This is a genomic window from Variovorax sp. BGA-UO-ETr-C22 (assembly GCF_059567965.1).
Map to the genome: position 1 here is coordinate 612,383 of NZ_JCAQPA010000009.1, position 57,671 is coordinate 670,053.

The window sequence follows — 57,671 nt, forward strand, 5'->3', positions numbered from 1 at the left end:
GTGACGCGGCACGCGCGCGCCAGGTGCTCGGCGACATGGCCGAGCCGCGCGAGGCGCCGCTGGCCGCGCAGCTCGAACGCACGCGCGCCCGCCTGCTGCTGGCCGAGAACAAGCCGGCCGAGGCACGCGACAAGTACCGTGCGCTCACCACGCGCCAGGTCGGCACCGACACCGCCTACTACCGGCTCTGGGCCTGGGACGGCGTGGCGCGCAGCGAACTCGCGCTGGGCCAGAAGCAGGCCGCCGCCGAGGCCGCGGGCCGCGCGCTCGCCGACGTCGACCAGGTGCGCGCGCGCTTTCGCAGCGAAGAAGTGAAGATGGGCCTGTTCTCCGACCTGCAGTCGGTGTTCGAGCGCGGCGTGGCGGTGTACAGCGAAGCCGGCGATCCGCAGCGCGCCTTCGAGGTGAGCGAGCACAGCCGCTCGCGCGCGCTGCTCGATGCGGTGCGCGGGCGCGCCAAGCTCAGTGAATCGTCGGCCGGCACGGTCGGCGTGGCCGCGCTGCAGCGCACGCTGGCGGCCGACGAGCGGGTGGTGCAGTACCACGCGCTGCCCGACCGCCTGATGGTCTGGGTCGTGGGCCCGGACAGCATTGTCGAAAAGCGCATCGCGGTGAAGCGCGACGAGCTCACCGAACTCGTCGAGACCTTCCGCAACTCGATCGTGCGCGGTCGCCGCGCCGCCATCACCAACGCCGACAAGCTGGGTGCCGCGCTGCTCGGCCCGTTGGGTCTGGCACCGGGCCAGCGTGTGGTGGTGGTGCCGCACGGGCCGCTGCACTACCTGCCGTTCCAGGCGCTGCGCCTGGACGGGCGCTACCTCATCGAGACGCACCCGGTGTCGGTGGCGCCGTCGATCAGCATCGCGGTGCAGCTGGCACAGCGCACGCCGCGCGTGAACGCGTCGCTCACGGCCTTCGGCAATCCGCGCATCGAGGACAAGTACGACCTGCCCGGCGCCGAGACCGAGGTGAAGCAGCTCGCGCAGCTCTTCCCGCGCAACACGGTGTACATGGGCGCGGCCGCCACCAAGACGCAGTTCCGCGACGTGGCCTCGCGCTCGCCGCTGATGCACGTCGCGGCACACGCCGAGGCCGACGAGGTCGATCCGCTGTACTCGCGCATCCTGCTGGCCAACGAAGGCGGCAAGCAGAACTTTCTCGAGGCGCACGAGATCCTGGCGCTGCCGATGGACGGCACGGCGCTGGTCACGCTGTCGGCCTGCGAGTCGGGCCTGGGGCGCATCGCGCAGGGCGACGAGGTGCTGGGCTTCACGCGCTCGTTCCTCTCGGCCGGCAGCTCCAGCCTCATCGCCTCGCTGTGGCCCGTGTCGGACGACGCCACCGCCGTGCTCATGGGCACGCTCTACGGCGAACTCGCCAAAGGGCGCGACATCCAGAAGGCGATGCAGGCCGGACAACTGGCCGTGCTGAAGGACCCCAAGATGTCCCACCCCTTCTTCTGGGCGCCGTTCAACCTCATCGGCAACTGGCGCCTCACGGTGGGGAGCTGACCATGTCTTCGCCACGCTCCCTCCTGCAAAGAAGCACTGCCATGGCCCCTGCGATCCGCCTTCGTCCACGGCCGACGCCGATCGCCATCGCGGCGACTGCACTCGTCGGCGCCACGCTGTGGGTCGCCATGCCCCGCGCCCAGGCGCAGGAAGCCACCACGTTGTTGCCCACCAAGGACCCGTGCGGCAGCTGCGACCGCCCCGTGGCGCAGGCCACCGGCGCCGTCGCCCCGCAAACCCTGCCCGCGCCGCCCCGGCCCGCGGCGGGTGCGGGCAGCTTCAAGCTCACCGACTTGCGCCTGAACGGCGTGAAGGCGCTGAGCAACGAAGAGCTGCAGACGATCACCGCGCCCTACATCGGCCGCGACGTCACGCTCGGCGATCTCGAAGGGCTCGCGCAGGCGATCACCACGCGCTACAAGGAGCGCGGCTACTTCCTCGCGCAGGCGGTGGTGCCGGTGCAGACCGTGCGCGACGGCATCGTCGAGATCAGCATCATCGAAGGCCGGCTCGGCAAGGTCGACGTGCTGGTCGCGCCCGAGGCGCCGATCAGCGAGGCGCGCGTGCGCGGCTTCCTGGCGGCGCTGCAGCCGGGCGAGGCGGTGAACGCGCCGGCCTACGAGCGCGCGATGCTGCTGCTGTCGGACCAGCCCGGCCTCAAGGTGTCGTCCAGCCTGCAGGAAGGCGCGCAGGCCGGCACCACCGACCTGTCGGTCGAGGTCGAGGCCGGCGCGCGCTGGGCCTTCTCGGCCGAGGCCGACAACCACGGTACCAAGGAGGCGGGGCGCTACCGCGTGGGCGGCACGGCGCGATGGCTCAGCCCCTTCGGCATCGGCGACAACCTCGATGCGCGCCTGCTGCTGTCCAACAGCAACGCGCTGCAGTACGGCCGCGTGGCCTACGAGGCGCCGCTGGGCACCAGCGGCCTGCGCGCGGGCATCGGCATCTCGCGCGTGAGCTACGACCTGGGCGGCAAGTTCGTCGACCTCGACGCGCGCGGCCGCGCCGACGTGCTCGACGTGTCGCTCAACTACCCGCTGATCCGCCAGCGCCAGCAGAACCTGTTTCTGCGCCTCACGGCCGACGTGAAGGACCTCACCGACGAGCTGCGCGGCGTCGACTTCACGGCCAAGAAACGCGTGCAGGGCTTCGGCATCGGCTGGGCCTGGGAGCGGCGCGACGAGGTGCTGGGCGGCGGCTACTGGGCCAGCTCGGGCACGCTGTACCACGGCGACCTGTCGATTCGCGACGCGCAGAGCTTCCAGTCCGACCAGCAGTTCGGCGGGCGCCACACCGAAGGCGGCTTCACCAAGCTGAGCTTCCAGGTGTCGCGCCTGCAGGCCATCGTGCCGCGCCACTCGCTGTACTTCTCGGTCGGCGGGCAGTGGGCCAGCAAGAACCTCGACGCCTCGGAAAAACTCGCGCTCGGCGGCGCGCGCGCGGTGCGCGCCTACCCCTCGGGCGAACTGCTGGTGGACCAGGGCCTGATCGGCACCTTCGAATACCGCTGGGCCGCCACCGACGAGATCACGCCCTACCTGTTCTACGACGCGGCACGCGGACGCATCGCGCGCCATCCCTCGCCCTTCGACGGCGAGAACTCCCACAGCCTGCGCGGCTACGGCATCGGCTTGAGCTGGTCGCGCCCCGGCAACTTCTCGATCAACGCCACGCTCGCCTGGCGCGCCGGCACACCGCCCGCGCAGACCGACGGCGGCGGGCGCAACCCGCGGCTGTACGTGCAGCTGCAAAAGGCGTTCTGACCATGAAGCCCCGCACCACCTTCCAACCCCGGCATCCGCTGCGTCCGCTGGCGCTTTCGATTGCCTGCATGGGCCTGGCCCCGGCGCTGGCACAAACCATCCTGCCGAGCTTCGGCCCGAACGGCTACACCACGCAGGGCGGCGTGACCGTGGGCACCACCACGTCGGCCTCCAGCGCGGGCGGACAGGCGCTGGGCATCTCGCAGTCGTCGCTGCGCGCGATCATCAACTGGAACAGCTTCTCGATCGGTGCCAAGGACGCGGTCAACATCAACCAGTCGATGGGCGTGTCCAGCATCCTGCTCAACCGCGTGACGGGCAACGAGCTCTCGACCATCGCCGGCCAGCTCACGGCCAACGGGCGCGTGTTCCTCGTCAACCCGAACGGCGTGGTGTTCAGCCAGGGCGCGACGGTCAACGTGGGCGGTCTCGTGGCCTCCACGCTGGCACTGAACACCACCGACAACGACTTCCTCACTGCTGCCAGCACCAAGCTCGATTTCCTGCGCGACGACAACAAGAGCACGGTCGTGAGCAACGCCGGCGTGCTCACCGCCACCGGCGGCCCCGTGGTGCTGATGGGCGCCGAAGTGACCAACACCGGCAGCATCACCGCCAACCGCGGCACCGTCGCACTGGCCTCGGGCCGCAAGATCAGCTTCGACCTGGGCAACGACGGGCTCACCAACCTCGTGGTCGCGGCCGACGCCATGGCCACCAGCGCCAAGGTGGTCAACGCCGCGGGCGCCACCTTGCAGGCCGACGGCGGGCGCGTGATGCTCATCGGCAGTTCCAACACGGCGGGCGAACTGGTGGTGAACCAGTCGGGCACGGTGCGCGCGCGCACGCTGGAGAACGTCAACGGAGAGATCGTGCTCGGCGCCGGCAGCAACAACCGCATCGAGATGAACGGCGGCACGCTTGACGCCACCGGCATGGGCGCGGGGCAGCACGGCGGCACCATCCGCATCGCGGCGGGGCAGGTGCGTATCGAAGGCACCGGCGGTGGCGATCAGCGCGCGGTGATCGACGCCAGCGGTCAGGCCGGCGGCGGCAGCGTGTCGGTGCACGGCTACGACGTGGCGCTGTCGTCTACCTCGGTGCTGCGCGCCGACGCCACCACGGGCGGCGCGGGCGGCACGATCACCACGGCCAGTGCCCAGGGCCAGGCCCTGGTGGGCGAGGCCGATCCGGCGCCCGAGCGCGATTCGCGGCTGCAGGCCTACGGCGAGATGACCGCGCGCGGCGCGGGTGCCGGCAAGGGCGGTGCGATCTCGAACGAGGCCGATGCGGTGCGCGTGCAGGCCGTGCGCGTCGACGCGGGCGGCGGTTCGCAAGGCGGCGCCAACGGCAGCTGGCGCGTGAGCGCGAAGCAGTCCGACCTGGGCATCGTCGAGGCCGGCAACGTGCCGGCGTATGACAGCAAATTGCCGGCCTTCACCGGCGGCTCCCTGAGCGCCGGCAGTGTCGGCGACACGCTGGGCCGCGGCACCGACGTGACGCTGGCGAGCGGGCGCACCGGCCTCGGCGCGGGCGTGACCTTTGCGCCCGGCGTGCAGGTCGTCAAGAGCGAGGGCGGCACGGCGCGGCTGCGCGTCGATTCGGCCGGCAGCATCGTGATGAACGAGGGCTCGGCCATCACATCGCAGCAAGGTGCGCTGCACGTCGACTTCAACGCCGACGCGACCGGCCGCGTCGCCACCAACGCGAAGAACATCAACAACAGCAGCGGCAACCCTTCTGCGGAGACCGACTATGCCGGCGCCATCGTGCTGACCGGCGCGACCATCGCGGCCAACGGCGGCGACGTGCGCTTCTTCGGCCAGGGCGACGCGCAGAACGGCCGCGCCATCGGTGGCATCGTCCCGCTCGGCGGCGACACCGGCGATTTCGTGTGGCGCGACGGCGTGACGCTGGCTGGCAGCCAGGTCACCACCGGCGGCGAAGGCCGCATCGCGATGCGCGGCCAGGGCCGCACCTGGATCGACGACCAGAACAACAGCGACTTCATCTTCCGCGGCAGCAACGGCGTGTCGATCACGGGCGGCACGGTCGAGGCCGGCGCCGGCGGCCTGCAGCTCGACGGCCTCGCGGGCTACGGGCGCAGCGGTGTCGCCATCGGCAGCGGTGCGGTGCTGAAGTCGGTGGGCGACATCGGCATCAAGGGCCAGGGCCCGACCTGGACGTCCAACATCGGCGGCGCCGCGGTGGGCGCCAGCACGGCGGTCGTCATCGACGACGCCACCGTCGCCGGCGAGCGCGACGTGCGCATCGAAGGCCAGGGCGCCAACCTCGACGGCCTGCGCACCGACACGGGCTTTGCGGCGGGGAACATGTCGGCCGGCGGCGGCAACGGCGTCGCCATCCGGGGCGCGGTCTCGGCCGGCGCGGGCCGGCGCATCGACGTGATCGGCCACGCGGGCAGCGAAGGCTTCAGCGCCACGCTCGGCAGCCCCGACATCATCATCACGCCGTCCACCACGCCCACCTACGGCGTGGCCGTCACGGCCGACGCCGACCATCCGACGGCGCTGCGCACCGACGGCGGCACCATCGCCATCGACGCCCAGGGCACCGACATCTCGATGCGCATGGTCACCTTCATCTCCGGCGTGGGCACCAGCGTCGGCACGCTGGCCTCGGTGGCCAGCGACAGCGGCAAGGGCGGCAGCATCTCGGTGCAAGGGCGCAACGTGCTCATCGACGGCGCCACGAATTCCGACGGCTCGCCCGCGGTGGCGCGCCTGGACGCCAGCGGCGCGACCGGCGGCGGCAGCATCGACATCGCGGCCACCAACGCCAGCGCCATCGGCGGCAACACGCGCCTGGAAGCCAACGCGGGCACGGGCGTGGGCAACGGCGGCAGCATCAAGGTGGTGGCGGCCGAGTCGCTGCGCGCGCACGGCCAGCTCTCGGCGCGCGGCGGCGCGGCCGGCGGCGACGGCGGGCGCGTCGAGACCTCGGCCGGGCGCTTCGACCTGCGCGGCGCGCGCGTCGACGCGTCGGCACCGGTGGGCTCGGCGGGGCAGTGGTTCATCGACCCCTTCGACCTCACCATCGCCCACGGCACGGCCGCGGGCACGCTGCCGACCAACCCCTACGACGCGGTCGCCAACTCGACCATCCAGGACGGCGACATCAACACCGCGCTCAACGGCGGCACCAGCGTGAAGATCACGACGGGCACCGGCACGGGCGGTGGCGGCGTCATCACGCTCGATGCCGACGTCGACATCAACTACACCGGCTCCAAGGGCCCGCTCACGCTGCAGCTGGACGCCGCCAGCGGCATCCAGACGCGCACGCCCGGCACCACCATCCGCGCGACCGGCGGCGACGACCTGAACGTGGTGATGAACGCGGGCGTCAACCCCGACGGCACGCCCTCGGGCAACAGCGGCTTCATCGACTTCGGGGGCAACATCCTCACGCAGGGCGGCAGCGTGACGATGAACGCGCTGGGCACGGGCACGCCCGGCAGCGGCTTCATCCGCCTGAACGGCGGGCAGGTCGTCACCGACGGCGGCAACGTGTCGCTGCTCAGCGGCCAGCCCGGCGCGCCCACCGGCACCGTGATCCTCACGCAGGACGTGCAGGTCGACACGCGCGTCGGCCAGAGCAACGCGGGCGCGGGCGGCAACGTGCGCATCGAAGGCGGCGACGTGCTGCTGCAGGGCGCGCGCATCGCCAGCGCCACCGGCAACGTGGACATCCGCGGCACCTCGACCACCTGGGACAGCGGCGTGGTCATCACCAGCGGCCAGATCGGGCCGAGCACCATCAGCACCACCAGCGGCAACGTCACGGTGCAGGGCGTGGCGCGGCGCCAGGCCTCGTCGACCTTCGCGGCGGCGCACGGCGTGCTGATCAACGGCGGCAGTTCCATCACCACCGGCAGCGGCAACATCGCGGTGCGCGGCTACAACTTCAACAACGACCCCTCGGCGCCGGGCGTGACCGAAGACAGCGGCGTGCGGCTGGAGAACGGCGCGCAGCTCGTCACCACGGGCGGCGGCAACATCGAGGTCACGGGCCGTTCGCAGAACGGCGGGCGCGGTATCGTGCTGCAGGCCGGCGGCGCGCCGACCGCGCCGGGTGCGCTGCCGGGCATCCGCAGCAGCGGCAACGTGCTGCTGCGCGCGAGCAACGACGGCAGCGGTGATTCGATCGTGATCGAGGCGCCGGTGGTCGCGGCCGGCACCATCGACCTGCGCCCGGGCGGGGTCGATGCCAACATGGTCGCATCGGACGACACGGCCACGCCCATCGTGCTGGGCGGCCCGACGGTCAACGGCTTCTCGGTGTCGGGCGCGGAGTTCGCGCAGCTGTCGGCGCCGACCATCGTCGCGGGCAGCACCACGCACGCGGGCGCCATCACGGTGGCCGGCGCGCTCACGACCTCGGGCGCGCTCACGCTGCAGAACGAAGGCGGTGGCGGCGGCATCGCGCTCAACGCGCCGGTTTCGGCCGCGACGCTGGGGCTGCTGTCGGGCGGCAACGTGAGCCAGTCGGGCGCGGGCACGATCACGGCGGGTGCGCTGCTCGCGCGCTCGCGCAACGGCAGCGTCGATCTGCGCAATCCGGGCAACGACGTGGCCACGGTCGGCGGCGGCGCGGCGGGCGGCTTTGCCTACGTGGATGCGAACGCGGTCACCATCGGGCCGGTGTCGGTCACGGGCTTCGATGCGGCGGGCAACCTGCCGCAGGTCACGTCGGCCGATTCGATGGCCGCCAACACCGTGTTCGTGCGCACGCTGAGCGGCGACCTCACGCTCGGCGCACCGGTCAGCAGCACCAGCGGCACCGACCTCGTGGCGGCGGCGCGCTTCCAGAACCCGGGCGGCCACGGCATCTCGGGCGCGCTGTGGCGCGTGTGGGCCGACACCTGGGTGGGCGAAACGCGCGGCGGCCTGGCCGGCTCGGGCCCGCTGCCCAACTTCTACCACTGCGCCTACCTGGGCCTGTGCACCGTGACCGTGACGCCGGGCGACAACCACTTCATCTATGCGCAGCAGCCGACGGCCACGGTAGTGATCGCCGACGCGTCGCGCACCGTGGGCGCGCCCAACCCGTTCTTCATCTACAGCCTCACGGGGCTGATCCTGGGCGACACCGGCGCAGGCTTCAGCGGCTCGATGTTCTCGTCGGCGCTGCCGGGCAGCCCGACGGGCCTGTACCCGATCAACGGCAGCTTCACCTCGGCCGAGGGCTACGCCGTGCGCGTGGTGCCGGGCCAGCTGCGCGTGAGCGGCCTGCCGTTGCTGCCCTCGGTGGACGTGGTGCGCGAGCCGCTGACCTCGTACCTGTACGACCGGAACATCGGCCAGGCGCCGATCTGCCTGGCCACCGGGCCGCTGGACGGCGACCGCGCGCAGCAGGGCGCCGACGTGCTCGCGCGCGAATGGTCGCGCGTGCGCTCGCGGCCCAACCTGCTGAGCTGCGTGAACACCGAGCGGCGCAACGGCTGTTCGGATTTCTGAGACCGCACGCGTGTCAGCGCGGCGCGTGATCGCGGGCCGTGAGCACGAAGAGCTGCGCCATCAGGTCCGCGAGCAGCCGCAGTTGCGGGTCGTCGGTGAGCGGGGCGTGGCGCCACGGCGCGACATGGGCCTCGAGGCCTTCGAGCGGACCGGCGAAGAACAGGCGCCGCAACGCACTGCCGAGCACATCGTGCGCCGCCGATTCCGCGGGGCTGCCGAGGGTGCTGTCGGCATGGCTGCCCCATGCCGGCGTGGCGAGGAAGGGCGAGAGCACCACGCCTTGCAGGCGGCCGTCTCGCAGGAAGCTGCCCAGCGTCAGGTCGTACGGTTGCAATGGCCCGTGCGTGATCGCTTCCTGCAGCAGCGCGGGCAGCACGCGCAGGCCCTTCGGCGTGACGACGTAGGCGACCGCGCCCCAGTTGTAGAGCGTGCGCGCGTCGAGAAAGTCGATGCCGGTCAGTGCATGGCGCGGCGCGCCACTGCCTTGCGGCGGCAGGCGCCGTTGCAGGCTGTGCCAGAGCGCGAGCAGATGCTGCGTCGAAGTCACGGGCTGGCATTCGAGGAAGGCGATGTCGCAGCCTTCCGCTTCCAGTTGCGCGAGCGCGCCGCTGCGCAGCACGGCGGGCAGGGCCTCGCTGAGCTGCGCGTCGTCTTCGAGCAGCAGCAGCGCTTCGTCGGGGTTCGCGCGGGTGAGGGCTTCGGTGTGCGAGAGAAAGCAGGCACGCTCGCCAGGCGTGATTGCCGCGCCGCCGGGCGCGAGTGCCTGTGCGTCGATGGCTGCGTGTCGCCGGACATTCGTCAGCCCGAGCCGCTGCAACTGCGCGTCCATCGCGGCGCGGCGCTCGGTGCTTCGCTCGAGATTGATGTAGCAGCCTTGCATGGGCATCTCCGGTGCGTCATCGCTGAAGGAGCGATGCAGTGAACATCAAGACTTTTGAGGGTCGGGAAGCTGACACGAACCGTCCATGGCTCAGCGTCGTTCTGCCTTTCTACCGCAAGCTTGCCGAGTTCGAGCGTGTGCTGCCGATGAATGCGGGGTATTGGGCGCGGCCCGGCATCGAGGTGGTGATCGCGCTCGACGAGCCCGGCGAGGAAGTCGGCGTGCTGGCGCTGGTCGAACGTTTTCCGCAGATCCGCTGGAAGGTGCTCGTCAACGACGTCGCGCATGCGTGGCGTCCGCCGTGCAAGGCCATCAACGCCGGCGTGCGCGGCAGTGCGGGGCGCTTCGTGCTGGTCCATTCGCCCGAGTCCGCCTACGTGGGCGATGCACCGGCCCTGTTGCTGCACGCCGCGATGGGGCACGCGCGCGGCGTGGCGGTCGGCCGCGTCGGCTTCGCACGTTTCGACGAACTCACCGACACGCTCGACACCGTCTTCGCGCGCCAGGTGCCGCCCGAGCTGCTGCTGCAGACCTTCTACGGCTCGCTGTGCTGCGCGCGCGAAGCCTTCGATGCCGTGCATGGCTACGACGAATCGTTCGAAGAATGGGGCGGCGACGACGACAACCTGCGCGTGCGCCTGGAGATGGCGGGCTGGCAGCTGCTGGCCTGCCCGGGCGCGCACCTGCTGCACCTGTCGGACGAAACGCGCACGGGCGGCGAACAGTTCGACCGCGACGTCGACTGGATCAAGTGCACACCGCACGAGGCGCGCGCGGGCGATGCCGGATGGGGCCGCGACTTCGACCGCATCGCGCGCGACGACGGCGCCCGCGCATGGCCCGCCGAAGCGCCGGCCTGGCTCGCCGCCGCACCGGTGGTGCCGATGGGCTCGCGCCGCCAGTGCGAGGTCTGCGCGCGCCTGCTGCACCACGGGCCCAGCGCCTTTCATTGCCCGCGGTGCGCGCCTCCGCCGAGCGCACCGCGTCTCACGTCGCGGCTGCGCATCGTCTGCGTGCTGCAGCTGCGCAACGAAGCGCGCTGTCTGCCGGGCTGCCTCGACCACCTGCGCGGCCATGTGGACGGCATCGTCGCGCTCGACGACGGTTCGACCGACGGCACCGCCGACATCCTGCGGCGCGAGCCGATGCTGCTGGAGCTGCTGTCGAACCCGCCGAGCGATGACGCCACGCACGTCTGGCGCGAGAACGAGAACAAGCGCCGCCTGCTCGAAGCGGCGCGCCGCCACGGCGCGGGCTGGGTGCTGGTGTGCGATGCCGACGAGCGCTACGAAACGTTGTTCCTTCGCCATCTGCACGCGACCGTCGATTCGCTGCCCGACAACCAGCTCGTCAGCCTGTCGCTCGTGTCCTGCGAACTCTGGAATTCGCCCGACGCCTGGCGCAGCGATGGCCCGTGGGGCCGCAAGTCGCGCGCGCGGCTGTTCCGCTTGCCGCAGAAGATCTCGTTTGAATCGAGTTCGGAATTGCACGGCCCGTGGCTGCCCGACGACGCGCAGCGCCACGGCCTGATGTTCTACAGCCGCTACCGGCTCTACCACCTGAAGAGCATCCGTCACGCCGACCGCGTGGCGCGGCGCGACCTGTACACGCGGCTCGATCCGGCGCGGCAGTTCCAGGCCATCGGCTACGACTACCTCGCGCAAGAAGGGCCGGGGCTGCAGTTGATGCGCATCGAGGCCGACCGCGACTACGACCGCAACACCTTGCCGCCCGACCTGCAAGCGGTTCAGCCGCTCAGCCCCAGCGTCCTCGCGAAGTCGCCGCGGTAGGTGCGCAGGCCCTGGTGCGACAGCCGCGAGCGCGTGTCGACGTGCACGCGCCCGCCGATCGACTGCCAGCGGCGGCAGAAGCCGTAGTCCTCGCTGAGGTAGCGCCCGTTGCCCGGCTCGGCGAACACGTCGAAGAAGCGGTAGTGCGGCCGCGCCGCGACGACCGGGTCGTCCATGCGGTCGGGCGTGTAGCGCAGCTCGGGCAGCGCCTGCGCCATCTGCTCGAGCACGCGGCGCGCGATCAGCATGAAGCCGGTGGGCGCGTCCAGCACTTCGAGAAAACCGTCGGCGTCGACGCGTGCGCCCGCATCGTGCGCGTTGACCGGGAACGCCGCATGCAGCGCCTCGAAGTCGGCGCGCGTGGTGCCGGCCGGCAGCGGCGCGCGCAGGCCGCCTTCGGGCCAGCCGTCGCTCTTGTGCGGGTACACGCCGGCCACCACGTCGCGCCCCGCGCCCAGCAGCCGCAGCGCGGCCTCCGGCTCGAAGCCGATGTCGGCGTCGATCCAGAACAGGTGCGTCCAGCGCGTGTCGGCCAGGAACTCGGCGGCCAGCCGGTTGCGCGCGCGCGTGACGAGGCTGTCGCCGTCGAGAAAGCGCGTCTGCATCGCGAAGCCGTGGGTCCACGCGAGGTTGACGAGGCCGAGCAGGCTGCGCGCGCACTCGGTGCCGACCGCGCCGCCGTGGCAGGGCGTGGCGACGAAGGGGCGGACGTCTTTCAGGTCGATGGCGGTGGGCATGCGGGGTCAGGCGCCGGGCGCGTGGCGCCGCGTGGTGAGCAGTGCGCGCAGCTTGGCCGGTGCCACCGGTTTGGTCAACAGCGTCACGCCGCCGTGGCGCAGCCGCTGCAGCACCTCGGGCCCGGTGGCGCCCGACACCAGCACGGCGAGCGCGCCGGGCTGCAGGCGGCGGGCGGCATCGATCACTTCCACGCCGTCGGCGTCGCCGGCCAGTTGCAGGTCGCACAGCACGGCGTCGTAGACGATGTCGCCGGTGCCCAGCCGCGCCAGCGCCTCGGCGCCGGTGGTGACGCATTCAACCTCGCAGCCCCACTGCGTGAGCAGCGCGTGCGTGCCGTCGAGGATGGCGGGGTCGTCGTCCACCACGAGGCAGCGCAGGCCCGCCAGCGGCGCCGGTGCGACCGGGGCGGGTTCGGGCGGCGCGACATCGGCCTTGCGCGCGGGCGGCAGCGTGAAGGCGAAGGTGCTGCCCGCCTGCAGCGCCGAGCGCACGGTGATGCGGGTGCCCAGCAGGGTGGCGATGCGCGCGCAGATCGCCAGCCCCAGGCCGAAGCCGCGGCGGCGGTCGCGCTCGGTGTTGGCCACTTGGTAGAACTCTTCGAAGATGCGGCCCTGGTGGATGGGTGCGATGCCCACGCCGTTGTCGCGCACCTCGATGCGCACGCCGGCCCGGCTGCGCCGCGCGGCCACCAGCACGGTGCCGCCCTCGGGTGCGTGGCGCAGCGCGTTGGCCACGAGGTTGCCGACGATGCGCTGCACCATCGCCGCGTCGCTGCGCACCGCCAGGCCGCGGTCGCGCCAGTGCAGCCGCACCTGCGCGGCGCTGGCGGCGGGGGCGTGCTGCGCGTCGAGCTGGTCGAACAGTGCGGCCAGCGAGACGCGCGTGATGGCGGGCGTGAGCACCTGCGCGTCCAGGCGCGAGATTTCCAGCAGGTCGTCGAGCAGCACGCCCATGAAGCCGGTGCTCTCCTGCAGCCGCAGCACGGCCGGGCGCTGCGCTTCGGTGGCGCTGGGCAGCAGGCCGTCGATGAACAGGCCCATGGCGTGCAACGGCTGGCGCAGGTCGTGGCTCGCGGCGGCCAGGAAGCGCGCGCGCGACAGGGCGGCCTGCTCGGCCTCGGCCATGCGCTGCAGCGCGACGGCGGTGGCCTCGCGCACGCGCTCCTCGCTCACCTGACGGTTGTATTGCAGGCGCTCGGCGAGGCGGTCGATGTCGTGCGCGAGCACGGCCAGCTCGTGCGTGCCGCGCGTGCCGCCTTCGACCACGTCGCAGCGCACCTCGAAGTGGCCGGCCTCCAGCGCCGCCACGGTACGCGACACGCGCCGCAGCGGCCGCGCCACCGTGCGCGCCATGTGACGCACCGAGGCCCAGGCCGCCAGCAGCGCGACCAGCGCGATGCCGATGCCGGCGATGAGCGAGCGGCTGCGCTCGTGCGTGTAGGCGGTGGTGTCGCGGAAGGTCTGCACCAGCCCGATGGGCGTGTCGCCCGCCGCGGTGGAGCCGGCCGGCGCGAAGGCGCTGGCGCGCGAGGCCTCGCGCAAGGTGACCGGCGCGCTGAACATGCGCAGCTGCGCGAGCGATTCGTTCTTCGGCCCGGCGGTGACGTACACGCCGGCGCTGTTGCTGATCTCCACCCGCGTCACCTGTCCGCCGCGCAATGCCGCCGAGGCCACGTTCTGCAGCGCCGGCAGGTCGCCCGCGTACAGGCTCAGGTCGGACATCGCCGCCACTTGCTTCGCAACCGCCTGCCCTTCGGCATCGAAGGCTGCTTCGAGTGTCTGCAGCCGGTTGTGGGTGAACCAGCCGGTGAGCGCCAGCGCCACCGCCGCGCAGGGCACGACGCCCAGGCGGAACAGGTCGCGCTGCAGGTTGCCGCGCACGACGAGCGAGGCGGCGGCCGGAGGAGGCGGGGGCGGTGGCGATTCGGTCGCCGTGGCCGCTCCCGCCGCCGTCGGGTGGGACAGCGGGCCTGGAGGGACCGGCGTGGTGCTCATCGCGGGGCTGCGAGTCGTTCGGTGAGCTCCCGTTCCTCCGGCGGACGCAGGCCGAGCCCGCGTGCCACGGTCGCGTTGATCCGCACGGTGGCCGGCGTGGCCGCCTCCACCAGCGGGCTGTTGTTGCCGGTGCTGCCTGCGCTGGCCACCTTCTGTCCGAGCTGGCGCGCCTGTTGCGCGAGCTGGCCGGGCGTGGAGACCGCCGCTGCCAGGCCGCCCGAGCGCACCAGGCCCTCGCTGGCGCCGAACACCGGAAGGCCCGCGCCGGCGCCGGCATGCAGCACCGAGAGCGTGGCGGCCTGGCTGTCGCCGATGAGGTCGGGCAGCACCATGAGGGCGTCGCTGCGCGGCACCAGGGCGCGCAGCGCGGCGGCGAGCGAGCGCGCGTCGGGCGCGATCTCGACCTGCAGGTCCCAGGCCGGGTTGGCGTTCTGCGCGGCGCGCTGCAACTCGCGCACCAGCGGTTCGGATTCGGGCGTGGCGATGATGCCCAGGCGGCGCTTCTGCGGCAGCACGGCGTTCACCAGTGCGAGCTGGTCGGCCATGGCCGGGTCGCGCAGCAGCACGCCCACGCGCCGGTCGCCGCGCCGCAGGGCAACGGGGCTGGCGGCCTTGAGGGTCTCGTAGTCGAGGCGGCTCAGCATCGCGAGCACCAGCGGCTCGGCACCGGGCCGTTCGAGGGCGGCGCGCGCAGCGGCGGTGCCGACCGCCACGGTGAGGCCCGCGTCGCTCGCGGTGCGCAGGCTGCGCGTGCGCACGCCGGTGTTGGCGGCGGGCTCGGTGTCGGTGCTGGCCGGCTCCGCGGCCGGGGCGCCCGGTCCGATGCGCACGAGTTCGAACTTGCCGGAGGCCGACTGGCCGGTGCGCAATTGCTGCACGAACTCGGCCGACGCGGCCTGGTCGTCGCCGACGAGCACCGTCAGCGTGGCCGCCGATGCCACGCGCGGCGCGGCGGCCAGGCACAGCACGAGGCCGAAGGCCAGCAGCGCGTGGACAGCACGGTGCACTCTTCCGGAGAAAAGCGGAATGGGATGGTTCACAGCGACGGACATGGACTGCTTTGTGCAGCGAGAGGCAATGGTCCAATGTAAGGACGCGCCCTGTTTCCCGCGATAAGGCGGAGGGCTTATGCCCGCATGCGCGAGGGCCTGCGCGTGTGAGGAAGATCACACCGCGGCGGCTGCTTGGTCTATGTCCGACGGACTACCCGGCGCCTACCGGGAAGGTACCGTGTCAGAGGCCCGCGGCAATCACCAGCGCGGCCGCGCGCTGTGCCTGGATCGCCTGGCGCAGCACGCGCGGCGACACCGGCTTGTAGAGCACGGCGATGCCGGCGGCGGCCACCTCGCGCAGCCGGTCGGGCTTGGTCTCGCCGGTGACCAGCAGGCGCGCGGTGCCGGCGCCGATGCCGTTGGGGTGGCGCTCGAGCGCGGCGATCACATCGAGGCCGTTGTCGCCGCCCTGCAGCAGCAGGTCGCTCACCACCACGTCGGGCGGCGTGTCCCAGTGGTCGGCCAGCGCCAGCGCCTCGGCGCGCGTCTGCGCGGCCAGCACCGTGGCGCCCCAGTTGGACAGCACCACGCTCAGGCCTTCGAGGATCGTGCGTTCGTCGTCGATGACGAGGATGCGCAGGTCCACCAGGCTGTCGCCGTTGCTCTCGTCGTCGGCGCTGGTCGCCGCGGGTGCCGGTGCCACCGGCGCCGGCAGCGCGGCGGGCGCGGCGCGCACCTGCACGCGCACGCAGGTGCCCTTGTTCAGGCGCGAGCTGAGCTCGACGCGCGTGTTCAGCAGCTCGGCCAGCCGCTGCACCGTGGCCAGCCCCAGGCCCATGCCGCGCGCGCCGCCGGGCGCGTTGCTGCGGCTGGCCGGCTCGACCTGGTAGAACTCCTCGAACACCCGCGCCTGGTGGTGCGCGGCAATGCCCACGCCGGTGTCGACCACGTCGATGCGCACGCCCTTGCCGCGGGCGCGCGCGCCGATCAGCACGCCGCCTTCGACCGTGTGGCGCAGCGAGTTCGACACCAGGTTGTTCAGGATGCGCGAGAGCATCACGTAGTCGCAGCGCACCCACAGCTCGGTCTTGCGCACCACCAGCCGCAGGCCCTGCTGCTCGGCGACGGGGCGGAAGTTGCGGCTGATCTCGTCGAACAGCCGGTCGAGCGGAAAGTCGGCCCACTGCGGCTGCAGCACGCCGGCGTCGAGCTGCGACAGGTTCAGCAGCTCCGAGAACAGCCGGTCGAGCGAATCCACGCACTCGCGGATGTGGCCGATGCGCTGCAGCTTCACCGGGTCGGTCTCGCCGTTGGCCAGTCCGTCGGAGAACAGCGTGAGCGCATGCAGCGGCTGGCGCAGGTCGTGGCTGGCGGCGGCCAGCAGCCGCGTCTTGGCCTGGCTGGCCACTTCGAGCAGCTGGTTCTTGCGCGCCAGCTCGGCCGTGGCCTCGTTGATGCGGCTTTGCAGCAGCCGGTGGCTTTCGGCGAGCGCGCGTGCCGCCTGGTTGAAGCCGTGCTGCAGGTGGCGCACCTCCGAGGTGCCTTCGATCGCCACGCTGGCGGCCTCGCCCGCGCCGAGCCGGTCGACCGCCTCGCCCAGCGCGCGGATCGGCTCGCTGATGCGGCGCGCCGCCCACCAGCCGGCCAGCCCCACGCCGAGCAGGCTCATGGCCAGCACCAGCGCCACGTTGAGCCAGACCGAGCGGCGCGCGCTCTGCACCGCGTCCAGCCCGATCTCGACCATCACCTTGCCGTTGTGGCGCCCGTCGTCGCTGACGATCGGCACCACCACCTGCAGGCCCTCGCCGCGGCGGCGGTCGACGGTCTCGGAGTTGGCGACGATCTCGCCGTCCTCGGTCCAGATCTGCACCTGCTGCACGTGCGGCTGGTAGGTGCCGGTCTGCGCGGTGCGCGCCAGCGCGCGGCGGTCCATGCGCGCCAGCGGGGCCTGCGCCACCGTGGCCACCTGCAGCGCCACCGTCTGCGCGTTGGCGCGCATCAGCTCGGTGAGGTTGCCCAGGTGCTGGCGCGTGAGCACCGCGATGGCCACCAGCGTGGCCGCCGTGGCCGGCACCAGCGCCAGCAGGATCAGCTGCTGGGCGAAGGTGAGGCGGGCCAGCCCGCGCAGGAGGCGGAAGTTCCAGTTCATGAGGGCCTTGAACGCATGGGGCGCGAGCTTAGGGCCACGGCCCCGAACAGGGAAGACCGGAAAAACATCACGAGAAAGACTCGCATTTGGGATGTAATGGCGTCCGCGTCGCCCATGTTAGACCCCGCCGGCTCGCCGCGGGCCCCGTGTCTTCCGCTCCTTCCATGCACGCCTTCTTGCGTCGTTTCGGCAGTTTTCCCGGCACCGGCCGCCGTGCGGCCCTGGCGCTGGCCGTGGGGCTCTTGCTGCTGCCGCTGCTGGCTGCGGCGCAGGCGTCGGCGCCCGCCGCGGACGCGCCGGTGCGCTTCGGCATCCTGCCGCTGGGCGGTGCCTTCGAGTCGCGCAGCGACTGGGACCCGCTGCTGGCCGAACTCAGCCGCGCCATCCAGCGGCCGGTGAGCGTGCTCTCGGTCAACTCGTACGAAGCGCTGGAGCAGGCCATCCAGCGCGGCGAAGTCGACATGGCGTTCCTGTCGGGAAAGATGGCACTCGACGCCGTGAGCCAGAAGCGCATGAAGGTCATGGCCCAGGTCGTGCGCCACGACGGCCTGCCCGGCTACCGCGGGCTGCTGCTCACGCGCAAGGCGCCGCCCTTCAACACGCTGAAAAACCTCGTCGACCAGCCCGAGCGCTGGCGGCTGGCGCGCGGCGAGCGGCAGTCGGTGTCGGGCTTCATCGTGCCGCAGCTGCAGTTCTTTCTGCCGAACCACATCGTCATGGAGACGCGCTTCCTGAGCGAGGTGGTCGGCACGCACCAGGCCAACGCGCTGGCCGTGGCCAACAACGAGGCCGACGTGGCCACCAACAACTCGGCCGATTTCGAGCGCTTCAAGCTGCGCTTTCCGGCCGAGGCGCAGCGGCTGCAGGTGCTGTGGGAGTCGGAGCTGATCCCGCACGCGCAGATCGTCGTGCGCCGCGAGTACCCGCCCGAACTGCGCCTGCGCGTGCAGGCCTTCCTGGTTGCCTACGGCCGCGGCAAGGGAGCGCGCGGCGACGCCGAGCGCGTGGTGCTCAAGTCGCTGCACGACCTGGCGGGCTTCGTGGCCGCCGACAACAGCTCGCTGCTGCCCGCCGCCAAGCTGGCCTACCAGCTCGCCATGCAGAACGCGAAGACCGCGCAGTGGGTCAACGACGCGGCGCGCCAGGCGCGGCTGCAGCGGCTGGAGAGCGGCTACGCCGAGCAGCTCGCCGTGTTGAAGGACGTGAGCCCTTGAACCGCCGGACCCTGCTTGCGCTGGCCCTGTCGTCGTCGCTGATGGCGCCATGGCCGGCGGGCGCGCAGCCCGCGCCGACGCCCGCCGCCAAGGGCACGCCGGTGATCAAGGAGGTGCGCTTCGGCGTACTGCCACTGGGCGGCACCGTCGAGTCGCGCGCCTTGTGGACGCCGCTCATGGCCGACATGAGCCGCGCGCTGGGCCTGCCCGTCAGCGCGTACTCGGTGCCGTCCTACGAAGAGCTCGACCGCGCCATCGGCCGCGACGAGATCGACATGGCCTTTCTCTCCGCCAAGATGGCGCTCGACGCCGTCATGCAGCGGCGCATGAAGGTGGTGGCGCAGATCGCGCGGCGCGACGGCATGCCCGAGCACCGCGCCGTGCTGCTCGCGCGCAAGACCGGCCCGCTCAACACGCTCGAAGGCCTGCTGGCCCAGCCCGAGCGCTGGCGGCTCGCGCGCGGCGACAGCCGCTCGGTCACCGGCTTCATCGTGCCGCAGAGCCAGCTCTTTCTGCCCAACCAGATCGAGATGGAAACCCGCTTTCGCAGCGAGTTCGTCGGCACCCACCAGGCCACTGCGCTGGCCGTGGCCAACGGCGATGCCGACGTGGCCACCAACAACACCACCGACTTCGAGCGCTTCCGCCAGCAGTTCCCGGTCGAGGCCGCGCGGCTGCAGGTGATCTGGGAGTCCGAGCCACCGCCCGGCGCACCGATGGTGGTGCGCCGCGACTACCCGCCCGAGTTCCAGGCGAAGCTGCAGGCCTTCCTCGTCGGCTACGGCAAGGGCAAGGGCCCACGCGCCGACGCCGAGCGCGAGGTGCTGAAGAACCTGCGCGCGGCGTACGGCTACGTCGCGGCGGACGACAGCGCGCTGCTGCCGGAGGCCAAGCTGGAATACCAGCTGGGGCGCCAGCGCGCGTTGTCGGCGGCGTGGGTCAACGATGCGGCGCGGGAGCAGCGGCTGCAGCGGATCGAGAAGGCGTATGCGGCGCAGGTGGAGGCGCTGAAAGCGTCGAGCGCTTCGCGCTGAAGCACGGCCCGCGCAGGCCGCGCCCATGACAAATCACGCGCTTTGCGCGGGTATCTGAAGACACGTCGCGGCGGGCGACCATTGTTGTCATTGCAAACGCGTGGTGGCTTCCACACTGCGCGACCTCTTTCCGGGTGAAGGCTGTTGTCGTCGAAGGCGTTCTTGCGAACGGCTTTGTGCGGTGTGCGTTGCGCGTCGGAGAGAGGCCGGGGCGAGAGCCCGCATCCGACAACAACGATCTCTATCGGGAAGGCAGTCACGCAATGAAGACCTACAAGATATTCAAGGACCCCCTCGGCAGTGTGCAGGCCATCAAGGACGGCTGGAGCTGGCCGGGTTTTTTCTTCGGGGCGTTCTGGGCCCTTTTCCATCGCATGTGGTGGGTGGGGCTGGGGCTTATGGGCTTGGCGATGCTCATCATCCTCGGAGAAGACACCATAGGAACGGCAGCCACGGACGGGTTGCTCAACGTGCTTTCTGTCATCGTGTCGGTGGGGTTCGGTATGGGTGGGAACGCCTTGCGCGTGGGACAACAGATTCGCAGGGGCTATGAGGAGATTGCGGTGGTGCAAGCCGCCAATGTGGAGATGGCGCTGATTCAGGGGCATGCGGCAGCGGCAACGAAGCCCGGGGCGCTCTGAGAAAAATCCCACGCACGGTGAGAGAGGTGCGTGGAGTTTGACCATTGTTATCAGTGTGATCGCGAGGCGACTCGCAAACTGCGCGACCTGTTTTCCTCCCAAGGAAGTCGTCGATGCCGGGCGCGCTGTCCACGACCTGGATCATCGGACAGCTCGGTGACGACGAAATTCAAAAATGGATCAAGCGGTCGAGCTTTCGGTTGCCGCCAAAACCTGGACACCAGTCTGAGCCGCTCTATGAAAAGGTCGGTGAAGAGCTGGCGGCCCTATACATCGCTTTCAAGGTGACAGAGGAATGATGTACTGGTTCGAAAAAATCGACTATGAAGCAGCGAAAGAACTGGCCTCGGAAGAGCTTCGATTGGGGCGCAGACATACCCCTGATGAAACGATCAAAAAGGCAAAAAAGGGAGGACGCCTGCTCACTCGACAGCAACTTGAGAGCACTCAAGCCTACGATCGGCACGAACGAATCGTGGAGCGGGCAGACGACCAAGGCTTGCTGCATGCCCGAAACGACAAATGGCTTGAGGTAAGGACTTGGAGCAACGACATCCGGGGTATCACCACGTTGTTTGGGTGGGGGTGCTACTGGATGGCGTGGAGCTTTGTCGCCAGTGGATGGTTGGACGTCATTTTTCTTTACTCGACCGGGCATCGTGCGGATGGAACGGTTCTGGTTAGAACCACGACACTGGTCGCGTTGCTCAATGCCATTGGATTCACGGTGTTCGCGGCTGGCTTTACTTGGGCAATGCAGCGCTATTTTTTCCGCTACGAGTTGCTCACCCAACGCTGGATCCGCCTTCGATTCAATTGGGAAACCCAGAAGGTGTACTTGCTTCGCCCCAAGTACGCGGGTGGCTTGATGGTGTTCGACTGGTCTGATACTGACCCAAGCTTGAGCAAGAGCGCTGACGCCAATGCCGTCCTCATGCATTGGCCTCTGCTGATCTGGGGAAGTGAGACGGAGCGGGGCAAGGTCGGTGCGATGCAGTTCATCGGGCGACGGACCAGTTTCAAGACGGTGGGCGATTGGATGGCATTCTGGGAGTACATCCGTCGATACATGGAGGAGGGGCCCGATTCGGTGCCCAAACCCAAGACAGTCATTGGTTATCGGCCCAGCATCAAGGAAGCGTGGCTCAGCGTGACTCAGTGGTATCCAGCATTTCAGCAAGAAGGGTTCATCGGGAAGATCAGTGATGGCATCTCACTGCTGATCCTTCCGCTGATCGTTTTGATGTTCATCGGCAACTTCCTCGGGCAGTGCCTGACATGGCAGGCACGGTTTCCAGAGGAAATTGAAAGTGCCGCAGATGCCTCCTAGCTGCGCTCTGTCGCAGTTGCGGCTGAGTAGGGCTGCCACATCTCTTCACAGGAAGTTCAGCCGCATGCTCGCGATCCTCTGTTTTCGTTCCGCGCTTCAGGGCTTCGAAATCCGTAGGGCCTAGATTCCATGAAGATCCAGTTGGCCAACGTTGTTGCCGGCTTGGCTCAGGAGCTCATGTCGTGTTTATTCTTGAGGCTGCGTTTCAGCATGAAAAACGAAGCCGAGGTATTCATTCGGCATTGAAATACCACGCGGATGTTGCCGGGGAAACGCGACTCTATGGTCCGAAAGAGGGGGCAGCTCGGCGAGAAGAAGGCTCTCGCAAACAAACGGAAAAGAGCGGAATGAGCAGGATGCCTTCGCGCGACCGAGCTTCTCATCAATGCGCGCAGTATTCGATTTCAATGAGCATTTCATCGAACTGAGCAATCCAGGAGGGATGGCACGTTCCTTGGCGTTGATGTTGTTCGTGGTGGCAACCGTTCCTGGCATCTATCTCATCTACTTGCTTGTAGGTGACGCCTTCGGAATCCTTCTGGGCGCCTTGCAGTTGACGCGTGATCGACTGATGTCGCTGCGAAGACACAAGGCGAATGATCTTTCGCAGGGGTTCATGATGAACGAGCTCAACCTGCGTTCCGATACCGATCGGAACGTGCGGGCGGGCCCGTCGCCCCAGTTCTGAACCGGTGAGCCGACAGCGCGCTTCCTGGCCGCATCCCGCCAGTGCGCCCAGCCCATGGCCGGCCTCGCATCTACTCCCTTCGCCGTACCCCCTCCCGCCCCACCTAGGCCATTAGCTAGGCCTTAAGGCGGATTTGCCTCCCGCTCCCCGCGCCGGAAACTTCGTGTTTCTTCTTTCTTCCCGGCACCCTTGCCGTTGACGGAGTGCGGATGAGTTGGCGAACCAAAGTGGTCTGGAGCGAGGGGATGCTGTTGCAGCCTCAGCACCTGCAGCAGAGCGAGCGCCATGCCGATCATGCGCGGCATGTGCTGTTGCGCACCACCACGCCCTACGCCTGGGGATTCGCCGAAGTCGAGATCGACGCGGCGGCGCTCACGCTGGGCAAGCTGGCGCTGGTGCGGGCGGTGGGCATCTTCGGCGATGGCACGGTGTTCGACATGCCGGCGGTCGATCCGCTGCCCGAGCCTATCGACATCCCTGCGTCCATGCGCGACGAAGCCGTGGTGCTGGCGCTGCCGCTGCGCCGTGCCGGGGCGCGCGAAGCCGACGCTGAAGAGTACGAAGAGCTGGTGCGCCACCGGGTGCTGGAGTCGGACGTGCCCGACTCCAACACGGCCGGCGAGCGCACCGCGATGCTGCAGCTGGGCCAGCTCCACACGCGCCTGATACGCGCCAGCGAAGCCACCGATGCGTGGGCGACCTTGGGCGTGGCCCGCGTGGTCGAGCGCCGGGTCGACAACCAGGTGCAGCTCGACCGCGCGATGCTGCCGCCGCTGCTCGACGTGGCCGGCCATGCGGTGATCCGCGCCTGGCTCGACGAGCTGCTGGGCCTGCTGCGCCAGCGTGGCGAGGCGCTGGCGGGGCGCATGACCCAGGGCGGAACGGGCGGCGTGGCCGAGATCGCCGACTTCATGTTGCTGCAGGCGGTGAACCGCAACGAAGCCATCTTTGCGCACCTGGCCAAGAGCGCGATGCTGCACCCGCAGCATTTCTTCGAGCATGCGCTCGGGCTGGCTGGCGATCTCGCGAGCTTCCGCGACACGCGCCGCGTGACGCGCTTCGGGCCCTACATCCATGACGACCTGGCGCTGAGCTTCCGCCCGGTGATGGACGACCTGCGCCGCAGCCTGTCGATGGTGTTCGAGCAGTCGGCGATCCGCATCGACCTGCACGACCGCAAGCACGGCGTGCGCGTGGCGGTCGTGACCGACGTGGAGCTGCAGCGCAAGGCGACCTTCGTGCTCGCGGTGAGCGCGAACATGCCGAGCGAGGCATTGCGCGCGCGCTTCCCCACGCAGGTGAAGATCGGCCCGGTCGAGCGCATCCGCGACCTTGTGAACCTCGCGCTGCCGGGCGTCACGCTGACGCCGATGCCGGTGGCGCCGCGCCAGATTCCCTTCCACACGGGCGCCAATTACTTCGAACTCGAAACGCGCAACAGCGACCTGTGGCGCCAGCTCGAGCAATCGGGCGGCATCGCGATGCACATCGCGGGCGATTTCCCCGGCCTCGACCTCGCGTTCTGGGCCATCAGATCATGACCACCCCCAGGCTTCGCGCACTTCGTGTCGCTTCGCCAACCCCCTCGCCGGGGGCGACACCTGCGGCCCGGCAAAGCCGGTTCCGCGGCGTCTCCCGAAGGGACGTCACCTGCGTGGAGTTCTCATGAGTACCCCTCCCGACCCCTTTGCCGCCTTCGAGTCCGAGCGCACGGTCATCAAGCCCAAGCCGCGCACGCCGGGCGGCACGCCGCCGGCTGCTGCACCCGCGCCGTTCTTCGGCGGCGCCGATCCGACGCCCGTGGCCGAGGTGGGTGAGATCGGCCTGCTCAATCCGCTGGTGTCGGCGGCCGGCAAGCTGCTGGTGCTGATCGGCAAGCTGCGCAACCTCGCGCAGCCGCCCAACGTGCCGGCGCTGCGCGCGTCCACCGCCGACGCGGTGAACCAGTTCGATGCCGCGGCGCGCCGCGCGGGAGTGGGCAATGAGTCGGTGCTGGCCGCGCGCTATGTGCTGTGCACCGCGCTCGACGAGGCCGTGGCCAACACACCCTGGGGCGTGCAGGCCGGCTGGAACAAGCAGAGCCTGCTGGTGCAGTTCCACAACGAGACTTGGGGCGGCGAGAAGGTGTTCCAGCTGCTGGCCAAGCTCGCGCAGGACGTGCCCACGCACCGCCAGCTGCTGGAGCTGATCTACAGCGTGCTCGCGCTCGGCTTCGAAGGCCGCTACCGCGTGGTCGACAACGGCCGTGCGCAGCTCGACTCGGTGCGCCAGCGCCTGGCCGACCTGATCGCGAAAGACCGCCCGCCGGTCGAGCCCGAGCTGTCGCCGCACTGGCGCGGGCAGGGCGCGGGCACGGTGCGGCTGCGCGAGTCGCTGCCGTTGTGGGTGTTCGCGGCCGGCTTCGCGCTGCTGCTGGCGCTGGCGTGGTTCGGCCTGCGGCTCACGCTCAACCACCGCTCCGACACCACCTACGCGGCCGTGTCGAGCCTGCGCGTGCCCAACATCCAGATCGCGCCGCCCGCCGCGCCGGCCAAGTCGCCGCGGCTCGCGCGTTTTCTCGAGCCTGAGATCAAGCAGGGCCTGGTCACCGTGACCGACGAGGCCGACCGCAGCGTGGTGCGGCTGCGCGGCGATTCGTTCTTCGGTTCGGGCAGCGCCGAGCCCATGGCTGCCTCGCTGCCGGTGCTGCGCCGCATCGGCCAGGCACTGGCCGAGGTGAAGGGCGAGGTGCTCATCACCGGCCACTCCGACAACCAGCCGATCCGCTCGCTGCGCTACCCGTCGAACTGGCACCTGTCGGCCGCGCGCGCCGATGCGGTGAAGGGCGCGCTCTCCACGCTGGTCGAGCCCGCGCGCATGCGCTCCGACGGCAAGGCCGACGCCGAGCCCGTGGTGGCCAACGACACGCCGGCCAACCGCGCGCGCAACCGCCGCGTCGACATCGTGCTGCTGACCGAACCCGAGCGCCTCGCTGCTGCACCGGCTGCTCCCGTTCCAGGAGCGACGAAATGATCAAGAAAATCTTCGGCTTCCTGTTCAGCCCGCTGCTGCTGACGCTGCTCGCGCTGATCGTCGTCGCGCTGCTGATCTGGTGGATCGGCCCGCTGGTGAAGATCGGTTCGCTCGCGCCGCTCGAAGGCGAGATGACACGCGCCATCGTCATCGGCGTGATCGTGCTCATCGTCGTGCTGCGCGCGCTGTACCGCCGCTGGCGCGCGCGCCGTGCGAGCCAGCACCTGACCGACGGCCTCATGAAGGCGCCGGCCGCCGCCAAGGCCGGCGCGCCGGTCGACGGCGAACAGAAGATCCTCGACACGCGCTTCAGCGAAGCCGTCGCCACGCTCAAGCAGATGCGCCTGCATGCCGCCGGCAAGAAGCCGGGCTGGCGCGACTGGCTGTCGATCTCGGGCGGCAGCTACCTGTACGACCTGCCGTGGTACGTCTTCATCGGCGCTCCGGGCGCGGGCAAGACCACGGCGCTCGTCAATTCGGGCCTCTCGTTCCCGCTGGCCGAGAAGTTCGGCCCCGGCGCGATCCGCGGCGTGGGCGGCACGCGCAACTGCGACTGGTGGTTCACCGACGAGGCCGTGCTCATCGACACGGCCGGTCGCTACACCACGCAGGACAGCCACCAGTCGGAAGACAAGAGCGCATGGGAAGGCTTCCTGGGCCTGCTGAAGAAGGCGCGCCCGCGTCGCCCGCTCAACGGCGTGTTCCTCACCGTGAGCGTGGGCGACCTGCTGAGCCAGGGCCCCGAGGCGCGCACGCAGCTCGCGGCCTCGATCCGTGCGCGGCTGCTCGAACTCGACAGCAAGCTCACCACGCGCCTGCCGGTGTACGTGCTCGTCACCAAGAGCGACCTGCTCTACGGCTTCACCGACTACTTCGACGACCTCGGCAAGGAGCAGCGCGCGCAGGTCTTCGGCTTCACGTTGCCGGCGGACGAGAACGTGCAGGGCGAAGAGAAGGCCCTGTCGACCGCCTTCAACCGCGAGTTCGGCCTGCTGCACAACCGCATCAACGACGGCCTCATCGCGCGCATGCAGCGCGAGACCGACGGCACGCGCCGCGCGGCGATCTTCGGTTTTCCGGCGCAGTTCGGTTCGGTCGGCCCGCTGCTCTCCGATCTGCTCGAACAGGTGTTCACCGGCTCGCGCTTTGCGCAACCGCCGTGGGTGCGCGGTGTGTACTTCACCAGCGGCACGCAGGAGGGCAGCCCGATCGACCGCGTGATGGGCAGCCTGGCGCGCAGCTTCGGCATCGAGCGCGCCATGCTCGCGCCGCAGAAGTCGAGCGGACGCAGCTACTTCCTCACCGCGCTGCTGCGCGAGGTGGTGTTCCCCGAGCAGCGCCTGGCGGGCGCCGACGTGAAGCTGGAGCGCCGCCGCAACACGCTGCGCCTGGCGGGTGTGGCCGCGATGACGCTGCTCACCGTCGGCCTGCTCGCGGCCTGGGGCTACAGCACCTGGCAGAACAACAACTACCTGAAGTCGGTCGAGGCCCGCGTCGAGCCCGCGCAGAAAACCTTGGCCGCACTGCCGACGCGCGTGCAGAACCTGGTCGAGGTCGCGCCCGTGCTGCAGGGCCTGCGCGACATCTGGAAGACGCCCGACAACCGCCAGGGCGACGAGCCGCTGTCGATGACGCTGGGCCTGTACCAGGGCGACAAGCTCGACGCCGCCGCCATGCTCACGCACCAGCGCGCGCTCAACGACGCCTTCCTGCCGCAGATCGCCAAGCGCATCGAGGACCAGCTGCGCACCGCGCAGAAGGACAACCTCGAGTTCACCTACGAGGCCCTCAAGAGCTACCTCATGCTCTACCAGCCCGAGCGCTTCGACCCCGAGGCGCTGAAGGCCTGGATCACGCTCGACTGGGCGCGCAACCTCGATCGCGGCATTCCCGAAGACCAGCGCAAGGCGCTCGAAGACCAGCTCGACGTGCTCATCGCCCAGGGCCCGCCGCGCTCGCCGCTGAAGATGGACGAGAACCTGGTGCGCAGCGTGCGCGCCGTGCTCGCGAGCTACCCGCTGGAGCAGCGCGTGTTCAGCCGCCTGAAGCGCCAGCGCGCCACCAAGGACATCCCGGGCTTCAGCGTGGCGCAGGCCACCGGCCCGTCGGGCCCGCTGGTGTTCGAGCGCATCAGCGGCAAGCCGCTGAGCGAGGGCGTGCCGGGCATGTTCACCTACGACGGGTACCACAAGCGCTTCCAGAACGAGGTCGTGGTGCTCACCGGTTTGCTCGCCGCCGAAGACCCGTGGGTGCTCGGGCAGGACCGCAACGCCAGCGAGCGCCTGCGCGACGCAGCGGCGCTCGGCGCGCTCACCGACCGCGTGCGACGCCTGTACCTCGAGGAGTACGTCAAGCAGTGGGAGGCGCTGCTGGCCGACGTGCGGCTGATCCGCGTCAGCGGTCTGGAGAAGAACATCGAGACCGCGCGGATTCTCTCGGGTGTCGATTCGCCGCTCGCGAACTTCCTGCGTGCGGTGGTCAAGCAGACCACGCTGATTCCCGCGGCCGATGCCAACAAGGACGTGGTCAGCAAGGCCACCGAGACCGTGCGCAACACGCGCAAGGGCCTGGAAGACCTGTTCGGCAGCGACCCCGGCAAGCAGGTGGCGCCGGGCAAGCGCATCGAGAGCATCGTGGACGACCGCTTCGAGTCGCTGCGCCGCCTCGTCACCGCGGGTGGCCCGAACCAGCCGGCGCCGATCGACGATGCGCTCAAGCTCTTCAACGAGGTGTACGTGTACCTCAACGCCGTCGACACGGCCGTGAAGGGCCGCACCTCGCCGCCGCCGGGCGACGTGGCCGGCAAGCTCAAGTCGGACGCGGGCCGCCTGCCCGAGCCGGTGCGCAGCATGATCGAGAACCTGAGCCAGACCGGCGCTGCGCAGGCGCAGGTGGCCGAGCGCGGCAACCTGAGCCAGGACCTGCGCCCCGTGACCGAGTTCTGCAACCGCGCCATCGCGGGCCGCTACCCGTTCGTGCAAAGCAGCAAGCGCGACGTGCTGCCCGAAGACTTCGGCCAGATGTTCGGCGCCGGCGGCCTGATGGACGACTTCTTCCAGAAGCGCCTGGCCGCGCTCGTCGACACCAGCACCCGGCCGTGGCGCTACAAGCCCGTGGCCGAGCGCGGCGCGATCACCACGCAAGCGCTGGCGCAGTTCGAACGTGCGGCGCGCATCAAGGACATCTTCTTCCGCGGCGGCGGTCGCGGGCCGTCGATGCGGTTGGACTTCAAGCCGGTGGAGATGGACGCGGGCATCACGCAGTTCATCCTGGACGTGGACGGGCAGCTGGTGAAGTACGCGCATGGGCCGGTGGTGCCGATGGCGGTGCAGTGGCCGGGGCCGAAGGGGAGCAACCAGGTGCGCGTTCAAGTCAGTCCGCCGTCGACGACGGGGAGTTCGGGGTCGGCGATGGATGGGCCTTGGGCTTTGTTCCGTACTCTGGATGACGGGCAGCTGGAAGCGGGGGATGCGCCGGAGAAGTTCTTCATTACCTTCCAGGTGGGGGCGCGGAAGACGCGATTCGAGGTGACGACGAACAGCGTGCAGCATCCGATTCGGTTGAAGGAGTTGCGGGAGTTTTCTTGTCCGGAGGGGTTGTGAGTCTGGCCTCTTCTTCTCTCTTTGTTTCCGACGAACTTCCCGGCTGGTTTGGGAAGTTGCCGGGGATGGGGGACTTTGCGCATCGGCGGTTGCCGGAGGCGTTTCGCTCTGTCTGGGACCCGTGGTTGCAGCGCGGGTTGGCACGGTTGCGGGATCGGCATGCGGATTGGACTGCTCATTACCTGGAGGCGCCTGTGTGGTGCTTTGCGCTGGGGGCGCAGGTGGTGGGGGAGCGGGGGTGGATGGGGGTGTTGATGCCTTCGGTGGATGGGGTGGGGCGGTACTTTCCGTTCACTCTCGCCGTTGAATTGGATGAAGGCGTACCTGGTGCGCTGCATGGAGAGGCGCTTGTTGCTGCGCTTCGGTGGTGGGCGTTGGGGACGCAGGCTGTGCTGGAAGGGCTTGAAGGGGATTTGGATGCGCTGCGGTTTGATGCGGTGCTGAGTCAGTTGTTTGTGACTTCTGCTGCCGATGAGGCCGCTGTTGAGGGCCGATCGCTCGAGCTGCCTTTGGCTGGAACCTCGCTTTGGATGGAGACGCCTGGTTTGGAAGGCGGGGTTCGGATGTTGGCTACTGGGCTTCCTCGGGATTTGCAGTTCGAGGCTTTGTTTCTTGGGGGTGGGGAATGAGTGCCCTGCTTTCTTTTGCTTCCCGAGGCCGGGAGTTCCGCCCGGCGGCGGACTTACTTTCTTTTGCTTCGCCAAAAGAAAGTAAGCAAAGAAAAGGCGACCCCACTGTCTGCGACCCCTTCGCTTCGCTACGGGGCAACCTGCGGTGCTCGCGTTTCGCGGGGTCTCGCAGAACTCGCTTCGCTCAAACAGCTGCGAGCCCTGATCCGCGAAACGCTGCGCTCCTCGGCGCAGCCAGAGGGGATTTGGACACCGGACGGGCCTTCGCTTCGCTCGGCCCCGGAACTTCCAGCGGCCGGATGCCACGGGGTTGCTCGCACTCGCACTCGCACTCGCACTCGCACTCGCACTCGCACTCGCACTCGCACTCGCACTCGCACTCGCACTCGTACTCGTACTCGTACTCGTACGTGTACATGTGCCTGCACCTGCGCCAGCGCCCTGTCCAGTTCAACGTCACGCCCCATGCGAGCAGCAGCAGGCGCGAAGCGCCTGCTGCTGCTCACTGGCCGAGCGAAGCAAAGGCCCGTTGGTATCCAAACCCCTTCTGTATGCGCCGAGGAGCGGAGCGTTTCGCGGATAAGGGCTCGCAGCTGTTTGAGCGAAGCGAGTTCTGCGAGACCCCGCGAAACGTGAGCACCGCAGGTTGCCCGCAGCGAAGCGGAGGGACGCAGACAGCAGGGTCGCCTTTCTTTTGCCTACGTTTCTTTGGCGAAGCAAAGAAAAGTAGGTCGGCCGCCGGGCCGAGACCCGGCCCCGGAAAGCAATCCCCAAACGGCGTTCGCCCAGCAGGAGCAGGTCAATGACCGACAACGCCCCTCCCCCGGAAGACGACCGCACCCGAGTCGTCTCCCGCCCCGTGCCATCCACCAGCGAAGCTGACACAGGCGCCACAGTCATCACCGGCGGTGGTTTCACCACGGCTTCGGGCGTCCCCGTCACCAGCCCAGCAACCGCAACCCACGACGCAGGCCTACTCCCCGTAGGCAGCCGCCTCGCCGAATTCGAAGTCACCCGAGTCGTAGGCCAGGGCGGATTCGGCGTCGTCTACGAGGCCTGGGACCACACCCTCGAACGCGTAGTAGCCATCAAGGAATACCTGCCGACATCGCTATCCACAAGACAGCAAGACGGCACCGTAGTCCCCCTCTCAGAACGCCACAGAGAAACCTTCGACCTAGGCATGCGCAGCTTCATCAACGAAGCCCGCCTCCTCGCCCAGTTCGACCACCCCTCGCTCCTCAAGGTCTACCGCTTCTGGCAAGAAAAGGGCACCACCTACATGGTCATGCCCTTCTACAAGGGCGACACCTTGCGCGAGGCCCTGGTAGCGATCCCCGCAGGCGTCGACGAAGCCTGGCTCACCCGCATCATGGACGGCGTCACGCAAGCCCTCGCCGTGATGCACAACGCCCACTGCTACCACCGCGACATCGCCCCCGACAACATCATCCTGCTCGAAGGCTCCGGTCGCCCCGTGGTGCTCGACTTCGGCGCCGCGCGCCGCGTGATCACCGACAAGACGCAGGCGATCACCGTCATCCTCAAGCCCGGCTACGCGCCCATCGAGCAGTACGCCGAGATGCCCGACATGTCGCAGGGCGCGTGGACCGACGTCTACGCGCTCGCCGCCGTGATGCACGTCGCCGTGTGCGGGCGCGCGCCGCCGCCCTCGGTGGCACGGCTGCTGTCCGACAGCTACGTGCCGCTGGCCGGCAACGACATCCTGCGCCAGCGCTACAGCGACCGGCTGCTCGCGGCGATCGATGCGGGCCTGGGCGTGCGGCCCGAGGCGCGGCCGCAGTCGATGGCGGAGCTGCGCGCGGCATTGGGTCTCGAAGTCGGCCACAGCATCGCGCCCACACCGCGCACCGTGCCACCGTCGGGTGCGCGAAGCAGTCAGTCGGGTGCCGATGCACCGACCGTGATCGGCACGGCCCACATGCCGAAGCCGATCGCCGCCAAGGCGCCTGTTGCTGACAACAGCAAGGGCGGCGGCAGCAACAAGGCCGTCCTCGGCGCAGTCGCCGCCGCCGTGCTGATCGTTGCAGCAGGCGGCGGATGGTGGTTCCTCGGCCGCTCGGGCGGCGAAGGCGATGCGGGCAAGACGGCGCAAACCGCCACGCCCGCGCCACCCCCCGACACCCCCACCCAGGTCGCCGAAGCCCCACCACCGCCGCCACCGCCGCCACCGCCGAAGCCACGCACCCCCGCCGAATCCCTGCAATCCCTCGCCGCCGGCGCCGCCCCGGGCTTCGAAGTCACGGCCACGCCGAAGAAGGCCGAGGTCGCCATCGGCAAGGACAAGCTGGCCTTCGAGGTGCGCAGCAAGCGCGACGGCTTCGTCTACGTGTTCCTGCTGTCCAGCGGCGGCGAGATGTTCCTGCTGTTCCCGAACCTGCTCGACAAGTACAACAAGATCACCGCCAACGCCGCGCTCGCGCTGCCGCGCGCCTCCTGGCCGATGGACGCCGGCGGGCCGGCCGGCACCAACCAGTTCGCGGTGCTCGTGAGCGAGCACGAGCGCGACTTCGGCGCCTCGGGCGTGCAGAACGAAGGCGTGTTCCCGCAGTTCCCGCTGCCGGTGCTCGCGGCACTCGAAGCCACACGCGGCACCGGGCCGTCGCCGCTGTTGGGCAAACCGGTGTGCGCGCCGGGCGCCCCGCCGTGCAACGACGTCTATGGCGTCGCGAATTTCAAAATCGTCGAGAAGTAATCGTCTGTAGAGCGTCGGCCGCCTTCGGCCCCCATTCCACGACCCGACCAGGAGACTTTCATGCACACGTCACCGTCGCCGCACTTCGCGCTTCCCCTTTGCCGAACGGCCGCCGTGGTCGCGCTGGTGCTGCTGGCCGCCTGCGCCAACACGCCGCCGACCGCCACGGGCACGGCCACCACCGCGCCCACCACGGCCGACTCCGCGACCGCACCGGCCCGCCCCACCGGCGGCAGCGTGGCGGGGCAGGCGCGCACCTTCTCGACCCAGCTCGCCACCTACACCTCGGTCGGCTTCGACGCCGTGCCGGGCTGGGCGCGCGACGACTTCTCGGAAAGCTGGCCGGCGTTTCTCGGCAGCTGCAAGGTGCTCAACGGCCGCGGCGCCGAATGGAAAGAGGTGTGCGAGCGCGCGCTGAAGGTCGACGGCAAGAGCACGCAGGCCATTCGCGGCTTCTTCGAGAGTGAGTTCTCGGCCTACCAGATCCGCGACGACGACCGCAAGCCCGATGGCGTGGTCACCGGCTACTTCGAGCCCGAGATCGCGGGCAGTCGCACCTACGTCGCGCCGTTCATCTACCCGGTCTACGGCCAGCCCGAGGACATGCTGTTCGTCGATGCGCGCAAGCTCCCGGCCGGCAGCGGCACGGTGGCCGCGAAGGTCGAGGGCCGCAACGTGATCGTGCAAAGCGGCCTGAGCACGCGCGACATGGGCGCACCGGGCCTGTACGCGCTCGACCTTTCCGCCATCACCCGCGACACGCTCGACCGCAAGGTGCGCCTGCGCATCGACGGCAAGCGCCTGCTGCCGTACTACACGCGCGAAGAGATCGAGACCAAGGGCGCGCCCAACGCCAAGGTGCTGGCCTTCGTGAGCAGCGCCACGGCGCTGTACGAGATGCAGATCCAGGGCTCGGGCCGCATCAAGCTGCCCAGCGGCGAGGTGGTGCGCGTGGCCTACGCCGAGCAGAACGGCCAGCCCTTCCGCCCGACCATCGCGCAGGCCGCCAACGGCAAGCCGCGCAGCGCGGTCAAGGTGCGCGGCGGCTCGCTCGAGCTGACGCTGGACGACGGCGACGACGAAGACACGGGCGCCATCGACAACAGCGTGATCCGCACGCGCGGCTTCACGCTGGCGCGGCCCACGGCCAGCGGCGCGGTGGTGGTGCCGGGCCGTCGCACGGCCGGCGCGGTGACCGGCTCCGGCATCAAGGACCCGAGCTACGTGTTCTTCAAGGAATCGACCTCGCCCGCGGGCGGTCCGGTGGGCGCCTTCGGCGTGCCGTTGTCGGCCGGCCGCTCGATCGCGGTCGATCCGCGCAGCACGCCGCTGGGCTACCCGGTGTTCGTGTCGACGCGCACGCCCGGCAGCGGCGCGCCCATGCAGCGCCTGACCATCGCGCAGGACACCGGCGGCGCCATCCGCGGCGCGGTGCGGGCCGACTACTTCTTCGGCAACGGCCAGCAGGCCGCCACCAACGCGCGCCGCATGAAGGAGCGCGGGCAGCTGTGGATTCTTCTGCCGCGCGGCCTGGCCGTGGCGCAGGCGGCGGTGTCGGGTGCGATCCGCACGCGCGGCGGCCCGGTCGGCGCCAATCTTCCGCAGTGCCTCGTGCCCACGGAAGGCGTCTGCGTCGACGACTGACCTCTTTTCTTTCGACCCCTTGGCCCTTCATGCAGGAAACCCTCTCGTCCGCGGAAAGCTCTGAACTCGTCCGCCTCTGGCGGCGCCGGCAGACGCTGTCCTCGGACGACATGGGCACCATGTACCGCATCGTGGGCGACGCGCTCGTGGCCTGCAACCCGCCCGAGCTGCAGGTGCTGGGCGAGGGACGGCAGGAGCTGGTGGCGCAGTTCATCTACGTGAAGGTGCTGCGGCTCGATGCCGACCCCGACGAGTCGGAAGAGCGCGCCGGCCACAGCGCGCCTTCCACCGCCTTCGCGCTGTGCGCGTACTTCCGCCGCTACCTCATCGACTGCACGCGCGCCAGTTCGTTTCGCCGCAAGGTGTCCATCGGCGACCAGATCACCGAGGCCCAGCTCGAGGACGAGCTCGGCCCGGGCGAAGACCTCGACGGCTGCCTGGCCGAGCATGGCCTCAGCGCGCAGGCCGTGCAGCTGGCGGCGCGCACCTTCATCGCCGGGCTACCCGAGCCCGAGCGCATCCTGCTGTGCGAGGGCTTCGGGCAGGAGGCCGAGGGCGGGCTGTCGGGCGTGGCCTCGCGCCACGCCATCGCCTCGTACCACTACCGCGCCGGCCGGCTGGGCCTCGTGCACAAGCGCGAAGGGCTGGGCGCCGGCTATGCGCAGACCCGCATCGGCAGCTGGATCGGCCAGACCCTGGGCATCGCGATAGCGGCCGACAACATGGCGGCGATCCTGCAGGTTTTCAAAATCCTCGGGGCTGAAGCGTCTTATGTCTGAAGACATAGCCATTCAGGAACAGACGCCATGACCACCGACCTCTGGCCCCCGCTCAGCGTGATCCGCCATGCGTTCGAAACCGGCGCGCCGCCCGGCGATGCCGCACCGGACGCTGCTCCCGTCGCGATGCCGCACGGCAGCGCGGGCGCGGGCACGCCGGTGGTGTCGGACCTGCTGCTCCCCTTGACCGAATTGGCCCGGCGCCGCGAGGCTGTCGCCCGGCGCGCCTTCACCGCGCGCTGGGCGCCGGGCCGCCTCGTGAGCGTGGTGCACGACGGGCGCCTGCTCGGCGTGCTGCTCGACCGCTGCATCCACGGCGACCTCTGGCAGGGCTGGATGGCCGCCGGCGAGCCCGACTGGGCCGGCCCCTTCGACGTGCTGCTGGAGCCCGACGACGAGCCCTTCGAGCCGATGTTCGGCGTGGTCCAGGCCTGGAACGTGCTCACGCTCGAACCCAGCCCGCGGCTGGCCGCGCGCGTGCTCGGCGAGGTGTCGGCCACGCGGCTGGCCGCGATCCGCGCGGTGCATGACGAATGGGCCGCGCATGCGGCGCCCGACATCGCGCCCGAGCCCGGGCGCATCGCGCTGCGCGGCGTGGCCGGCGCGTTCTCGGTGCTTTCGGGCACGCCGCTGGGCCCGCAGGACCCGCGCACCGACTACCAGGCGCTGTACCGCGATGCCGGCCTGCAACTCGGCCGCGCGCTGGCGCAACCGCAGGAGGAGGCCCCCGCCGCGCCGCCGCCATCGCCCGCCCGGCCGCTGCCGCGGCCCGAGGACGGCTGGTGGGGCAGCATCCGCCGCTGGTTCGGCGCCGAAGGCTGGGCGCGCCCGGCCTTCGCGGCGGTGGCGCTGTTCGCGGTGATCCAGAACGTGGGGCTCATCGGCGGGCGCGGCAACGCCGAAGACGACGACGTGCGTTTTCGCTCGGTGCCCACGGCACCCGTCGCGGCGCAGGCCAACCTGGTCGTGCGCTGGAACGAGGGTGTGCGCATCGACGAGGCCGATCGCCTGCTGCACACGATGTCGGCCGAAGTGGTCGGCGGGCCGGGGCCCAATGGTGTCTGGCGCCTGCGTGTGGCCGATCCGGTCGGTGCTTTGTCGGTGCTCGCGACGTCGCCGCTGGTCGCGTCGGCCGGACCGGCCTCGGAGCCGCCATGAACCTGCGCGCGTGCAGCCTGCGGTTCCTGCTCGCGCTGGTGGTGTGGGGCGCGGGCGGCGCTGCCGCGCAGGCCGCGCAGCGCGCGCTGCTCGTCGGTGTCTCCGAACTCGTCAACCAGCCGCAGGCCCTGTGGCTGCAGGCGCCGCGCAACGACGTGATGCTCATGCGCGACGCCTTGCTGAAGCAGGGCTTCACCGCGCCCGACATCGCCGTGCTCGCCGACGGCGTGCCCGGCGCTGCGCTGCCCGAATCGCAGGCCATCCATGAGGCCCTGGCACGGCTGCTCGCGCAGTCGGCCAGCGGCGACTTCGTGCTGCTGTATTTCTCCGGCCACGGCACGCGCCTGCGCGACGTGGCCAAGCGCTACCAGGAGCCCGACGGCCTGTCCGAGAACTTTCTCGCGCGCGACGTGCGCGGCACGCTCGGCGCCGATGCCGCGCTCAGCGGCGACCTGCGCGACGTCGACTTCGACGCCTGGATCCAGGCCTTCCTGGCGAAGAACGTGTTCGTCGCCTCGGTGTTCGACACCTGCTCCGCCAACTCCATGACACGCGGCACGGGCGATGCGCCCGCGACCGCCGAGGGCCCGGTCGACGACGAGGTGCGTTGGCGCGGCCTGCGCACGACGCAGCTTGCGGGCGGTGCGTCGACGGCGCGGTCCTTGTCGCCGCCAGCGACGGGCGACGCCGTACCGCGCGCCCGCTACGTGGCGCTGTTCGCGTCCGAAAGCCACCAGATCACGCCCGAGCTGCGCCTGCCGCGCAAGGCGCGCAGCGCCCGGCCGCAGGGCCTCCTGACCTGGGCCGTGGTCGAGTCGCTGGCGCGCAGGCCCGCCACCTGGCGCGACCTGTTCGACGGCGTGCTCGCGCTGTACCCGCCGGTCATCGATGAACTCGCGCAGCGCTTTCCCACGCGCGAGCTGCCGTCGCCCGTGGCCGAGGGCAACCTCGATGCGCCGCTGTTCGCCAACAGCGGCGCGCCCGCGTCCACGCGCCCGGTGTGGGGCGCGCAGCGCAGCGGCGACAGCCTGGCCGTCAAGGCCGGCCTGCTCGACGGCCTGGCGCCGCAGCAGGAGGTGCGCGTGCTCGCCACGCTCGACGACGGCACCGTGCGCCGCGCACCGGCCGCCATCGCGCAGATCAAGCTCGGCGGCGCCTGGCTCGCCGTGCCCGCGGCGTTGAAAGACCTGCCGGGCAGCGCGTTCTGGAGCGTCACGCCCATTGCCGAGCCGGCCGCGACGGCCCTGCGCGTGCGCGCCGACAAGCCGCTGCCCGCCGGCCTGAGCCTCGATTACCCGGCGGCGATCCGCTTGGCCGAGGACCCCGCGAACGCCGACGTGCGCTGGACCGACCTCGGCCCCGCGGGCCATCGGCTCGAAGCGCTCGCGCCCGTGTTCGGCACCGCCGCCTCCGCCGTCGTGGTGCCCGACGTGGCCGCGCTGCGCCGCCGCCTGCAGGCGCTGGCGCAGCTCAAGTGGCTGGCCCAGCTGCAGGCCCATGCGAAGGGCGGCCAGCTCGACGGTTTCGATGCGGCGCTCGAAGTCTGGAGCGCCGACCGGCTGCTGCGCAGCGTGCCGGTCGCCGAGGCCGCGAGCGTGCTGCCTGCGTTGCGCGCAGGGGAGCGCGTGCGCCTGAACGTGCGCAACACCAGCGGCCGTTCGCTCGACCTCGTCATCACCGGCATCGACGCGCGCGGCGCACTGCAGGCGGTGTACCCCGACGGGGCCGGCGAAACCAACCGCTTCAAGCGCGGCACGCCCGAGCAGCCGGCGGTCAAGCGTTTCGACCTGCCCTGGCTCGATGCGGCCGGCGAGGCGCGCCTGCTCGTCATGGCGGTGCCGGCCGCGCCCCACAGCGCGCCGCGCCTGTTCGGCGTGGCCACCGCGGCGCAGGCCGACGTGTCGGAAGTGCGCGTGCGCGGCGGCCAGCCACCGGCCGCCGGCGGCGAGCGCCAGGTGTTCGCGGCCTTGCTGCGCAGGAGCGCTGGCACGGCAGACGGTGGTGCGCGGCCATGAGGCAGGTGCGCGTGGTCCCGGTCCAGTTTTCTTTGTCCGAATCCGGAGGTTGACATGGCATTTCTCGAAGACGGCTCCTGGAGCCCCGAAGACGCACGGCAGTTCTACGAACTGATCGGCACCGGCTCGGCCGAGACCGACCTGGTCATGATGATCGAGAGCAAGGGCTCGCCCGTCGAGGGCGAACTCGAACGCGTCTTCGACGACGGCAAGGCGCGCCTGAACATCGGCGGCTACTACTGGTCGGTGCAGGTGCCCGAATCGTCCGCGCAGAACCAGGTCGTTCCCCACAACCTGGTCGTCGCGCGCCGCAGCGACGCGGCCACGGCCACGCTCGCCAGCCTGCTGCGCGCGCAGGAAAAAGACCTGAAGGTCGTCATCAGCGCCTACAAGGCCGGCGGCGATCCGCAGTCGCCCGAGGCGCAGGCCACCTTCGAGATCTCGCTGGAGAACGCGCGCATCTGCCGGCTGGTGCTCAACTCCGGCGGGCACTGGGGCGTGCCCTCGGAGCTGGTCTCCATCAGCTACCGCACGGTGAAGATCAAGTCGGCCCCGCAGAAGACCAGCGGCGCGCGCGGCGCGGTGCGCGAATGCCAGTTCACCCGGACCTGAACCCGAACGCCTCCAGGAGCACCCCGCCATGACGACGACCGCCGCAGACTTCCTCAAGGCCGCCGACCCGGTGGCCGCCCTCAAGGCCCTGAGCGACGACGTGCGCGCCAAGCCCTCCGACCCGAAGCACCGCGTCTTCATGGCGCAGCTCTTGTGCGTGCTCGGGCAGTGGGAGCGCGCGCTCAACCAGCTCACCGTCGCGGCCGAGCTCGACGCGCTGGCCGTGCCCATGAAACAGGTGTACGGCGAGGCCGTGCGCTGCGAAGGCCTGCGCGCCGACGTGTTCGCCGGCACGCGCACGCCGATGATCTTCGGCCAGCCCGATGAATGGCTGGCACTGCTCATCGAATCGCTGCTGCGGCAAGGCCGCGGCGAGAGCGGGCTGGCCGAAGACCTGCGCCAGCGCGCCTTCGACGGCGCGCCCGCCATCGCCGGCACCATCGACGGCGTGCCTTTCGAATGGCTGGCCGACGCCGACATGCGCCTGGGCCCGGTGCTCGAGGCCTTCGTCAACGGCAAGTACTACTGGATTCCCTACGCGCGCCTGGCGCACATCAAGATCGAGCCACCCGAGGACCTGCGCGACTGCGTCTGGATGCCCGCGCACCTGCAGTTCGAGAACGGCGGCGAAACGCTGGCGCTCATTCCCACGCGCTACGAAGGCACCGAGGCGCAGGACGACGGCGAGCTGCGCCTGGCGCGCAAGACCGAGTGGCGCGAGCTGCGCCCCGAGGTCTGGGCCGGCTACGGCCAGCGCGTGCTCGGCAGCGACGCCGGCGAGTACGCGCTGATGGACGTGCGCGAGATCCTCTTCACGCCCGCCGCTGTTGATGCGGCCGAGGGCGGCGAAAGCAGCGGCGGTGGCTGAACTCACGGCGCAGGAGCGGCTGCAGCCCTCGCTGCTGGACCGCCTCGTCGACCACGCGCCCGACGAGAAGCGCGAGGGCGACGACAAGCGCACGCTCACCAAGCAGGCGCTGCGCCAGGCCGTGCTGCGCGACCTCGGCTGGCTCTTCAATGCCACGGGGCACGGCCTCTCGATGGACGACAAGCAGCACCCGAATGCCGCGCGCTCCGTCATCAACTACGGATTGCCTATGCTGTCTGGCCAGTTCACCTCGTCGGTGCAGCGTGTCAGCATGGAACAGGCTTTGAAGAACGCAATCCTGCAGTTCGAGCCGCGCATTTTGTCCCGCACACTCGAAGTCGAACTCGTCATGGAAGGCCCGGCCCTGGAGTCCCACAACAGCATCGGCCTGCAGATCCGCGGCATGCTGTGGGCGCAGCCCGTGCCGCTCGAGTTCCTCATGCGAAGCCGCGTCGATCTGGAAGAGGGCCGCATAGAGATCGTGGACATGGCGCAAAACCCAAGGTAAGTCCACATGGACCCTCGGCTGCTGAGCCTGTACGAGCAGGAGCTGCGCTACTTCCGCGAAAGCGCCTCGGAGTTCGCCCGTGCGTTCCCGAAGATCGCGCACCGGCTGGGCATCGAGGGCCAGGAAGTCGCCGACCCGTACGTGGAGCGGCTGATCGAGGCCACGGCTTTCCTTTCGGCGCGCGTGGGCCTGAAGCTCGATGCCGAATACCCGCGCTTCACGGGCCACCTGCTGGACATCGTCTACCCGCACTTCCTGGCGCCGACGCCGGCCATGACCGTGGTGTCGTTCGTGCCCGACCCGGAAGACGCCAACCTCGCGGCCGGCCCCACGTTGCCGCGCGGTGCCGGCCTGCGTGCGCGCCAGGCCGTGGGGCAGAACACGCACTGCGAGTTCCGCACCGCCGCCGCGCTGCGCATCTGGCCGATCGAGGTGCAGCGCGCCCAGTACTTCACCTACGCGCCCGACCTGCCGCTGAACACCCACCCGCAGTCGCGCGCCATCCGCGGCGGCCTGCGCATCGCGTTGCGCGCCACGGCGGGGCTGGACTTCAGCCAGATCGCGCTCGACGACCTGGTGCTGCACTTCGGCGGCGCGGAAGACGTGGCCTGGCAGCTGCACGAATGCGCGCTGGGCCAGCCCATCGGCGTGTGGGTGCGACCGCTCACGGCCAGTGGTGCCTTGCAAGGCGCCATGCGCAGCCTGCCGGGCAGCGCCATCGGCGCGGTCGGCTTCGGGGACGACGAGGCGCTGCTGCCGGTCACGGCCACGGGCTTCTCGGGCTTTCGGCTGCTGCAGGAGTACTTCGCGTTCCCGCAGCGCTTCCAGTTCGTGCGCATCGGCGGGCTGCAGGCGCTGCTCGCGACGATGCCGGTGACCGAGCTGGAGATCGTGCTGCTGTTCTCGCGCGGCGATGCGGCGCTCGAGAAGCTGGTGAGCGCCGACAACGTGCAGCTGCACTGCGTGCCCGCCGTCAACCTGTTCACCAAGCGGCTCGACCGCGTGCCCGTGACCGAGGGCGTGAGCCAGTTCCACCTGGTGCCCGACCGCACGCGCCCGCAGGACTTCGAGGTGCACACCGTCACCGAGGTCATCGGCCACGGCGCGCCGGGGGCCGACGCCGCGGTGGCCGAGCAGCCGTTCCGGCCGTTCTACTCGGCCTTCCACGGCAGCCGCAGCAGCCACCCGGCCTACTTCACGACCACGCGCGAGCCGCGCATGCTCTCGGTTCGCCAGCGCACCGAAGGCCACCGCAGCAGCCACATCGGCTCCGAGGTCTACATGCAGATCGTCGACCCGCAGCAGGCGCCGTATGCGGCCACGCTGCGCCAGCTCGCCGTGACCGCGCTGTGCACCAACCGCGACCTGCCGCTGCTGATGCCGCTGGGGCGCGACAACGACTTCGACTGCGTCGACTCCTTTCCCGTGCAGCGCGTGCGCATGGTGCGCGGGCCGTCGCGGCCGGTGTCGCCGGTGGTGAGCCAGGGGCTGGGCTGGCGCGTCATCGATCACCTGGCGCTCAATTACCTGTCGCTGTCCGACAGCACGCCGGAGCAGGGCGCCGCCGCGCTGCGCGAGACGCTCATGCTCTACGCCGTGCATGCCGACGAGATGCGCCAGGGCCAGGTGCGCGGGCTGCTGTCGGTCAAGAGCAAGCCCGTGGCGCGGCGCCTGCCGCTCGCGGGCCCGATCGCCTTCGGGCGCGGGCTCGAGGTGACGCTCGAAGTCGACAAGGACGCCTTCCATGGCCACAGCGCCTTCCTGTTCGGTGCCGTGCTGGCGCAGTTTCTCGCGCGCCATGTCGAGGTGAACCACTTCGTCGAGACCGTGCTGCGCGTCGCGGGCAAGGGCGAAGCCATGCGCTGGAGGCCGCTGTGCGGGACACGCCAGATTCTGTAAGCACGCGGGTAGACAACGCGCTGCGCGGGTGGTCGGCGCAGCCGTGGGACTTCGACTACTTCGCCGTGATGCGGCGCATCGAGTCCGTCGCGAAGACCACGCCGCGCTGGGGCCGCGCCCTGCTGCCCAGTGCCGAGCCGGTGCGCGTGGGGCAGGAGCCCTCGCTGTCGTTCGCGCCCGCCAGCTTCAGCCGCTTCGAGCCGGCCACCGCGCATTCGCCGCCGCGCCTGCGCCAGCACTTCTTCGGCTACATCGGCCCCAACGGCCCGCTGCCGGTGCACCTGAGCGACTTCATCCGCGAGCGCAGCCTGAACCACGGCGACCCGACCTGGCTGGCTTTTCTCGACACCTTCTCGCACCGCTTCTCGCTGCACTTCTACCGCGCGTGGGCGCAGTCGCGTCCGGCCGTGGCGCTCGACCGGCCGGGCGAAGACCGCTTCCGCCTGCAGGTCGGCGCGCTGGTCGGCATCGGCACGCCGGGGCGCATCGACCGCGACGAGATCCACGACGATGCGCGCCTGCACTTCTCGGGCTGGCTCGCGCGCCGCGTGCACAACGCGGAGAGCGTGGAGTCGGTGCTGTGCAGTTATTTCGGCGTGCCGGTGAAGCTGGAGCGCTGGGTCGGCCACTGGATGCGCGTGCCCACGGACGAGGTCACGCGCCTGGGGCAGGGCGAGAGTTCGCGCGCGATGGGCATGGGCGCGATGCTCGGCACGCGCGCGTGGGACCGCCAGCACCGCGTGCGCCTGCACCTGGGGCCGCTCACGATCGACCAGTACCGCATGTTCCTGCCCACCGGCGACGCGCAGCCCGTGCTGCAGCGCTGGATGCAGCAGCTGCTCGGCGACACCCTCGAATGGGACGCGCAGCTGGTGCTCGAGAAAGTACAGGTGCCGCCCACGCGCCTGGGCCAGGCCCGGGGCAACGGCCCGCGCCTGGGCTGGGTCTCGTGGCTCGGCGAACGCCCGCGCACGCGCGACGCGGCCGACGTGCGCATTGCCAGCCAGCCGTCGAGGGCGCGCCTGCCGCAGCAGCCCGCCTCTTTTCAATAAACCCATCTTCATTCGTTCAGAAGAGATACGGAGTCCTCCATGAGTGAAATCAGCCGCACCGCCCTCTTCGGCAAACTCAACTCGCTGGCCTACAAGGCCATCGAGGGCGCCACCGTCTTCTGCAAGATGCGCGGCAACCCGTACGTGGAACTGGAGCACTGGTTCGCCCAGCTGCTGCAGGCGCAAGACTCCGACCTGCACCGCGTGATCCAGCACTACGGCCTCGATGTGTCGGTGATCGCGAAAGACATGACGGCCGCGCTCGACCGCCTGCCGCGCGGCGCCACCGCCATCAGCGACTTTTCGCCGCACATCGAGAACGCCATCGAACGCGCCTGGACCTACGCCACCCTGCAGTTCGGCGAGGCGCAGGTGCGCACCGGCTACATCCTGGTGGGCATGCTCAAGACGCAGAGCCTGCGCAACCCGTTGTTCGGTTTGTCGAAGCAGTTCGAGAAGATCAAGGTCGAAGACCTGGCCGACAACTTCCCCAAGATTTGCGACGCCTCGCCCGAAGCGCAGATGCGCGCCCAGGACGGCACCGGCATGGGCAGCGGTGCACCCGGCGAAGACTCGGGCGCCATGGCGCCGGCCGCCATGGGCAAGGGCGATGCCCTCAAGAAATTTGCTGTCGACCTCACGGAGAAAGCCAAGAAGGGAGAGATGGATCCGGTGACCGGGCGGGACGAGGAAATCCGCCAGATCGTCGACATCCTCATGCGCCGCCGCCAGAACAACCCGCTGCTGACGGGTGAGGCGGGCGTGGGCAAGACCGCGGTGGTGGAAGGCTTCGCGCAGCGCCTGGCGCGCGGCGACGTGCCGCCGCAGCTGAAAGACGTGAAGCTGCTCACGCTCGACATCGGCCTCTTGCAAGCGGGCGCGAGCATGAAGGGCGAGTTCGAGCAGCGCCTGCGCCAGGTGATCGACGAGGTGCAAAGCTCGCCCACGCCGATCATTCTGTTCATCGACGAGATCCACACGCTGGTGGGCGCGGGCGGCGCGGCCGGCACCGGCGATGCGGCCAACCTGCTCAAGCCGGCGCTGGCGCGCGGCAACCTGCGCACCATCGGTGCCACCACCTGGGCCGAGTACAAGAAGTACATCGAGAAAGACCCGGCGCTCACGCGGCGCTTCCAGGTCGTGCAGGTGCCCGAGCCCGACGAGACCAAGGCGATCTTGATGCTGCGCGGCGTGGCCAGCGTGCTCGAGAAGCACCACCGCGTGCAGCTGCTCGACGAGGCCATCGAAGCGGCCGTGAAGCTGTCGCACCGCTACATTCCCGCGCGCCAGCTGCCCGACAAGGCCGTGAGCCTGCTCGACACGGCCTGCGCGCGCGTGGCCGTGAGCCAGCACGCCACGCCGCCCGAAGTCGAAGACTGCATGCGCCGCATCGAAGGCCTCACGGTCGAGCAGGAGATCATCGGCCGCGAAGAAGCCATCGGCATCGACGTGACCAAGCGCGCCGCGCTCGTGGCCACGCTGCTGGCCGAATCGAAGGTGCAGCTCGAAGCGCTGAATGCGCGCTGGCAGGAAGAGAAGGGGCTGGTCGACCGCCTGCTCGAGTTGCGCAGCAAGCTGCGCGCGGGCAACAAGCCGGTCGACGAACCGGCGGCCGGTGAGCCCGCCGCCGAGGCCGGCCCCGACCGCGCCACGCTGCTGGCCGAGCTGCACGAACTGCAGACGAAGATCCACGCGGTGCAGGGCGAGTCGCCGCTCATCCTGCCCTCGGTCGACGAGCAGGCCGTGGCCTCGGTGGTCGCCGACTGGACCGGCATTCCCGTCGGCCGCATGGTCAAGAACGAAGTCGAGGCGGTGCTCAAGCTCGCCGACACGCTCAACCAGCGCGTCATCGGCCAGAAGCACGGCCTGGAAATGATCGCGCGCCGCATCCAGACCTCGCGCGCGCGGCTGGACAACCCGCAGAAACCCATCGGCGTCTTCATGCTCTGCGGCACCTCGGGCGTGGGCAAGACCGAGACCGCGCTCGCGCTGGCCGAGGCGCTGTACGGCGGTGAGCAGAACATCATCACCATCAACATGAGCGAGTTCCAGGAGGCGCACACCGTCTCCACGCTCAAGGGCGCGCCGCCCGGCTACGTGGGCTACGGCGAGGGCGGCATCCTGACCGAGGCGGTGCGCCGCCGGCCCTACAGCGTGGTGCTGCTCGACGAAGTGGAAAAAGCCCACCCCGACGTGCACGAGATCTTCTTCCAGGTCTTCGACAAGGGCTGGATGGAAGACGGCGAGGGCCGCATGATCGATTTCAAGAACACGATCATCCTGCTGACCACCAACGCCGGCAGCGAGCTCGTGATGAGCATGTGCCGCGACCCCGAGCTGCTGCCCGATTCGAACGCGCTGGCCGATGCGCTGAAGGCGCCGCTCATGAAGGTGTTCCCGCCCGCGCTGCTGGGCCGCATCGTCACCATTCCCTACTACCCGCTGTCGCCCGAGATGATGAAGAAGATCGTGCGGCTGCAGCTGGGCCGCATCAAGAAGCGCGTGGAGACCAACCACGGCGTGCCCTTCGAATACACCGAGGCGGTGATCGAGCAGGTGGTCGCGCGCTGCCAGGACCCGGAGTCGGGCGGGCGCGTGATCGACGCGATCCTCACCAACACCGTGCTGCCCACCATTTCGGTCGAGTACCTGCAACGCCTGGCCTCGGGCGGCGAGATCCGCCGCGTGGCGCTCGACGTGAAGGACGCCGACTTCACCTACGCGTTCGACTGACCGACCCCGCAGCGAGACGCCCCACTTCCGAGAGACCCAAGATGGCCGACCACGAGTTCCGCATCGAGAGCGATTCGCCCGCCAAGGACGACCTGATGTTCTGGCGCATCGTCGGGCACGAGGCGCTGGCGCGCCCCGCGGCTTACGAGCTCACCGTGCTGTCCAAGAACAAGGACCTCGCCGCCAAGGACATCCTGGGCCATGCCTTCGACGTGGTCATCGAGTTCAAGGACGCCGACGGCGGCGCGCACGAGCGGCATTGCCAGGGCCATGCGGTGCGCTTCGTGCGCGCGGGCCACATCGGGCGGCACTACGAGTACCGCATCGCGCTGCGCTCGTGGTTCTGGCTGCTCACCAAGCGCGCCAACTCGCGCATCCACCAGGAAAAGAAGGTGCTCGAGGTGCTCGACGCGGTGTTCGAGGACAGCCCGATCAAGCGCTTCAAGAAGACCAAGGCCACCAACGTCATCGGCACGCACAACCCGCGCCGCTACTGCGTGCAGCACCAGGAGAGCGACTACCAGTTCCTGTCGCGCCTGCTGGAGGACGAGGGCATCTACTACTGGTTCGACGCGCACGACGCGCCCGGCACCATGCACCTGTCGGACGCCAGCGACCTGGCGCACGACAAGCTGCCGGCGACCGACACGCTGCGCCACATGGCGGTCCATGCGGCCGAGCCGCGTTTCAACGAGATCTCGCGCTGGGTCAGCGCGCGGCAGTTCGACACCGGCAAGCATTCGTCGCGCGACAGCGACTTCAAGGCCATCAAGAAGAAGCTGGGCGCCGACATCGACAGCTCCGACCAGCACGAGCTCGCCGAGTTCGAGATGTTCGAGTTCCCCGGCGGCTACTTCAGCGGCGACGACGCCGAGACGCGCGCCAAGCTGCGCGGCGACGAACTCAATGCGCGCCGCGACCGCCACTGGGCGCTCACGCCGTGGCCCGACGTGGCGGCCGGGCGCAGCTTCAAGTTCGAGGACGACCCCGACGGCACGCGCAACGGCGACTACGTGATCGCCGCCTGCACCTTCATCGCCAGCCACCGCGGCTACGAAGGCGTGAGCGCCAGCGCGCCGGCCCAGCCCGTGCAGCGCGCGCTGGCCGAGGTGCTGCGCGACGACGCCGTGAACGCCGACACCCTGCCGGTGCTGGAAGAGCTGATCGCCGCCACGCCCGCGCTGGCCGCCGCGCAGACCGGCAGCAGCCTGTTCCTGCTCACCGTGATGCCGGTCGACCGCCCGTTCCGCGCGCCGCGCCTCACGCCGCGCGTGACCATGCCCGGCCCGCAGACCGCGATCGTGGTCGGCCCCAAGGGCGACGAGCTGCACGTGGACGACCACGGCCGCGTGAAGGTGCACTTTCACTGGGACCGCTACGACGAGAGCAACGAGAAGTCGACCTGCTGGGTGCGCGTGTCGCAGCCCTGGGGCGGCAAGGGCTGGGGCGGCTACTTCGCGCCGCGCATCGGCCAGGAGGTGATCGTCGACTTCCTCAACGGCGACCCCGACCGCCCGGTGATCGTGGGCCGCGTCTACAACGACGACCAGCCGATTCCGTACAAGTCGCCCACGCAGAGCGGCTTCCGGACGCGGTCCACGCCGGGCGGCGGCGTGAACAACTACAACGAGATCATGTTCGAGGACAAGAAGGGGTCCGAGAACATCAACATCCACGCCGAACTCGACATGAGCCGCAGCGTGGAGCGCGACGACTCGGGCAGCGTGGGCCGCGACCAGTCGCTCAAGGTCGACCGCGACCAGACCGTGAGCGTGCAGCGCAACCGCACGGTCAACGTCACCAACAACGAGACCAAGAGCGTCAAGGTGGCGCAGAAGATCACCGTCGGCGCCAGCCAGGACGTGCACGTGGTGGCCAACCAGACCACCAACGTGGACGGCGCGCACGCGCTGGTCGTCAAGGGCGACCACCGCATCGAGACCAAGTCCGCGCGCACCGACTTCACGGCCTCCAACGAAAGCCGCACCGTGGGCGGCAACCAGACGGTGACCATCGCCGGCAGCATGGCGCACAAGGCGTCGCGCATGACCTTCGAGGCCGGCCACATCGAGTTCAAGGTGACCGGCGGCAACTCGATGAAGATGGACGCCGGCGTGGCGCCGTTCCAGGCCAACTTCATGCAGTACAGCCTGGTGAGCAACACGCACATCAACCTGATGGCCATCGGCGACATCAACCAGACCTCGCTGGGCTCCAACACCACGGTGCTCGGCGCCAACAGCAGCGGCTACATCGGCACCAACAGCGAGGCGAACCTGGGCGCGGCGCGTTCCACCTTCCTGGGCATGAGCATGGACAACGCCGTGGGGCTGGCGGTGGCCAACTTCATGGGCATGCAGATCGAGAACACCATCGCGCTCAAGCTCGAGACGGTGGCCTCGATGGGCATCGAGCGCAAGCTCGGCAGCCTGCGCGAGGCGCCGATCCACATCTTCAAGGCCGGCGGCGGCGGGGGCGGGGGCGGTGGACCGCCGCCGCTGAACCGCGTGGCCGCGCTCTTCTCGGCGGTGGGCGCGATCCGCGGGCTGTTCCTGGGGGCGCGCGACGTGGACGCCACCTTCACCCAGTACGAGAACGCGGCCAAGCAGCTCGAGGAGGCGGCCAAGGACCCGGACGTCGGCCGCATTCCCGGCCTGCAGAAGCGCCTGCAGGACATGGCCGGGCTGGCGCGCGATCGCAAGGCGCAGGGCGAGGCGCTGGCGGGATCGCACTACGGCACCGACACGGCGATCGGCGCGGGTGCCGGCGTAGGGCTGGGCCTGGTGACCGGGCCGTTCGCGATCATCGCGTCGCCGGTGCTGGGTGTCGCGGGCGCCGTGGTGGGCGGTCCGATCGGCGCGATGGGCCGCGCGATGGGCAGCGGTGCCGAGGACCAGGCCGATGCGCTCAAGCCGGCCGAGGACGGCTCGGTGCCCGCGCCCCAGCCGACCCCCCAGCCCTCGCCGGCGCAGACGGCACCGGCCGGCACCGGCGAGCCCGCCAGTTCGAGCCAGCCGGCGGGGCCGAGCGAGCCCGCCAGTTCGAGCCAGCCGGCAGGGCCGAGCGAGCCTGCCAGTTCGAGCCAACCGGCAGGGCCCAGCGAGCCTGCCAGTTCGAGCCAACCGGCAGGGCCCAGCGAGCCTGCCAGTTCGAGCCAACCGGCAGGGCCCAGCGAGCCCGTCAGCTCGAACCAGCCGCCGGCGGCGGACGGGCCCCAGAGCACGCCCGGACCCACCAGCTCGCAAGACCCCAACAGCTCCGGCGGGTCGGGCACCCCCTGACGGGCCGGGCCGCACGCGATGCAGATCAACAAGCCGCAGGCCCTGGGCCTGTCCACCCGCCCGATCGAGTACCGGGGCCGGCGCGCGCTGTGCATCAGCGCGCTGCTGCATGTGCCGCTGGAACAGGGCGCGCACGGCCGGCTGTGGGGCGAGCAGTCGATGTGGGACTTTCTGGCCGAGGAAATGGCGGAGCCCCTGGTCGACGAGGGCGTGGCCAAGCTCACCGCCGAATTCCTGGTGCACGGCCGGGCCTGCCCGCCGTCGGCGCCGGCGACAGGCTGCGCGGTGCGCGTGCGCGTGGGGCCGGTGAGCAAGACGCTGGTGGTGATGGGCGACCGGCACTGGGAGGGCGAACGCGCCAGCGCGCCGCAGCCCTACACGCAGATGCCGATCGGCTGGGAGCGCGCCTACGGCGGTGCCGATTTCGCGGCCAACCCGGCAGGCATCGGCCGGGCCGCCGTGCAGGGCGTGCGCCCGCTGCCCAATGTGGAATGGCCGCACGCACCGCTGCACCATCCCGACCAGGTGGCGGAGCCGGCCGGCTTCGGCCGCCTCGATCCGATGCACCCGGCGCGTGCCGCCTGGCGCGGCACCTACGGACCGGAGTACATGCGCGAGCACGCGCCCGGCTTTGCGCCCGACACCGACTGGCGCTTCTTCAACGTGGCCCCCGCCGACCAGTGGTTTGCCGAACCGCTGCGCGGCGACGAAGAGCTCGAGTTCGTCCACCTGCATCCCGAGCACCCCACGCTCACCGGGCGCCTGCCCGGCCTGCGCGCGCGCGTGTTCGCCGCCTACGCGATGGGTGCGGGGCAGGACGACGCGCTGCGCGAAGTGCCGATGCGCCTGACCACCGTGTGGTGCTTCCCGCATGCGCAGCGGCTGGTGCTGGTCTTCCACGGCCTGGCGGAGATGGCCAGCGACGACGGCAGCGACATCCGCGGCATGACCTGCGGCGTGGAGCGCATCACCGAAGCACCGCGCCCCGATGCGCACTACCTGCACGTGATCGCGCAGCGCGCCGATCCGCGCCTGGGCCTGGTCCACAGCCTGCGCGACAGCGACCTGCTGCCCGAGGGCCTGGACATCACCGATCCGCATGCCGAGGCCGCGCGCGCGCCCTTCGCCAGCGATGGCGTGCAGGCGCAGGCCCAGTACCGGCGCGCCGAACTCGATGTGGCCATGGCCCGCGAACAGCTGCGCGGGCTCGGCAAGGACCCCGACGCGCTGGGCGTGACGATGCCGCCGCGCGAGCCCGTGCCCAAGCCCGACGAGCTGGCCGAGGTGCTGCAGCGGCAGATCGAAGCCTCCGAGCTGCAGCAGCTGCATGCACTCAACGACGTGCTCGCGCACATGGAGCAGGCCATCGCGATGGCGCGCGAGCGCGGCGTCGACCTGGCGCAGTTGCAGCACCGCGGACCGCCCACCTACCGCGCCGAGCAGGACCTGAAGCAGCTCGAACAGACCGCGCGGCACGAGAAACGCGACTTCCGGCCCGAGGTGGTCTACGGCCCGCTGCTGCAGAAAGAGGGCGCCGACTCGCTGGGCTACCTGCAGGCGGCGCACCAGCAGCCGCCGGTCGATCGCATGGCGCCCGATGCGGCCGCGGCGTTGCGCGACGAGATCCGGCGGGCGGCGGCATCGGGCTTTCGCGCCTTCCGCGGCATGGACCTCACCGGCGCCGACCTGCATGGGCTGGACCTGCGCGGCGCGGACTTCACCGGCGCCTGGCTCGAAAGCGCCGACCTGCGCCAGGCCAACCTCTCGGGCGCCAACTTTTCATATGCGGTGCTGGCGCATGCCGAGCTGAGCGGCGCCATCGCCATCGGCGCCAACTTCGAGGGTGCCAACCTGGGCGCGAGCCGCCTGGACGGCTGCGTGCTGGACGACGCCGACCTGCGCACCGCCGTGCTCGAGCGCTGCCAGCTGGAAGGCGCACGCGGCGCGCGCGCGCAGCTGGGCGGCACCTCGTTGCTGGACGCGGCCTGGGGCCGTTGCGACTGGAGCGAGGCGCAGGCCGGCGGGCAGGTGTTCTATCGCGCGGACCTGCGCACCGTCGTCTTCACGGGCGCGACGCTGGCCGGCGCCAGCTTCGTCGAGTGCGACCTGCGCGGTGTCGATCTGCGCGGCGCCGACCTCGCGGGCGCCAACTTCGTCGACTGCCCATTGCAGGGCGCGCGCTGGACGCAGGCGCGCGCCGCCGGCGTGGTCGTCACGCCCGCGTGCGACATGACGGGCGCGGACCTCGGCCATGCCGACCTCGCGCATGCCAACTTTGGCGGCGTGGCGCTGGCCGACGCCAGCTTTGCCGGCGCTGTGGCCGACGGCGCCAACTTCACCGGCGCGCGCATGCCCGGCAGCGACTGGCGCCTGGCCTCGGCGCGCGGTGCGCTGCTGCGCAAGGCCGTGCTGCGCGGGGCGCGGATGTCCGGCGCCGACCTGCGCGACGCCATGCTCCAGCATGCCGACCTGCGCGGCGCCGACCTGCGGCGCAGCAACCTGTTCCAGGCCGACCTCTCGCGCGTGCGCCTGGACGGCGACGTGCGGCTGGACGACGCGCTGCTCACACGCACCCGCACCTGGCCGCGGCTGAGCGCCGCCGAACAGGCGCAGCCCGTGCCATGACGCCCGAAGTCCTGGCCATGGCCGCCGCCATCGGCGAGCCCATCGAGTCGCTGGATCTGCAGGGCGGCCACTTCGCGCGCGCCGCGCTGGCCGGCGCGCTGTTCAGCAAGGTCGACCTGCGCCGGGCCGACCTGCGCGGCGCCGACCTGCACGAGGCGGTGTTCGACCAGTGCGACCTGCGCGGCACGCTGCTGGGCACGGCCGATCTGCGGCGGGCCACCTTCAACCAGTGCCAGCTCACGCACGCCGACCTGGGCGAGGCACGGCTGCATGCCGCCACCCTGAACGAGTGCGAGGTGTCGCACGCGCGGCTGGCCGGCGCCGATGCGTCCATGCTCGTGGCCAACCGCAGCAAGTTCGCCCACGCCAGCTTGCAGGACGCGAGCCTGGACAACGCCACCTTCAACCAGTGCAGCCTGTTCGATGCCAGCGCGGAGCGCGTCAACTGGCGCCAGGCGACGCTGATGGAATGCGACGTGCGTCACCTGAACTGGAGCGGCGGCAACTTCGAGCGCACGGTGTTCGTCAAGACCCCGCTGGCGGGGCAGGACTTTCGCGGCCAGTCGCTGCGCGGCTGCCAGTTCGCCGGGGTCGACCTGCAGGGCGCCGACTTCACCGACGCCCGCCTGCCGCAGTGCAGCTTCCAGGGCGCGCTGCTGGGCGGTGCGCGGCTGGCCGGCGTGCAGGCGCCGCGCGCCATCTTCTGCGAGGCGCAGGCCGCCGGCGTCGATTTCTCGGGCGCCGACCTCACGCAGGCGCTGTTCACCGGCGCGTTGCTCGAAGGCAGCGTGTTCGCACGCGCCCGCCTGCACCAGGTGCATTTCGCCGGTGCGCGCATGGCACGCGCGCAGTGGCAGAACGCGGTGCTCGACCACGCCGACCTCAGCCACGCCGACCTGCGCGGCTGCGACATGGCGGGCGCCTCGCTGCTGCGCACCCAGCTGCACGGCGCGCTCACCGAAGGCGCGCGCATCGACGACCACGCCCGCGCGCTGACGCAAGACCCGCAGCGCGCCGAGGCCGAGCGCTGGCGTGCCGTCGCCGCCGCCTGACCCCATCCGCACATCCTGGAGAGCCCCATGAGCAAGACCCGAACCCCCGGCAGAAGCCCCAGCCAGCGCAGCCCGCACAGCCAGAGCCAACCGGTCTGCGCGCCGGTGGTCGACCCCACCGTCGCCATCGCCGGCGCCTGCCAGGGCGGCCTCGTCACCGCCGTCGGGCCCGATGCCACCGTGCGTGTGCGCGTCGGCCTGCGGGGCGAGGTGCAGGCGCGGCGTGCGGCCAGCTGCCTGCTGGTGCCGGCCGTCGGCGACACCGTGGCCTGCCTGCGCACCGGCCCGTCGGAGCTGTGGGTGCTGGCGGTGCTGCAGCGCGACGCGGCGCAGCCGGCCGTGCTGCGGTGCGACGGCGCCCTGCACCTGGAGGCCGCGCGGCTGCAGCTCGATGCCGATCAGCTCGAGCTGCGCGGGCGTCGCACCCACCTGGTGGCCGACGAGGTGGAGGTGGCCGCGCGGCAGTTCCGGCTGTGCGCGGGCACCATCAAGTTCGTCGGTTCGGTGCTCTCGAGCGTGATGGACCGCGTCACCCACTTCAGCCGCCACTACCTGCGCACCACGCAGGGCACCGACCGCGTGCAGGCCATGCACATCGACCACGAGGCGCAGCAGCTGATGCAGCTCAAGGCCGAGCATGTGATGGTCAACGGCGGCAAGCTGGTCAAGACGCGCGGCGCGCAGATCCACTTCGGTTGAGGAGACGTCCCATGTTCGCCAACTGCCAGCTCATGGGCACCGACATGGCCTTCCCCGACGTCTGCATGACGCCGGCCGCGCCGTCGCCGTTGCCCATTCCGTACCCGAACATCGCGATGGGCGCGATGGCCATTCCCAACTGCCCCACGATCCTCATCATGGGCGGCCCGGCGCACAACCTGGGCACCACGATCCCGATGAGCAATGGCGACAACCCCGGGGTGCTGCTGGGCGTGGCCTCCGGCACCGTGATGGGGCCGTGCCGCCATCTCACGGGTGCGTTCACCGTGCTGTTCCAGGGCATGCCCGCCACGCGCCTGACCAGCAACTCGCTGCAGAACAGCACCAACTGCCCGGGCGTGCGCGCGGTGCCGAGCCAGTCGCTCGTGCTGCTGCTGGCGCCGTGAGGCCGCGACGGCGCGCATGCGGCATACCTCTTAAGGCGAGATTGCCAACCGGCCCCACGGAATGAATACTCCTTGCGAGATTGCACGGGCGCAGCCGCCATCGGGGGCCGATTCATGATCCATATCGCTGTCATCACCCGGCAAGGCATGCCGGCCGGACCGTCCATCGCCGCGGACTTCGGACCCGGCGGCGGCACCATCGGCCGCGCCGACACCAACGCGCTGGTGCTCGACGACCCCGACCGCACCGTCTCGCGCGTGCACGCGCAGGTGCTGTGCCGCGACGGGCAGTACTTCATCGTCGACCGCGGCAGCAACGCGATGCAATGCAATGGCGTGTCGCTGGGCGCGGGCAAGGAAGCGGCGCTGACCGACGGTGCGCGCCTCGTCATCGGCAGCTTCGAACTGTCGGTGCGTGTGATGGCTGCTGCGGCGGCACCCCGCGCGCCGGTCATCCCCAACACCGTGATGTCGGCGCCGGCCGCCGCGCCCGCCGCCAGCAGCGACGATCCGTTCGCCGACCTGCTTGCGGGGCTGGGGTCGCCGGCCGTTCCCGCGCCGGCGCCTGCAGCCCGCGCCGCAGCGCCCGCCGAGTCGCTGCTCTTCCCCGACCCGATGGCCAGCGGCTCGCGCAACGCGCAGGCCGACCAGGTCGACCCGTTCGCGAACCTGCTGGGCCCCACGCCGTCGGCCACACCCTCTGCGGGGCTCGGCGCGCTCGACGATTTTTCCGACCTGGGCGCACCGCCCGCGCACGGCAAGGCCGCGAGTATCGACGACCTCTTCGGCGGTTCGCCGGGCGCCGGCGGCATCGGCGGCGATCCGCTCGCGCTGTCGCCGCTGGCCGATCCGCTGCTGCAGCCCAACACCGCATCGGACGCCGACCCGCTGGCCGCCTTGCAGCGCGCCGCGCCCGCCACGCCGGTGCCGCGTTCCGATCATTTGCCGATCGACCAGTTCGGCTTCGAGCCGCCGAAGGCCATCACGCCACCACCGCCGCCGCCGCCCCCTGCGCCTGCGCCCGCGCCCGCGCCCGCGCCCGTGGCCCCGCTTGCGAAGTTCGACGACGTGACCGGCCAACCGATCCGCATCAGCGGGCCCGAGAACGCCGGCCGCGTCGCCGAGCCGCCGCCCCCTCCGCCACCACCGCCGCCCGTGCACGTCGCGCCGCCGCCGCCGGCACCCGCAGCAGCCACGTCCACGCGCGCTGCCTCCGACGACGAGCTGCTCGCCGCCTTCCTGCGCGGCCTGGCCAGCACGCACCAGCCGCCCGAGATGCTCACGCCCGGGCTCATGGAGCGCATCGGCTCGATGCTGCGCACCGCCACCGAGGGCACGCTGCAGCTGCTGCTCACGCGCCAGGAGTTCAAGCGCGAGGTGCGCGCCGAGGTCACGATGATCGCGTCGCAGGCCAACAACCCGCTCAAGTTCTCGCCCACGGTCGAGGTCGCGCTGGCGCACCTGCTGGGCCCCGGCGTGCGCGGCTTCATGCCGCCCGAGGCCGCGATGCGCGACGCCTTCGACGACCTGCGCGCGCACCAGTTCGGCGTGATGGTGGGCATGCGCGCGGCGCTGGCCCATGTCATCGGACGCTTCGAGCCGGCCGAGCTCGAGAAGAAGATCAGCGCCAAGACCGCGCTCGACGCGCTCTTTGCCGCCAACCGCAAGGCCAAGCTCTGGGACCAGTTCGTGGCGCTGTACGGCGGCATCGCGAGCGAGGCCGAGGACGACTTCCACAGCCTCTTCGGCAAGGCCTTCCTCGCGGCCTACGAAGAGCAGATGGCGCGCCTGAAGTCCGACACCTGAGAAGACAACCAGAACAACCCCCAGCACTCGCGAGGCACCCCGCTTGGAAATCGAAATCGTCACGCTCTCCCGGCAGGGCGGGCGCACCTACAACGAGGACGTGCACGGCCACTGGCACGACGAGCGCTATGTCGCCTGCCTGGTGGCCGACGGCGCGGGCGGCCACGGCGGCGGCGACGTGGCGGCGGCCACGGTGCGCGCCAGCGTGCTCGGCGGCTTCTCGGGGGCGCCCTCGCTGGACGAGGCCGCGCTGCGCGCGCTGATCGAGCGCGCCAACCTGGACGTGGTGGCGCGCCAGGCCGAAGGCGGCAAGCTCGCCGGCATGCGCTCCACGGTGGTGTTCGCGGTGATCGACCTGGAGCGCGAGGTGCTGGCCTGGGTGCACAGCGGCGACAGCCGCGCCTACCTGTTCCGCGGCGGCGCCATCGTGGCGCGCACCACCGACCACAGCCTGGTGCAGCAGATGGTGGCGGGCGGCATGCTCGACGAGGAGGGCGCGCGCCTGCATCCGCAGCGCAACATGCTGCTGTCGGCACTGGGCTCGATCGAGGAGGCGCCCGACATCGCGGTGTCCGACCGCATGCGCCTCTTGCCCGGCGACGTGCTGCTCTTGTGCAGCGACGGCGTGTGGGAGCCGCTGGGCGACGAGTGCCTGGTCGACACGCTGCACGCCTCGCGCACGCCCAGCCAGTGGACCGAGCTGCTCGACGCGCAGATCAAGGCCAACGCCAAGCCGGGCCACGACAACTACACGGCGCTCACGCTGTGGGTGATCGAGGACGCCGACGACGACCTGACGCGGCTGCTGCCCGAGAACGTCGCATCCACGGACCCCTGAAGCAAAACAAGACGCCCATCCATCGGACGGGCGTCTTGCGTGGGGCTGTTGAGGCGTTCAGCTGTACTTGCTGGCCTTCTTCTTGACTTTCTTCAGCGCGCTGCGCAGCAACGCGGGCATGTCTTCCCGGTTCGGCAGGTTGCTGTAGTTGTCGATGTTCTGCTCTTCGCAGCTGTTGGCACAGCCGTTGTTCAGCAGGTCGAGCGCGTAGCGCGTCTTGCTGATCGTGCTGGACGCACCGGGCTCGCGGAAGGGATCGAAGATGCCGTCCGGCAGGACCTTGCGCCCGCGTGCGATCGCCTGTTCCTGGAAGTGCGTGATGTGCTTCTGCGTGACCGGCCCGTAGTAGCCGTCCACCACGATCACCTCGGTCGCGCCGGGGGGCGGGTCGAAGTCGTGGTTGAAGCCGAGCAGCTCGTAGTAGAAGATCTTGAACAGGGCCTGCACGAGCATCACGTCTTCACGCGTGTTGGAGCCGATCCGTCCGACCGACCAATCGGAGTTGTAGGTCGTGTGCAGCTTGCCGCTGGTACCGATGAGTGTGGTGCTGAATGCCATGGCATTGCTCCGGTGAGGACACGGGCAGGGACCGGCCCCGGCACCGTGCGGTGCCTGGGGCGGACGGGGCTGGCGGGTCCGTCGCCCGTCAGCGGGTTTCGGTGGTGGCCACGTTCCAGCCGAACTTCACCTCGCCGCCGCCGGCGCCCTTGTCGTCCTGGCCCTTGTAGGCGAACTCGATGTCCTTGAAGCTGCAGGACACCTGCTCGTGCACGTCGCCGCCCTGTGCGCCGCCGGGGCCCACGCTGGAGATGAAGACTTCCTTGAGCGTGACCTTCAGGTACTCCTGCTGGCCTTCGCCCGACTTGCGGCAGGTCATGACCATGTCCTTGAAGTGCTTGCCGCTCACGCAGTTCTTGGCGAGCACGGGCGATGCCTTGTCGTAGACGTGCGTGAAGTTGAATTCACCCGGCGTGGCCTTGCCCTTGCCCGAACCGCCGCCCGATCCCGCGCCCGATGCGTTGCTCACGTTCCAGGACCACGACGAAATCTCGATCTCGTCCTTGTGGTCCTTGTGAGAAGACTCGCCCTTGACGCCGTCGAGCTTGATGTGAAAGTCAGATGACATGTTCCTACTCCTTGGAACCCGATTGCATTCGGGCGGTTGATGATCGAAACGAAAAAAATGGCTGCCGGCGGTGGGAGAAAAGTTCCGATGCCCGGCAGCTACTCATAGAACGAAACGGAACCCGGAATTCAAGAAGAATCCGCAGATTTTTTTCAACCGGCTCCCTTGGCCGTCGGCAGCTTGGACACCAGCCGCAGCGAGACCGTGAGGCCTTCGAGCTGGTAGTGCGGGCGCAGGAAGAACTTGGACGTGTAGTAGCCCGGGTTGCCCTCGACTTCCTCCACGATCACCTCGGCGGCGGCCAGCGGCTTCTGGGCCTTGGTGGTTTCCGAGGAGTTGGCGGGGTCGCCGTCCACGTAGTTCATGATCCATTTGTTGAGCCAGCGCTGCATGTCCTCGCGCTCCT

The 57,671-nt window shown here is 70.2% G+C and carries 40 protein-coding genes (2 of these 40 running past the window's edge); 32 read left to right on the forward strand and 8 right to left on the reverse strand.

Going from position 1 to position 57,671, the window contains the following annotated elements:
• The 3 genes in view from AC57B8_RS12395 to AC57B8_RS12405 are tightly spaced (at most 41 nt apart) and all read left to right on the forward strand, a layout consistent with a single transcriptional unit that may run on beyond the window.
• On the forward strand, nucleotides 1–1,511 hold the 3' portion of the coding sequence (locus tag AC57B8_RS12395; RefSeq protein WP_496479753.1) for a CHAT domain-containing protein. It extends 601 nt beyond the left edge of the window; 1,511 of the gene's 2,112 nt are visible here — the last part of the coding sequence; the start codon falls outside the window, past its left edge; its stop codon occupies nucleotides 1,509–1,511.
• A 41-nt stretch (nucleotides 1,512–1,552) separates the two neighbouring features.
• Nucleotides 1,553–3,274 (forward strand): ShlB/FhaC/HecB family hemolysin secretion/activation protein, encoded by a 1,722-nt coding sequence (locus tag AC57B8_RS12400; RefSeq protein WP_496479754.1) that lies wholly within the window; start codon nucleotides 1,553–1,555, stop codon nucleotides 3,272–3,274.
• 2 nt (nucleotides 3,275–3,276) lie between these two features.
• Nucleotides 3,277–8,754, forward strand: coding sequence for a two-partner secretion domain-containing protein (locus tag AC57B8_RS12405; protein ID WP_496479755.1), 5,478 nt, complete (start codon nucleotides 3,277–3,279; stop codon nucleotides 8,752–8,754).
• 13 nt (nucleotides 8,755–8,767) lie between these two features.
• Here AC57B8_RS12405 and AC57B8_RS12410 read toward each other — a convergent pair whose 3' ends face one another.
• Nucleotides 8,768–9,634, reverse strand: a complete 867-nt coding sequence (locus AC57B8_RS12410) for a glycosyltransferase family 25 protein (protein ID WP_496479756.1) — start codon at nucleotides 9,632–9,634, stop codon at nucleotides 8,768–8,770.
• Nucleotides 9,635–9,672: 38 nt separating this feature from the next.
• Here AC57B8_RS12410 and AC57B8_RS12415 point away from each other — a divergent pair, with 38 nt between their 5' ends.
• On the forward strand, nucleotides 9,673–11,424 hold the full coding sequence (locus tag AC57B8_RS12415; protein WP_496479757.1) for a galactosyltransferase-related protein: 1,752 nt from the start codon (nucleotides 9,673–9,675) through the stop codon (nucleotides 11,422–11,424).
• Here the strand turns inward: AC57B8_RS12415 and AC57B8_RS12420 are convergent.
• The 4 genes from AC57B8_RS12420 to AC57B8_RS12435 all read right to left on the reverse strand — a co-directional run bounded on the left by AC57B8_RS12420 (nucleotide 11,382) and on the right by AC57B8_RS12435 (nucleotide 17,297).
• Nucleotides 11,382–12,161: a hypothetical protein gene (locus AC57B8_RS12420; protein ID WP_496479758.1), complete on the reverse strand. Its 780-nt coding sequence runs from the start codon at nucleotides 12,159–12,161 to the stop codon at nucleotides 11,382–11,384. The genes AC57B8_RS12415 and AC57B8_RS12420 overlap by 43 nt on opposite strands.
• Nucleotides 12,162–12,167: 6 nt before the next feature.
• Nucleotides 12,168–14,156: a hybrid sensor histidine kinase/response regulator gene (locus AC57B8_RS12425; RefSeq protein ID WP_496479759.1), complete on the reverse strand. Its 1,989-nt coding sequence runs from the start codon at nucleotides 14,154–14,156 to the stop codon at nucleotides 12,168–12,170.
• The gene (locus AC57B8_RS12430) at nucleotides 14,153–15,163 is read right to left on the reverse strand and encodes an ABC transporter substrate binding protein (protein WP_495266037.1); all 1,011 of its coding nucleotides are present in this window, start codon (nucleotides 15,161–15,163) and stop codon (nucleotides 14,153–14,155) included. Before AC57B8_RS12430 ends, AC57B8_RS12425 begins: the two co-directional genes overlap by 4 nt.
• 226 nt (nucleotides 15,164–15,389) lie before the next feature.
• Entirely contained in the window at nucleotides 15,390–17,297 is a 1,908-nt protein-coding gene (locus AC57B8_RS12435) for an ATP-binding response regulator (RefSeq protein WP_496479760.1), read from the reverse strand.
• Between the two features lie 164 nt (nucleotides 17,298–17,461).
• Here AC57B8_RS12435 and phnD (AC57B8_RS12440) point away from each other — a divergent pair, with 164 nt between their 5' ends.
• From phnD (AC57B8_RS12440) to AC57B8_RS12575, 28 genes are all read left to right on the forward strand, one after another.
• Complete coding sequence (gene phnD, locus AC57B8_RS12440) at nucleotides 17,462–18,511, forward strand: phosphate/phosphite/phosphonate ABC transporter substrate-binding protein (protein ID WP_496479761.1); 1,050 nt, start codon at nucleotides 17,462–17,464, stop codon at nucleotides 18,509–18,511.
• Entirely contained in the window at nucleotides 18,508–19,545 is a 1,038-nt protein-coding gene (gene phnD / locus AC57B8_RS12445) for a phosphate/phosphite/phosphonate ABC transporter substrate-binding protein (protein WP_496479762.1), read from the forward strand. Before phnD (AC57B8_RS12440) ends, phnD (AC57B8_RS12445) begins: the two co-directional genes overlap by 4 nt.
• Before the next feature lie 263 nt (nucleotides 19,546–19,808).
• A complete protein-coding gene (locus AC57B8_RS12450; protein ID WP_496479763.1) occupies nucleotides 19,809–20,186 on the forward strand; it encodes a DUF2628 domain-containing protein in 378 nt (125 codons plus the stop codon).
• Nucleotides 20,187–20,299: 113 nt separating this feature from the next.
• The gene (locus tag AC57B8_RS12455) at nucleotides 20,300–20,485 is read left to right on the forward strand and encodes a hypothetical protein (RefSeq protein ID WP_496479764.1); all 186 of its coding nucleotides are present in this window, start codon (nucleotides 20,300–20,302) and stop codon (nucleotides 20,483–20,485) included.
• Nucleotides 20,485–21,516 (forward strand): DUF6708 domain-containing protein, encoded by a 1,032-nt coding sequence (locus tag AC57B8_RS12460; protein WP_496479765.1) that lies wholly within the window; start codon nucleotides 20,485–20,487, stop codon nucleotides 21,514–21,516. The genes AC57B8_RS12455 and AC57B8_RS12460 overlap by 1 nt, the downstream gene beginning before the upstream one ends.
• A gap of 385 nt (nucleotides 21,517–21,901) precedes the next feature.
• Nucleotides 21,902–22,204 carry a hypothetical protein gene (locus AC57B8_RS12465; protein ID WP_496479766.1) on the forward strand — a complete coding sequence of 101 codons (303 nt, stop codon included), beginning with the start codon at nucleotides 21,902–21,904 and terminating at the stop codon, nucleotides 22,202–22,204.
• A gap of 209 nt (nucleotides 22,205–22,413) precedes the next feature.
• On the forward strand, nucleotides 22,414–23,745 hold the full coding sequence (tssK, locus tag AC57B8_RS12470; protein WP_496479767.1) for a type VI secretion system baseplate subunit TssK: 1,332 nt from the start codon (nucleotides 22,414–22,416) through the stop codon (nucleotides 23,743–23,745).
• A gap of 124 nt (nucleotides 23,746–23,869) precedes the next feature.
• A complete protein-coding gene (locus AC57B8_RS12475) occupies nucleotides 23,870–25,216 on the forward strand; it encodes a DotU family type VI secretion system protein (RefSeq protein WP_307587705.1) in 1,347 nt (448 codons plus the stop codon).
• Nucleotides 25,213–28,818: a type VI secretion system membrane subunit TssM gene (tssM, locus tag AC57B8_RS12480; protein ID WP_354347943.1), complete on the forward strand. Its 3,606-nt coding sequence runs from the start codon at nucleotides 25,213–25,215 to the stop codon at nucleotides 28,816–28,818. The genes AC57B8_RS12475 and tssM overlap by 4 nt, the downstream gene beginning before the upstream one ends.
• On the forward strand, nucleotides 28,815–29,447 hold the full coding sequence (gene tagF, locus AC57B8_RS12485; protein ID WP_496479768.1) for a type VI secretion system-associated protein TagF: 633 nt from the start codon (nucleotides 28,815–28,817) through the stop codon (nucleotides 29,445–29,447). Before tssM ends, tagF begins: the two co-directional genes overlap by 4 nt.
• Nucleotides 29,448–30,249: 802 nt before the next feature.
• Nucleotides 30,250–32,163 carry a protein kinase domain-containing protein gene (locus tag AC57B8_RS12490; RefSeq protein ID WP_496479769.1) on the forward strand — a complete coding sequence of 638 codons (1,914 nt, stop codon included), beginning with the start codon at nucleotides 30,250–30,252 and terminating at the stop codon, nucleotides 32,161–32,163.
• A 60-nt stretch (nucleotides 32,164–32,223) separates the two neighbouring features.
• The gene (mltA, locus tag AC57B8_RS12495; RefSeq protein WP_496479770.1) at nucleotides 32,224–33,807 is read left to right on the forward strand and encodes a murein transglycosylase A; all 1,584 of its coding nucleotides are present in this window, start codon (nucleotides 32,224–32,226) and stop codon (nucleotides 33,805–33,807) included.
• Between the two features lie 29 nt (nucleotides 33,808–33,836).
• Nucleotides 33,837–34,586, forward strand: coding sequence for a hypothetical protein (locus AC57B8_RS12500; RefSeq protein ID WP_496479771.1), 750 nt, complete (start codon nucleotides 33,837–33,839; stop codon nucleotides 34,584–34,586).
• 27 nt (nucleotides 34,587–34,613) lie between these two features.
• Nucleotides 34,614–35,744 carry a hypothetical protein gene (locus tag AC57B8_RS12505; RefSeq protein WP_496479772.1) on the forward strand — a complete coding sequence of 377 codons (1,131 nt, stop codon included), beginning with the start codon at nucleotides 34,614–34,616 and terminating at the stop codon, nucleotides 35,742–35,744.
• Nucleotides 35,741–37,759, forward strand: a complete 2,019-nt coding sequence (locus tag AC57B8_RS12510) for a caspase family protein (protein WP_496479773.1) — start codon at nucleotides 35,741–35,743, stop codon at nucleotides 37,757–37,759. The genes AC57B8_RS12505 and AC57B8_RS12510 overlap by 4 nt, the downstream gene beginning before the upstream one ends.
• Before the next feature lie 54 nt (nucleotides 37,760–37,813).
• Nucleotides 37,814–38,371, forward strand: a complete 558-nt coding sequence (locus AC57B8_RS12515; RefSeq protein ID WP_056584544.1) for a type VI secretion system tube protein Hcp — start codon at nucleotides 37,814–37,816, stop codon at nucleotides 38,369–38,371.
• A gap of 28 nt (nucleotides 38,372–38,399) precedes the next feature.
• The gene (locus tag AC57B8_RS12520; protein ID WP_390346947.1) at nucleotides 38,400–39,239 is read left to right on the forward strand and encodes a type VI secretion system accessory protein TagJ; all 840 of its coding nucleotides are present in this window, start codon (nucleotides 38,400–38,402) and stop codon (nucleotides 39,237–39,239) included.
• Nucleotides 39,232–39,747, forward strand: a complete 516-nt coding sequence (gene tssE / locus AC57B8_RS12525) for a type VI secretion system baseplate subunit TssE (protein WP_062481207.1) — start codon at nucleotides 39,232–39,234, stop codon at nucleotides 39,745–39,747. The genes AC57B8_RS12520 and tssE overlap by 8 nt, the downstream gene beginning before the upstream one ends.
• A 6-nt stretch (nucleotides 39,748–39,753) precedes the next feature.
• Complete coding sequence (gene tssF, locus AC57B8_RS12530; protein ID WP_496479774.1) at nucleotides 39,754–41,646, forward strand: type VI secretion system baseplate subunit TssF; 1,893 nt, start codon at nucleotides 39,754–39,756, stop codon at nucleotides 41,644–41,646.
• Nucleotides 41,622–42,698, forward strand: coding sequence for a type VI secretion system baseplate subunit TssG (gene tssG / locus AC57B8_RS12535; protein ID WP_496479775.1), 1,077 nt, complete (start codon nucleotides 41,622–41,624; stop codon nucleotides 42,696–42,698). Before tssF ends, tssG begins: the two co-directional genes overlap by 25 nt.
• A gap of 39 nt (nucleotides 42,699–42,737) precedes the next feature.
• Complete coding sequence (gene tssH, locus AC57B8_RS12540; protein ID WP_062481204.1) at nucleotides 42,738–45,431, forward strand: type VI secretion system ATPase TssH; 2,694 nt, start codon at nucleotides 42,738–42,740, stop codon at nucleotides 45,429–45,431.
• Nucleotides 45,432–45,472: 41 nt separating this feature from the next.
• Nucleotides 45,473–48,712, forward strand: a complete 3,240-nt coding sequence (tssI, locus tag AC57B8_RS12545) for a type VI secretion system tip protein TssI/VgrG (RefSeq protein ID WP_496479776.1) — start codon at nucleotides 45,473–45,475, stop codon at nucleotides 48,710–48,712.
• Nucleotides 48,713–48,730: 18 nt separating this feature from the next.
• Nucleotides 48,731–51,337: a DUF2169 family type VI secretion system accessory protein gene (locus tag AC57B8_RS12550; protein ID WP_496479777.1), complete on the forward strand. Its 2,607-nt coding sequence runs from the start codon at nucleotides 48,731–48,733 to the stop codon at nucleotides 51,335–51,337.
• Nucleotides 51,334–52,389, forward strand: a complete 1,056-nt coding sequence (locus tag AC57B8_RS12555; RefSeq protein WP_496479778.1) for a pentapeptide repeat-containing protein — start codon at nucleotides 51,334–51,336, stop codon at nucleotides 52,387–52,389. The genes AC57B8_RS12550 and AC57B8_RS12555 overlap by 4 nt, the downstream gene beginning before the upstream one ends.
• Nucleotides 52,390–52,416: 27 nt before the next feature.
• Nucleotides 52,417–53,088 carry a DUF3540 domain-containing protein gene (locus AC57B8_RS12560; protein WP_496479779.1) on the forward strand — a complete coding sequence of 224 codons (672 nt, stop codon included), beginning with the start codon at nucleotides 52,417–52,419 and terminating at the stop codon, nucleotides 53,086–53,088.
• A gap of 11 nt (nucleotides 53,089–53,099) precedes the next feature.
• Nucleotides 53,100–53,495, forward strand: a complete 396-nt coding sequence (locus AC57B8_RS12565; RefSeq protein WP_062482207.1) for a DUF4150 domain-containing protein — start codon at nucleotides 53,100–53,102, stop codon at nucleotides 53,493–53,495.
• A gap of 114 nt (nucleotides 53,496–53,609) precedes the next feature.
• Nucleotides 53,610–55,301: a type VI secretion system-associated FHA domain protein TagH gene (gene tagH, locus AC57B8_RS12570; RefSeq protein WP_496479780.1), complete on the forward strand. Its 1,692-nt coding sequence runs from the start codon at nucleotides 53,610–53,612 to the stop codon at nucleotides 55,299–55,301.
• 43 nt (nucleotides 55,302–55,344) lie between these two features.
• On the forward strand, nucleotides 55,345–56,139 hold the full coding sequence (locus AC57B8_RS12575) for a PP2C family protein-serine/threonine phosphatase (RefSeq protein WP_070063885.1): 795 nt from the start codon (nucleotides 55,345–55,347) through the stop codon (nucleotides 56,137–56,139).
• Between the two features lie 57 nt (nucleotides 56,140–56,196).
• Here AC57B8_RS12575 and AC57B8_RS12580 read toward each other — a convergent pair whose 3' ends face one another.
• The 3 genes from AC57B8_RS12580 to tssC all read right to left on the reverse strand — a co-directional run.
• Nucleotides 56,197–56,697, reverse strand: a complete 501-nt coding sequence (locus AC57B8_RS12580) for a peptidoglycan-binding domain-containing protein (protein WP_062482201.1) — start codon at nucleotides 56,695–56,697, stop codon at nucleotides 56,197–56,199.
• A gap of 88 nt (nucleotides 56,698–56,785) precedes the next feature.
• Entirely contained in the window at nucleotides 56,786–57,265 is a 480-nt protein-coding gene (locus AC57B8_RS12585; RefSeq protein ID WP_070063886.1) for an Hcp family type VI secretion system effector, read from the reverse strand.
• Between the two features lie 152 nt (nucleotides 57,266–57,417).
• Nucleotides 57,418–57,671, reverse strand: partial view of a type VI secretion system contractile sheath large subunit gene (gene tssC / locus AC57B8_RS12590; protein WP_062482199.1) — the final stretch only. 1,240 nt of this gene lie beyond the right edge of the window; 254 of the gene's 1,494 nt are visible here — the last part of the coding sequence; its start codon lies off the right edge, out of view; it ends in the stop codon at nucleotides 57,418–57,420.

What these genes read in the sequence shown, in the direction of transcription:
- AC57B8_RS12400 (WP_496479754.1), top strand. Translation starts at nt 1,553, where the DNA reads ATGGCCCCTGCGATCCGCCTTCGTCCACGGCCGACGCCGATCGCCATC.
- AC57B8_RS12405 (WP_496479755.1), top strand. Translation starts at nt 3,277, where the DNA reads ATGAAGCCCCGCACCACCTTCCAACCCCGGCATCCGCTGCGTCCGCTG.
- AC57B8_RS12410 (WP_496479756.1), bottom strand. Translation starts at nt 9,634, where the DNA reads ATGCAAGGCTGCTACATCAATCTCGAGCGAAGCACCGAGCGCCGCGCC.
- AC57B8_RS12420 (WP_496479758.1), bottom strand. Translation starts at nt 12,161, where the DNA reads ATGCCCACCGCCATCGACCTGAAAGACGTCCGCCCCTTCGTCGCCACG.
- AC57B8_RS12425 (WP_496479759.1), bottom strand. Translation starts at nt 14,156, where the DNA reads ATGAGCACCACGCCGGTCCCTCCAGGCCCGCTGTCCCACCCGACGGCG.
- AC57B8_RS12435 (WP_496479760.1), bottom strand. Translation starts at nt 17,297, where the DNA reads ATGAACTGGAACTTCCGCCTCCTGCGCGGGCTGGCCCGCCTCACCTTC.
- phnD (WP_496479761.1), top strand. Translation starts at nt 17,462, where the DNA reads ATGCACGCCTTCTTGCGTCGTTTCGGCAGTTTTCCCGGCACCGGCCGC.
- AC57B8_RS12450 (WP_496479763.1), top strand. Translation starts at nt 19,809, where the DNA reads ATGAAGACCTACAAGATATTCAAGGACCCCCTCGGCAGTGTGCAGGCC.
- AC57B8_RS12455 (WP_496479764.1), top strand. Translation starts at nt 20,300, where the DNA reads ATGCCGGGCGCGCTGTCCACGACCTGGATCATCGGACAGCTCGGTGAC.
- AC57B8_RS12460 (WP_496479765.1), top strand. Translation starts at nt 20,485, where the DNA reads ATGTACTGGTTCGAAAAAATCGACTATGAAGCAGCGAAAGAACTGGCC.
- AC57B8_RS12465 (WP_496479766.1), top strand. Translation starts at nt 21,902, where the DNA reads ATGCGCGCAGTATTCGATTTCAATGAGCATTTCATCGAACTGAGCAAT.
- tssK (WP_496479767.1), top strand. Translation starts at nt 22,414, where the DNA reads ATGAGTTGGCGAACCAAAGTGGTCTGGAGCGAGGGGATGCTGTTGCAG.
- AC57B8_RS12475 (WP_307587705.1), top strand. Translation starts at nt 23,870, where the DNA reads ATGAGTACCCCTCCCGACCCCTTTGCCGCCTTCGAGTCCGAGCGCACG.
- tssM (WP_354347943.1), top strand. Translation starts at nt 25,213, where the DNA reads ATGATCAAGAAAATCTTCGGCTTCCTGTTCAGCCCGCTGCTGCTGACG.
- AC57B8_RS12490 (WP_496479769.1), top strand. Translation starts at nt 30,250, where the DNA reads ATGACCGACAACGCCCCTCCCCCGGAAGACGACCGCACCCGAGTCGTC.
- mltA (WP_496479770.1), top strand. Translation starts at nt 32,224, where the DNA reads ATGCACACGTCACCGTCGCCGCACTTCGCGCTTCCCCTTTGCCGAACG.
- AC57B8_RS12500 (WP_496479771.1), top strand. Translation starts at nt 33,837, where the DNA reads ATGCAGGAAACCCTCTCGTCCGCGGAAAGCTCTGAACTCGTCCGCCTC.
- AC57B8_RS12505 (WP_496479772.1), top strand. Translation starts at nt 34,614, where the DNA reads ATGACCACCGACCTCTGGCCCCCGCTCAGCGTGATCCGCCATGCGTTC.
- AC57B8_RS12510 (WP_496479773.1), top strand. Translation starts at nt 35,741, where the DNA reads ATGAACCTGCGCGCGTGCAGCCTGCGGTTCCTGCTCGCGCTGGTGGTG.
- AC57B8_RS12515 (WP_056584544.1), top strand. Translation starts at nt 37,814, where the DNA reads ATGGCATTTCTCGAAGACGGCTCCTGGAGCCCCGAAGACGCACGGCAG.
- AC57B8_RS12520 (WP_390346947.1), top strand. Translation starts at nt 38,400, where the DNA reads ATGACGACGACCGCCGCAGACTTCCTCAAGGCCGCCGACCCGGTGGCC.
- tssF (WP_496479774.1), top strand. Translation starts at nt 39,754, where the DNA reads ATGGACCCTCGGCTGCTGAGCCTGTACGAGCAGGAGCTGCGCTACTTC.
- tssH (WP_062481204.1), top strand. Translation starts at nt 42,738, where the DNA reads ATGAGTGAAATCAGCCGCACCGCCCTCTTCGGCAAACTCAACTCGCTG.
- tssI (WP_496479776.1), top strand. Translation starts at nt 45,473, where the DNA reads ATGGCCGACCACGAGTTCCGCATCGAGAGCGATTCGCCCGCCAAGGAC.
- AC57B8_RS12550 (WP_496479777.1), top strand. Translation starts at nt 48,731, where the DNA reads ATGCAGATCAACAAGCCGCAGGCCCTGGGCCTGTCCACCCGCCCGATC.
- AC57B8_RS12555 (WP_496479778.1), top strand. Translation starts at nt 51,334, where the DNA reads ATGACGCCCGAAGTCCTGGCCATGGCCGCCGCCATCGGCGAGCCCATC.
- AC57B8_RS12560 (WP_496479779.1), top strand. Translation starts at nt 52,417, where the DNA reads ATGAGCAAGACCCGAACCCCCGGCAGAAGCCCCAGCCAGCGCAGCCCG.
- AC57B8_RS12565 (WP_062482207.1), top strand. Translation starts at nt 53,100, where the DNA reads ATGTTCGCCAACTGCCAGCTCATGGGCACCGACATGGCCTTCCCCGAC.
- tagH (WP_496479780.1), top strand. Translation starts at nt 53,610, where the DNA reads ATGATCCATATCGCTGTCATCACCCGGCAAGGCATGCCGGCCGGACCG.
- AC57B8_RS12580 (WP_062482201.1), bottom strand. Translation starts at nt 56,697, where the DNA reads ATGGCATTCAGCACCACACTCATCGGTACCAGCGGCAAGCTGCACACG.
- AC57B8_RS12585 (WP_070063886.1), bottom strand. Translation starts at nt 57,265, where the DNA reads ATGTCATCTGACTTTCACATCAAGCTCGACGGCGTCAAGGGCGAGTCT.